56 protein-coding genes (2 of these 56 running past the window's edge) are annotated in these 56306 nt (G+C 65.6%); 31 read left to right on the forward strand and 25 right to left on the reverse strand.

Annotated features, from left to right (window positions below; translation table 11 throughout):
* Positions 1-1572: the 3' portion of an MFS transporter gene (locus FBY28_RS02235; protein WP_141863954.1), read on the forward strand. It extends 15 nt beyond the left edge of the window; only the last 1572 of its 1587 coding nucleotides appear in the window; the start codon falls outside the window, past its left edge; it ends in the stop codon at positions 1570-1572.
* A 25-nt stretch (positions 1573-1597) separates the two neighbouring features.
* Here the strand turns inward: FBY28_RS02235 and FBY28_RS02240 are convergent, their stop codons facing one another.
* A complete protein-coding gene (locus FBY28_RS02240; protein WP_216847449.1) occupies positions 1598-1897 on the reverse strand; it encodes a hypothetical protein in 300 nt (99 codons plus the stop codon).
* Positions 1898-2250: 353 nt separating this feature from the next.
* Between FBY28_RS02240 and FBY28_RS02245 the strand changes: the two genes are divergently transcribed.
* From FBY28_RS02245 to FBY28_RS02260, 4 genes are all read left to right on the forward strand, one after another.
* Positions 2251-3108, forward strand: a complete 858-nt coding sequence (locus tag FBY28_RS02245; protein WP_141863958.1) for an oxidoreductase — start codon at positions 2251-2253, stop codon at positions 3106-3108.
* 58 nt (positions 3109-3166) lie between these two features.
* Positions 3167-4033: a magnesium and cobalt transport protein CorA gene (locus FBY28_RS02250; protein WP_216847450.1), complete on the forward strand. Its 867-nt coding sequence runs from the start codon at positions 3167-3169 to the stop codon at positions 4031-4033.
* Positions 4030-5268, forward strand: coding sequence for an NRAMP family divalent metal transporter (locus tag FBY28_RS02255; protein ID WP_141863960.1), 1239 nt, complete (start codon positions 4030-4032; stop codon positions 5266-5268). The genes FBY28_RS02250 and FBY28_RS02255 overlap by 4 nt, the downstream gene beginning before the upstream one ends.
* Before the next feature lie 187 nt (positions 5269-5455).
* A complete protein-coding gene (locus tag FBY28_RS02260) occupies positions 5456-6193 on the forward strand; it encodes a DUF1330 domain-containing protein (RefSeq protein ID WP_160145453.1) in 738 nt (245 codons plus the stop codon).
* 15 nt (positions 6194-6208) lie between these two features.
* Here the strand turns inward: FBY28_RS02260 and FBY28_RS02265 are convergent, their stop codons facing one another.
* Positions 6209-6820 carry a TetR/AcrR family transcriptional regulator gene (locus FBY28_RS02265; protein ID WP_141863964.1) on the reverse strand — a complete coding sequence of 204 codons (612 nt, stop codon included), beginning with the start codon at positions 6818-6820 and terminating at the stop codon, positions 6209-6211.
* A gap of 80 nt (positions 6821-6900) precedes the next feature.
* Here FBY28_RS02265 and FBY28_RS02270 point away from each other — a divergent pair, with 80 nt between their 5' ends.
* The 7 genes from FBY28_RS02270 (at position 6901) to FBY28_RS02300 (ending at position 14827) form a co-directional block, all read left to right on the forward strand.
* Positions 6901-9168 (forward strand): arylsulfatase, encoded by a 2268-nt coding sequence (locus FBY28_RS02270; protein ID WP_141863966.1) that lies wholly within the window; start codon positions 6901-6903, stop codon positions 9166-9168.
* A gap of 34 nt (positions 9169-9202) precedes the next feature.
* Positions 9203-10117: a haloalkane dehalogenase gene (locus FBY28_RS02275; protein WP_141863968.1), complete on the forward strand. Its 915-nt coding sequence runs from the start codon at positions 9203-9205 to the stop codon at positions 10115-10117.
* Between the two features lie 174 nt (positions 10118-10291).
* The gene (locus tag FBY28_RS02280; RefSeq protein WP_141863970.1) at positions 10292-10702 is read left to right on the forward strand and encodes an SCP2 sterol-binding domain-containing protein; all 411 of its coding nucleotides are present in this window, start codon (positions 10292-10294) and stop codon (positions 10700-10702) included.
* A complete protein-coding gene (locus tag FBY28_RS02285) occupies positions 10695-11753 on the forward strand; it encodes an alcohol dehydrogenase catalytic domain-containing protein (RefSeq protein ID WP_141863972.1) in 1059 nt (352 codons plus the stop codon). Before FBY28_RS02280 ends, FBY28_RS02285 begins: the two co-directional genes overlap by 8 nt.
* A 1-nt stretch (position 11754) precedes the next feature.
* A complete protein-coding gene (locus tag FBY28_RS02290) occupies positions 11755-13275 on the forward strand; it encodes an aldehyde dehydrogenase family protein (protein ID WP_141863974.1) in 1521 nt (506 codons plus the stop codon).
* Complete coding sequence (locus FBY28_RS02295; protein ID WP_141863976.1) at positions 13272-14627, forward strand: cytochrome P450; 1356 nt, start codon at positions 13272-13274, stop codon at positions 14625-14627. Before FBY28_RS02290 ends, FBY28_RS02295 begins: the two co-directional genes overlap by 4 nt.
* Positions 14624-14827 (forward strand): ferredoxin, encoded by a 204-nt coding sequence (locus FBY28_RS02300; protein WP_141863978.1) that lies wholly within the window; start codon positions 14624-14626, stop codon positions 14825-14827. Before FBY28_RS02295 ends, FBY28_RS02300 begins: the two co-directional genes overlap by 4 nt.
* On the opposite strand, the gene FBY28_RS02305 is transcribed toward FBY28_RS02300, so the two are convergent.
* A complete protein-coding gene (locus tag FBY28_RS02305; protein ID WP_160145454.1) occupies positions 14828-15907 on the reverse strand; it encodes a LuxR C-terminal-related transcriptional regulator in 1080 nt (359 codons plus the stop codon).
* A 113-nt stretch (positions 15908-16020) separates the two neighbouring features.
* On the opposite strand from FBY28_RS02305, the gene FBY28_RS02310 reads away from it, so the two are divergent.
* Complete coding sequence (locus FBY28_RS02310) at positions 16021-16632, forward strand: PadR family transcriptional regulator (RefSeq protein WP_141863982.1); 612 nt, start codon at positions 16021-16023, stop codon at positions 16630-16632.
* 7 nt (positions 16633-16639) lie between these two features.
* Entirely contained in the window at positions 16640-17626 is a 987-nt protein-coding gene (locus FBY28_RS02315) for an NAD(P)H-dependent flavin oxidoreductase (RefSeq protein WP_141863984.1), read from the forward strand.
* Between the two features lie 56 nt (positions 17627-17682).
* Here the strand turns inward: FBY28_RS02315 and FBY28_RS02320 are convergent, their stop codons facing one another.
* From FBY28_RS02320 to FBY28_RS02345, 6 genes are all read right to left on the reverse strand, one after another.
* The gene (locus FBY28_RS02320) at positions 17683-19095 is read right to left on the reverse strand and encodes a wax ester/triacylglycerol synthase family O-acyltransferase (RefSeq protein ID WP_141863986.1); all 1413 of its coding nucleotides are present in this window, start codon (positions 19093-19095) and stop codon (positions 17683-17685) included.
* A 541-nt stretch (positions 19096-19636) separates the two neighbouring features.
* Positions 19637-20092, reverse strand: a complete 456-nt coding sequence (locus tag FBY28_RS02325) for a GNAT family N-acetyltransferase (protein WP_216847451.1) — start codon at positions 20090-20092, stop codon at positions 19637-19639.
* Positions 20093-20110: 18 nt separating this feature from the next.
* On the reverse strand, positions 20111-20386 hold the full coding sequence (locus tag FBY28_RS02330; RefSeq protein ID WP_141863988.1) for a DUF3297 family protein: 276 nt from the start codon (positions 20384-20386) through the stop codon (positions 20111-20113).
* Positions 20387-20506: 120 nt separating this feature from the next.
* Complete coding sequence (locus FBY28_RS02335) at positions 20507-20890, reverse strand: hypothetical protein (RefSeq protein ID WP_141863990.1); 384 nt, start codon at positions 20888-20890, stop codon at positions 20507-20509.
* 101 nt (positions 20891-20991) lie between these two features.
* Positions 20992-21312 (reverse strand): hypothetical protein, encoded by a 321-nt coding sequence (locus FBY28_RS25940; protein ID WP_216847452.1) that lies wholly within the window; start codon positions 21310-21312, stop codon positions 20992-20994.
* Positions 21313-21444: 132 nt separating this feature from the next.
* Positions 21445-21990: a TetR/AcrR family transcriptional regulator gene (locus FBY28_RS02345; protein WP_141863992.1), complete on the reverse strand. Its 546-nt coding sequence runs from the start codon at positions 21988-21990 to the stop codon at positions 21445-21447.
* Between the two features lie 129 nt (positions 21991-22119).
* Between FBY28_RS02345 and FBY28_RS02350 the strand changes: the two genes are divergently transcribed.
* Positions 22120-23178, forward strand: a complete 1059-nt coding sequence (locus tag FBY28_RS02350; RefSeq protein WP_141863994.1) for a phosphotransferase family protein — start codon at positions 22120-22122, stop codon at positions 23176-23178.
* 6 nt (positions 23179-23184) lie between these two features.
* Here the strand turns inward: FBY28_RS02350 and FBY28_RS02355 are convergent, their stop codons facing one another.
* Positions 23185-23847 (reverse strand): TetR/AcrR family transcriptional regulator, encoded by a 663-nt coding sequence (locus FBY28_RS02355; protein ID WP_141863997.1) that lies wholly within the window; start codon positions 23845-23847, stop codon positions 23185-23187.
* Positions 23848-24156: 309 nt separating this feature from the next.
* Here FBY28_RS02355 and FBY28_RS02360 point away from each other — a divergent pair, with 309 nt between their 5' ends.
* From FBY28_RS02360 to FBY28_RS02380, 5 genes are all read left to right on the forward strand, one after another.
* Entirely contained in the window at positions 24157-24663 is a 507-nt protein-coding gene (locus tag FBY28_RS02360; protein ID WP_141863999.1) for a CAP domain-containing protein, read from the forward strand.
* 127 nt (positions 24664-24790) lie between these two features.
* Positions 24791-25687, forward strand: coding sequence for a PaaI family thioesterase (locus tag FBY28_RS02365; protein ID WP_141864001.1), 897 nt, complete (start codon positions 24791-24793; stop codon positions 25685-25687).
* On the forward strand, positions 25684-26175 hold the full coding sequence (locus FBY28_RS02370) for an SRPBCC family protein (RefSeq protein ID WP_141864003.1): 492 nt from the start codon (positions 25684-25686) through the stop codon (positions 26173-26175). Before FBY28_RS02365 ends, FBY28_RS02370 begins: the two co-directional genes overlap by 4 nt.
* Positions 26172-27692, forward strand: coding sequence for a GMC family oxidoreductase (locus FBY28_RS02375; RefSeq protein WP_141864005.1), 1521 nt, complete (start codon positions 26172-26174; stop codon positions 27690-27692). The genes FBY28_RS02370 and FBY28_RS02375 overlap by 4 nt, the downstream gene beginning before the upstream one ends.
* A gap of 87 nt (positions 27693-27779) precedes the next feature.
* Entirely contained in the window at positions 27780-28217 is a 438-nt protein-coding gene (locus FBY28_RS02380; protein ID WP_141864007.1) for a pyridoxamine 5'-phosphate oxidase family protein, read from the forward strand.
* An 18-nt stretch (positions 28218-28235) separates the two neighbouring features.
* On the opposite strand, the gene FBY28_RS02385 is transcribed toward FBY28_RS02380, so the two are convergent.
* Genes FBY28_RS02385 through FBY28_RS02395 form a run of 3 tightly spaced genes read right to left on the reverse strand, consistent with a single transcriptional unit; the run spans position 28236 to position 30461 of the window.
* Positions 28236-29522 carry a protoporphyrinogen/coproporphyrinogen oxidase gene (locus tag FBY28_RS02385; protein ID WP_141864009.1) on the reverse strand — a complete coding sequence of 429 codons (1287 nt, stop codon included), beginning with the start codon at positions 29520-29522 and terminating at the stop codon, positions 28236-28238.
* A 49-nt stretch (positions 29523-29571) separates the two neighbouring features.
* Entirely contained in the window at positions 29572-29841 is a 270-nt protein-coding gene (locus FBY28_RS02390) for a cytochrome C oxidase subunit IV family protein (RefSeq protein WP_141864011.1), read from the reverse strand.
* The gene (locus tag FBY28_RS02395; protein WP_141864012.1) at positions 29841-30461 is read right to left on the reverse strand and encodes a cytochrome c oxidase subunit 3; all 621 of its coding nucleotides are present in this window, start codon (positions 30459-30461) and stop codon (positions 29841-29843) included. Before FBY28_RS02395 ends, FBY28_RS02390 begins: the two co-directional genes overlap by 1 nt.
* A gap of 59 nt (positions 30462-30520) precedes the next feature.
* Here FBY28_RS02395 and FBY28_RS02400 point away from each other — a divergent pair, with 59 nt between their 5' ends.
* The 6 genes from FBY28_RS02400 to FBY28_RS02425 all read left to right on the forward strand — a co-directional run bounded on the left by FBY28_RS02400 (position 30521) and on the right by FBY28_RS02425 (position 37675).
* Positions 30521-31684 (forward strand): acyl-CoA dehydrogenase family protein, encoded by a 1164-nt coding sequence (locus FBY28_RS02400; RefSeq protein ID WP_141864014.1) that lies wholly within the window; start codon positions 30521-30523, stop codon positions 31682-31684.
* A 224-nt stretch (positions 31685-31908) separates the two neighbouring features.
* Positions 31909-33114, forward strand: a complete 1206-nt coding sequence (locus FBY28_RS02405; protein ID WP_353618505.1) for a phosphotransferase — start codon at positions 31909-31911, stop codon at positions 33112-33114.
* Between the two features lie 55 nt (positions 33115-33169).
* Positions 33170-33841 carry a TetR/AcrR family transcriptional regulator gene (locus FBY28_RS02410; protein ID WP_141864018.1) on the forward strand — a complete coding sequence of 224 codons (672 nt, stop codon included), beginning with the start codon at positions 33170-33172 and terminating at the stop codon, positions 33839-33841.
* A gap of 67 nt (positions 33842-33908) precedes the next feature.
* Positions 33909-35060 carry an acetyl-CoA C-acetyltransferase gene (locus FBY28_RS02415; RefSeq protein WP_141864020.1) on the forward strand — a complete coding sequence of 384 codons (1152 nt, stop codon included), beginning with the start codon at positions 33909-33911 and terminating at the stop codon, positions 35058-35060.
* A 5-nt stretch (positions 35061-35065) separates the two neighbouring features.
* The gene (locus tag FBY28_RS02420; RefSeq protein WP_141864022.1) at positions 35066-36217 is read left to right on the forward strand and encodes an acyl-CoA dehydrogenase family protein; all 1152 of its coding nucleotides are present in this window, start codon (positions 35066-35068) and stop codon (positions 36215-36217) included.
* 144 nt (positions 36218-36361) lie between these two features.
* Positions 36362-37675: a cytochrome P450 gene (locus tag FBY28_RS02425; protein WP_141864024.1), complete on the forward strand. Its 1314-nt coding sequence runs from the start codon at positions 36362-36364 to the stop codon at positions 37673-37675.
* A gap of 92 nt (positions 37676-37767) precedes the next feature.
* Here FBY28_RS02425 and FBY28_RS02430 read toward each other — a convergent pair whose 3' ends face one another.
* The 9 genes from FBY28_RS02430 to FBY28_RS02470 all read right to left on the reverse strand — a co-directional run bounded on the left by FBY28_RS02430 (position 37768) and on the right by FBY28_RS02470 (position 47205).
* A complete protein-coding gene (locus tag FBY28_RS02430; protein ID WP_141864026.1) occupies positions 37768-38961 on the reverse strand; it encodes an acetyl-CoA hydrolase/transferase C-terminal domain-containing protein in 1194 nt (397 codons plus the stop codon).
* Positions 38962-38974: 13 nt separating this feature from the next.
* Complete coding sequence (locus tag FBY28_RS02435) at positions 38975-40567, reverse strand: FAD-dependent oxidoreductase (RefSeq protein WP_141864028.1); 1593 nt, start codon at positions 40565-40567, stop codon at positions 38975-38977.
* Between the two features lie 46 nt (positions 40568-40613).
* Positions 40614-40799 (reverse strand): ferredoxin, encoded by a 186-nt coding sequence (locus FBY28_RS02440; RefSeq protein ID WP_141864030.1) that lies wholly within the window; start codon positions 40797-40799, stop codon positions 40614-40616.
* Positions 40799-42208 (reverse strand): aldehyde dehydrogenase family protein, encoded by a 1410-nt coding sequence (locus FBY28_RS02445; protein WP_216847454.1) that lies wholly within the window; start codon positions 42206-42208, stop codon positions 40799-40801. The genes FBY28_RS02440 and FBY28_RS02445 overlap by 1 nt, the downstream gene beginning before the upstream one ends.
* Before the next feature lie 18 nt (positions 42209-42226).
* On the reverse strand, positions 42227-43018 hold the full coding sequence (locus tag FBY28_RS02450; protein ID WP_141864032.1) for a coniferyl-alcohol dehydrogenase: 792 nt from the start codon (positions 43016-43018) through the stop codon (positions 42227-42229).
* Between the two features lie 12 nt (positions 43019-43030).
* Entirely contained in the window at positions 43031-44287 is a 1257-nt protein-coding gene (locus FBY28_RS02455) for a cytochrome P450 (RefSeq protein ID WP_141864035.1), read from the reverse strand.
* On the reverse strand, positions 44284-45822 hold the full coding sequence (locus FBY28_RS02460) for an acyl-CoA synthetase (RefSeq protein WP_141864037.1): 1539 nt from the start codon (positions 45820-45822) through the stop codon (positions 44284-44286). The genes FBY28_RS02455 and FBY28_RS02460 overlap by 4 nt, the downstream gene beginning before the upstream one ends.
* A 3-nt stretch (positions 45823-45825) precedes the next feature.
* Positions 45826-46230 (reverse strand): SCP2 sterol-binding domain-containing protein, encoded by a 405-nt coding sequence (locus tag FBY28_RS02465; RefSeq protein WP_019509865.1) that lies wholly within the window; start codon positions 46228-46230, stop codon positions 45826-45828.
* A 237-nt stretch (positions 46231-46467) separates the two neighbouring features.
* Positions 46468-47205 carry a hypothetical protein gene (locus FBY28_RS02470; RefSeq protein ID WP_216847455.1) on the reverse strand — a complete coding sequence of 246 codons (738 nt, stop codon included), beginning with the start codon at positions 47203-47205 and terminating at the stop codon, positions 46468-46470.
* A gap of 362 nt (positions 47206-47567) precedes the next feature.
* Between FBY28_RS02470 and FBY28_RS02475 the strand changes: the two genes are divergently transcribed.
* The 5 genes from FBY28_RS02475 to FBY28_RS02495 all read left to right on the forward strand — a co-directional run bounded on the left by FBY28_RS02475 (position 47568) and on the right by FBY28_RS02495 (position 53070).
* Positions 47568-48941: a flavin-containing monooxygenase gene (locus FBY28_RS02475; RefSeq protein ID WP_141864039.1), complete on the forward strand. Its 1374-nt coding sequence runs from the start codon at positions 47568-47570 to the stop codon at positions 48939-48941.
* Entirely contained in the window at positions 48931-49581 is a 651-nt protein-coding gene (locus FBY28_RS02480) for a TetR/AcrR family transcriptional regulator (protein ID WP_216847456.1), read from the forward strand. The genes FBY28_RS02475 and FBY28_RS02480 overlap by 11 nt, the downstream gene beginning before the upstream one ends.
* A complete protein-coding gene (locus FBY28_RS02485; RefSeq protein ID WP_141864041.1) occupies positions 49578-50507 on the forward strand; it encodes an alpha/beta fold hydrolase in 930 nt (309 codons plus the stop codon). The genes FBY28_RS02480 and FBY28_RS02485 overlap by 4 nt, the downstream gene beginning before the upstream one ends.
* Positions 50508-50544: 37 nt before the next feature.
* A complete protein-coding gene (locus tag FBY28_RS02490; protein ID WP_141864043.1) occupies positions 50545-51630 on the forward strand; it encodes a phosphotransferase in 1086 nt (361 codons plus the stop codon).
* Positions 51631-51738: 108 nt separating this feature from the next.
* Positions 51739-53070 (forward strand): FAD-dependent oxidoreductase, encoded by a 1332-nt coding sequence (locus FBY28_RS02495; RefSeq protein WP_141864045.1) that lies wholly within the window; start codon positions 51739-51741, stop codon positions 53068-53070.
* An 18-nt stretch (positions 53071-53088) separates the two neighbouring features.
* Here FBY28_RS02495 and FBY28_RS02500 read toward each other — a convergent pair whose 3' ends face one another.
* The 3 genes in view from FBY28_RS02500 to FBY28_RS02510 are tightly spaced (at most 46 nt apart) and all read right to left on the reverse strand, a layout consistent with a single transcriptional unit that may run on beyond the window.
* Positions 53089-53970, reverse strand: a complete 882-nt coding sequence (locus tag FBY28_RS02500) for an HpcH/HpaI aldolase/citrate lyase family protein (RefSeq protein WP_216847457.1) — start codon at positions 53968-53970, stop codon at positions 53089-53091.
* Positions 53901-55223, reverse strand: a complete 1323-nt coding sequence (locus FBY28_RS02505; protein ID WP_141864047.1) for a phytoene desaturase family protein — start codon at positions 55221-55223, stop codon at positions 53901-53903. The genes FBY28_RS02500 and FBY28_RS02505 overlap by 70 nt, the downstream gene beginning before the upstream one ends.
* 46 nt (positions 55224-55269) lie before the next feature.
* Positions 55270-56306, reverse strand: partial view of an acyl-CoA dehydrogenase family protein gene (locus FBY28_RS02510; RefSeq protein ID WP_141864049.1) — the 3' portion only. Its footprint extends 124 nt past the window's final position; the window shows 1037 of its 1161 coding nt (coding positions 125-1161); its start codon lies beyond the right edge, outside the window; it ends in the stop codon at positions 55270-55272.

Genomic DNA, 56306 nt, shown 5'->3' on the forward strand with positions numbered 1-56306 from the left:
ACGACCTGGGCGCCGTTACGGTCGCCGGTCTTCCGCGCGTTGTGGATCGCGCAGTTCGTCTCCAATCTCGGCACCTGGATGCAGATGGTGGGCGCCCAGTGGATGCTCGTCGGTGATCCGCGAGCGGCGGTGCTGGTGCCCCTGGTGCAGACCGCCACCACGCTGCCGGTCATGCTGCTGGCGCTGCCCTCCGGAGTGCTGGCCGACCTGATCGACCGACGTCGGCTGCTCATCGCGACCCAGGGCGCGATGGCGTCCGCGGTCGCGTTGCTCGCGGTGCTGACCGGCACCGGACTGACCACCCCCACGGTCCTGCTGCTGTTGTTGTTCCTGATCGGGTGCGGTCAGGCACTGACCATGCCGGCCTGGCAGGCCATCCAACCCGATCTCGTTCCTGCAGAACAGATCCCCGCGGCCGCGGCACTGGGCAGCATGAGCATGAACGGCGCCCGCGCCATCGGACCTGCGATCGCCGGGGCGCTGGTGTCGCTGTCGGGGCCCACGGTCGTGTTCGCGCTGAACGCGGTGTCCTTCGTCGGTACGGTGATCGTGTTGGTGCTGTGGCGCAGGCCCACCGTCGACCAGAATTTCCCGTCGGAGCGGGCGCTGGCGGCGCTGAACGCCGGCGGACGATACATCCGAAGCTCCCCCATCGTGCGTCGGATACTGCTGCGCACTGCCCTGTTCATCGCTCCGGCCAGCGCGCTGTGGGGCCTGCTGCCGGTGATCGCCGACCGGAAACTGGGATTGACGTCATCGGGGTACGGGCTGCTGCTCGGTGCACTCGGGTTGGGTGCGGTGCTGGGCGCAGTGGGCCTGTCCCGGCTACGGTCCCGGTTCGGCGAGAACACCTTGCTGGCGTTGGCCGCCATCGGGTTCGCCGCGGCGACAGCGGTTCTGGCGATGGTGGACCTGTTCGCTGTGGTGCTCATCGCGCTGGTGTTCGGCGGGACCGCGTGGCTGCTGTGTCTGTCCACACTCAACGCCTCGATGCAATTGAGCCTGCCCGGGTGGGTCCGCGCCCGGGGATTGTCGGTATATCAGCTGATCTTCATGGGTGGGCAGGCGCTCGGCTCGATCCTGTGGGGTGTGCTGGCGGGCACGACCACGCCGGTGACCAGCCTGCTGGTCAGCACGGGCCTGTTGGTCGGCTGTGCCATCTCGACGCTGTGGTGGCCCTTGCACGCCAAGACCGGCAACATCGATCTGAGCCCCTCCTCGCACTGGCCGGAGCCATCGCTGGTGATCGAGCCCGAACCGCTGGACGGCCCGGTGCTCGTCATGACCGACTATCTCGTTCCGGTGGAGGATGAAGAGCAGTTCCTGGCGGCGATGGCGGTGCTTGGCAGATCCCGGCAGCGCACCGGAGCGGCCAGGTGGCGGCTGTACCGCAGTGTCGAGCGCGAGCAGACCTTCGTCGAAACCTTCATCGTGCGGTCCTGGGGCGAGCACCTGCATCAGCACCACACCCGTCAGACCGGGCAGGACCTGGTGATCGAACAGAACGTCGAACGGTACGCACAGGGAAAGCCGGTGTCGCATCACCTGATTGCCGTCCCGCCGCAGCGCTGAGGCCGCGATACTCGGCCACACGCACTCAGTCGGATGTGGCGAGCTCCTGCAGACGCTGATCGACCCGCGTCAGCGCCTCGCCGAAGACGTCGACCTTCTCACTGCGCTTCTCGTTGGCCGGTGCGGCGGCGCCGCGGCCGCCTTCGGTCTCGACACGAGCCGCGCCCTGCCTGCGCAGCAGACTGAAGTTCTTCTCCCGCGCAGTCCGCAACCGCCCCTGTAGATCTTTGAGTGACTTCTCGTCCAGCCGGTTGAGCGCTTCGGGATGACTTTCGTCGATCAGGGATTCTTCGTGCGGGGTCAGGTTCACATGGTGGTTGCTCACCCCTAGATTCATAGCCTGCGCGCGCCGGCGCGGTAGCCGAATCGAGCGATACCGGATGGGCGCGCAGGACGCATCCAGGCGACGAGCGCCCTTGTTTCACGTCACGTGATCAACCGAGTGAAGTTGTCATCGCGGGGTGACGTCATACCCGTCGGTCGGCTACGAGACCCTGCACTGGGTGCTGCGACTCGACGACGAGCGCCCGAGATCCGCCCGCCAGCCCTCGTGGTCTACCAACACGATGGTGGCTCTGTTTCCCGTGGTGCCCCCAACGCCGATCGACGCCGTCACCCTCGGCGACGCTCTTTGCGTGCGCTATCCACCCTCCCGCCGGTGGCGAGGTAGCCTGACCCATGACGACAACATTCCCGCTGGGCCCGTTCACCGTGAAGCGCATCGGATTCGGCGCCATGCAGTTGCCCGGCCCCGGTGTGATGGGCCCGCCGCGCGACCATGAACAGGCCATCGCCGTGCTGAAGCGGGCCGTCGAGCTTGGCGTGGACCATATCGACACCGCCCAGTTCTATGGACCCGACTTCGCCAACGAGCTCATCCGCGAGGCACTGCATCCCTACCCCGAAACCCTTGCGCTGGTCAGTAAGGTCGGCGCCCGCCGCAACGAGCAGGGTGAATGGCTGTCCGCGCAGCAACCCGATGAACTGCGCGCCGATATCGAGACCAACCTGGAAACCCTGGGCATCGATCGCCTCGCTGCGGTGAATCTGCGCATCCATTCCGGTGATCCCAACAGTGTGGGCCCGGTGGACCGGGAGCTGTTCGACCGCCAGCTGACCGCCATGATCGCCGCCCGCGACGAGGGTTTGATCGCCGGGATCGGGCTGTCCAGCGTCTCGGTCGACCACCTTCGAATTGCGCTGGACCGCACCGAGATCGTCACCGTGCAGAACGCCTACAACCTGGTCGACCGCTCCTCTCAGCCGGTGCTCGATCTGTGCACCGAACACGGCGTCTCCTTCGTGCCGTTCTTCCCGCTGGGCTCCGGTTTCACCACCGACAACCCGGTGCTGGGCAATGTCGCGGTGCAGAATGCGGCCGCCGAGCTCGGCCGCACCCCGGCCCAGATCGCGCTGGCCTGGACGCTGTCGGTGGCACCCAACGTGCTCTTGATCCCTGGCACCTCGTCGGTGGCCCATCTGGAAGAGAACGTCGCCATCGCCGATATCGAGTTGCCCGCCGACTTCACGCCCTGACCGATACCGTGGCCTCGACAGTGCCTTCGGTGTGCGGAGAGGTCAGGAGGAAACCACCGTGCCGGCCCCATTGCAGTCGATCGACGGCATCAGACCCGAACCCGTGTTGCTCAGTGAGCTGATCGGTCGACGCGTTCACGACCCCGCCGGCCGTTGCATCGGTCGCCTCGACGATCTATGTGTCCCGTTCACCGGGCTCAGCGAGCCGGCGCCGGTGACCGGCCTACTCGTCGCCCGCCGACACGACGCCCCGTTGACCGCGCCGTGGTCCGCGGTCCTTGGCTGCACGGCAAGTGGTCTTGTCCTGGATACCGGCGTCGGTACCACCGACTTGCCCAGGGACGACGCAGAGATCTGGCTGCACCGCGATGTGCTCGACACCCAGGTCCTCGATATCGTCGGCCGCCGAATAGCCAGAGTCTCCGATGTCCTCCTGGTGAGCCGTGACGCAAAGCGCTTGGAGGCAACGGGCGTCGACGTCGGATTCGCCGGGGTTGTGCGCAGACTGGGATTGGGAAGAATCACCGCACGCGCACGACACGACACCGTGGCGTGGTCCGATCTACACCCGACCTCCGACCGCGGCCACTCGGTCGCCCTGTCGACACCTCGGGCTGCTGTACACCATCTCGATGCTGTCGCATTGGCCGAACTGATGGACCGGTTGGAGGTGTCCGCGGCCGCCGAGGTCGTCGCGTCTTACCCTCCGGCAGTTGCCGCTTCGGCCGTGCGCGTAGACCCTGAAACCGGGGAACGAGTGCTGCGGGCGCTGCCGAACCCTGATGTCGAACGGATCGTCACCGCCATGCCGTCCGCCCATGCGGTGCAGTGGCGCACGCGCCTACAGCGCACACCGCGGCTGCTCGGGCGCCACTTCCTGCGATCACGGGTGTGGCCGCGGGGACGGGCACGGCGGGACCGATGACCACCGATCCACGCGGCAAACTCACCGCCGCGGCGCTCATCGCAGTGATCGGGCCGGGCTTGCTTGCCGGCCTGTCCGACGACGACCCCGCAGGAATCACCACCTACTCGGTGCTCGGCGCCGAGTTCGGCTATCAGCTGCTCTGGGTGCTGTTGCTGTCCACCATCGCACTCATCCTTTTCCACGGGTTGGCGGCACGGATGGGTGTGGTCACGGGTCAAGGACTCATCGGTTTGGTGCGCCAGCGCTACGGTGTGCGCATCGGCGGTGCCACGTTGGCAACCCTTGTGGTCGCCAACGTCGGAACCACATGTGCCGAATTTGCAGGTATCGCTGCAGGTTCGGAGCTATTCGGGATCAGTCGTCAGTTCAGCGTCCCGGCCGCGGCCATCATCGTCTCGCTGCTGGTTCTGCGCGGCAGCTTCCACCGTGTCGAGCATGTGTTGCTCCTGTTGTCGACCGTGTTTCTCGCGTACATCGCTTCGGGCATCCTCGCCCAACCGGACTGGGGTGCTGCCGCACGCGGACTCGTGGTGCCGTCGATGCCTGCCACGGGCGCCGCGCTGGCGATCGTGACCGCCACCGTCGGCACCACCCTGGCGCCCTGGGGCCTGTCGTTCATCCAGTCCTACGCCGTCGACAAGAAGCTGCGGACCGACGATCTTCGGTTGGAGCGCGTGGACGTCGTCACCGGAGCCGTACTGACCGGGGTCATCGGATTCTTCGTCGTGGTGGCATGTGCGGCGACTCTGCACGAGAACGGACTGCGGATCACCGATGCCGCCGACGCATCTCGGGCGTTGGAGCCGCTGGCCGGCGGCGCCGCGGCCACCCTGTTCGCCATCGGACTGATAGGCGCCGCGCTACTGGCGGCCTCGGTGCTGCCGTTGTCCACCGCCTACTCGGTATGTGAGTACGCGGGCACGGAGGGGGCGGTGGATGACTCGTTCAAGGAGGCGCGGACGTTCTATGTGACATTCGGGGCCGTCACCGTCGCCGGTGCGGCCGCCGTGTTGTTACCCGGGGTGCCCCTGGTCACCATCTTGGTCGCCACCCAGATCCTCAATGCCGTGCTGCTGGTGCCGATCCTGATCGCGATGATAGGCATCGCACGGGACCGGAATCTGATGGGCACGTACGCCGTCGGCCGGGCGGGCACCGCCGTATATGGACTCACCACCGCGGTGATCGCCGCCTGTGTCATCGCGCTCGCCGTCACCACTGCCGCCGGTTGAACGTCCACGCCCGCCATATATTGACAGTGCGACTCTCAGAATTTAGCGTGGAGTCAGCTCGACACCCCCGCGCTGCAATCGTTCTGGAGACCACGTGATCCAACATCGCCCCCGATACGGCCTGATTGATCCCGACTACGCCGCTCGACTGAGTGGCGCTACCCCCGAGTCCGAAAAGCCGTGCTGGATGGTCAATCTGATGAAGTACCGTGCCGTCGCAGACTACGGCGACGGTCTCGCCGGCACCATCACCGGACGCGAAGCCGACGATCTGTACGCACCGCTGGACACACTGGCCGAGATCGGCGCCGAGCTGTGCCTGCTGGCCGATGTCGAAACCCAACTCCTCGGTGATGCACCGACGTGGGATCGGATCGCCGTCGTGCGCTACCCGACCGGGCGATCATTCATCGACATGCAGTCACGACCGGCTTTCCAGGCCGCGCATGTCCATAAAGAGGCGGGGATGGATCAGACCATCGTCCTCGGTTGCGATCCGCTGCCCTACCCGCCGGTTCCGCGCGGATTGGATCAGCCCGACTGGAACGAAGTCCCCGAACCTCCTACCGCACAGGACGGACCGGTGATGATCGTGCACGTGCTGCGTTTCGCCGATCCGGAATCCGCGCGCGCCACCCCAGATGCCATGCAGGCCTATCAGAGCGCCGCCGCCGGTGTTGCGCTGCCCCACGGCGCCCGCGTGGCAGGCTGGTTCGGGGTCGACGGCACCATCGTCGGCGACGGCCGCCTCTGGCATCAGGTCCGATTCAATCTCTTTCCGAGCCGAAGATCATTCATGGCGGTCGCGACCGACCCGGCACGGCTGCAGGCGCAGAAGACTCACCGCGACGCCGCCATCGCCGACACCTACACGATGATCACCAGACCCGTCATCAACACACTGGCCGAATCGCTGCACGCGTGAAGCGCCACCCGCCGCTCAGCCGGTCAACAATCGGGTGAGCGCCCCGATCCATCCGCGTCGAATCTGAGCAGGTGTCCGGCGGTGATCCTCGGTCAACTCAGACCACGCCTCGAACGATGTCAGGGTGGCGATGGTCCCGACCAAATCCCCCCTCGCCGCCGCGCCGAGTTCGTCCAGTTCGGCAGCAAAGTGGGTGCCGATATCGGCCGCCATCGCCGCGCGGTGCCGGTGCAGGATCCCCTGCAGGGCGGCCACCTTCGAGGCGCGGTTGCGCACCATTCGGGCCATCGGCGCGGTCACCGCGTACTGCTCGTGGCGGCTGTCGACGAAGCGCCTGATCCGCACATCCAGGGTGCCTACACCGAGATCCGAGATCTGCAGCAGATGGGCGAATCGCTGGTAGTAACGGCGGGTGGTCTCATCACGCAGCTCGTCGAGGGTGTCGAAGTATCGGAACACCGACGCGGTGGAAACACCCGCCCGGTCGGCAACCTGCTCCACGGTCGGCGGTGAAAACCCCTCCAACACAAGGTCGATGGTCGCCTCGACCACCGCCGCACGGCCCCGTTCGCGCCGCGCGCGGCGGCCGTCGACCGGTTCGGCCGGCTCCGGCGGTGTGTGGTTCATCGATCGTCAGGTTAGCACTGCGCCAAAGTATTGACAGTAGAACTATCAACACATAGCGTCGCAGCAGAGAGGGGGTTGCCATGTCGCAGCCAGTCCAACACTTCGGTGGCACCATCGGTACCACCATCGCTGAATCGGTACCGGAGTTCAGCGAACCACCACACCCGGGCCAAGATGCTCCCAACGTGGTGGTGATCGTGCTCGACGACACGGGCTTCGCCCAGCTGGGCTGCTACGGCTCCGATATCGATACCGCGCACATCGACCAACTCGCCGGCGACGGGCTGCAGTTCACCAACTTTCACGTGACACCGCTGTGTTCGCCGACCCGTGCCGCACTGCTCACCGGCCGATCCCAGCACGCCGTGGGCATGCGCGCGGTCTCCAATTTCCGGACCGGATTTCCGCACCAGCTCGGACACATCACCGACCGCGCCGCCACCATCGCCGAAGTGCTGCACACGGCCGGCTACGCGACCTTCGCTGCCGGAAAATGGCACCTGGCTCCCATGGAACAGTGCTCGGCGGCAGGACCATTCGACCAATGGCCGCTGGCACGCGGATTCGATCGATTCTACGGTTTCCTCGACGGTGAGACCGACCAGTTCAGTCCCGAACTGGTCTGCGACAACCATATGGTCGATCCCCCGGCACGGCCCGAGGACGGCTACCACCTCAGCGAAGATCTGGTCGACCGGCTACTCGCGATGATCACCGACAGCACCAGCGTGCGGCCCGACCGACCGTTCTTCGCCTACCTACCCTTCGGTGCCGCGCACGCCCCGCACCAGGCGCCGGCCGCTTATCTGCGCAAGTACCGCGGCGCATTCGACGAGGGGTGGGATATCGCCCGCGAGAGGGTGTACCGACGCCAGCTGGAAACCGGGCTCATACCCGCGGGAACCGCACTGGCTCCGCGAAATCCAGGCGTGGCGGCCTGGGAGACCCTACCCGCGGATCAGCAACGTCTGGCATGCCGTCTGCAGGAGGCGTTCGCCGCGTTCCTCGACCACACCGACGATCAGATCGGCCGCTTTGTCGACGGTCTACGCCGAATCGGCGCCTGGGACAACACCGTGCTCATCCTCATGTCGGACAACGGAGCATCCCAGGAGGGTGGGCCGATCGGGGTGCTGCACGAGATGAAGTTCTTCAACGGCATCCTGGAGGATCCCGCCGACGCGGTGGCGCGACTCGACGATATCGGCGGCCCGCACAGCCATACCAACTATCCGTGGGGCTGGGCTCAGTGCGGGAACACCCCGTTCAAGTGGTACAAGCAGAACACCCACGAGGGCGGAGTGCACGTCCCCATGCTGGTGCACTGGCCGGCCGGCATCGACCAAGACCACCGCGGGTCCCGACGTGACCAGTTCGTCAACGTCAGCGATATCGCCCCCACACTCTACGAACTCGCCGGCGTGACGCCACCGCCGATCTACCGAGGGGTACCACAGCTCCCGGTCACCGGCCACTCGTTCGCCGCTCTGCTCAACAACCCCGCCGCACCCTCGACCAACACCGTCCAATACTTCGAGATGGCCGGGAGCCGTGCGCTCGTCGCCGGCGATTGGAAGGCGGTGTGCAAGCACATCCCCGGCGCCGACTATGACACCGAGCCCTGGGAGCTCTACGACCTGTCCCGCGACATGTCCGAATGTGAGGACCTGGCCGCTGCCGAGCCCGAACGGTTGGCGGAGCTGATCGCCCTATGGTGGCGCGAGGCCGACCGGCACGGCGTGCTGCCACTCGACGACCGCGGTATCGAACTTTTCGCCCCACGGTTCAGGCATCACTCGCCGCATCCGGTCGAGGGCCGCTACACCTACCGTCCCCCGTGCTCACCCATTCCGCCGCAGGCCTTCGCACCGATCGGCGGCACCAGTTTCGACCTCACCGCACGCGTCACCCGCGCCGACGGCCAGGACGGCGTGCTGTGGGCCACGGGCACGGAGAATTCGGGTATCGCGCTGTTCGTCCAGAACGATCACCTGGTGTTGGACTACAACGCATTCGGCGAACACACTGTGGTCATCTCGACCCGGGCACTACCCGCCGGCGATGCGGTGTTGACCGCCAGGTTCCGGCGCGGCGATCATCGTGGCGGCACCGTGGACCTCGAGATCGATTCCGTACCGGTCGGACACGCCGACCTGCCGCTGTACATGCTGATGATCTCCTCCGTCGGATCGAGCATCGGTTATGACCACGGATCGGCGGTATCCGATCGCTACTGCTCACCCTTCGCATTCCGCGGGATCCTGCACGAAATCACCGTCGACCTGGTCTCAGCCCCGCCCACGGGATCCGATGCCGTCGCCTCCAGGGCGGCGATGGCGCGCCAGTAGTTCCCCCACTCCGCCCACCGAGGAGATACACACCATGGATATCGTCCGCACACCCGATGAGCGCTTCACCCACCTACCTGGCTATGGTTTTGCACCGCATTATGCCGAAATCCCCAGTGGCACCGGACAAACATTGCGCCTGCATTATCTCGACGAAGGCCCACTCGATGCCGACCCTGTTCTGCTGATGCACGGTGAACCGTCATGGAGCTATCTGTACCGGCACATGATCGGCCCGCTGGTGGCCGCCGGACATCGTGTCATTGCACCGGATCTGGTCGGGTTCGGGCGCAGCGACAAGCCCGCCGCGACCGGCGACTACACCTACGCGCGCCATATCGAATGGATGTCTGCCCTCGTGTTCGACATGCTCGATTTGCAGAACATCACGTTCTTCGGCCAGGACTGGGGTGGACTGATCGGCCTGCGCCTGGTGACCGCGCGACCGCAACGGTTCGATCGGGTGATCGTGGCCAACACCGGGCTGCCCACCGGAGAGTTCCCGCTGGGCGAGGCGTTCACCGCCTGGCAGAAGTTCTCTCAAGAGGTCCCGAACCTCCCCGTCGGTGCCATCATCAACGGCGGCTGCACCACCGATCTGCCCGCCGAGGTCATCGCCGCCTATGACGCACCGTTTCCCGACGACTCGTTCAAGGCCGGGGCCCGCGTCTTCCCCACCCTGGTGCCGACCAGCACCGACGATCCCGAATCGGCCGCCAACATCCATGCCTGGTCGGTCCTGTCGACCTTCGACAAGCCGCTGCTCACCTGCTTCAGCGATCAGGATCCCATCACCCGCGGCGGCGAGCAGCTGTTCCTGGACAACGTGCCGGGAGCACACGGGCAACCGCACACCACCATCACCGGCGGCGGGCACTTTCTGCAAGAGGACCGCGGCGCCGAACTCGCCGAGTTGATCAACGGGTTCATCACTGCCACAACCCCGTAGAGCCCATCCCATCCCGACGGTGCCTGTTGATGTCTCGATACCGAGCACCCTTCCAGCGGCGCGCGATACCCCTAAAGGGGTAGAAAGAGCTCACCAACGACAGCTGCCTTGAGTTCGAACACGGTGTTTACATGGGTGACACCCGTCACACCGTGAGAACTGGAGCTTCCTGACATGGGCTTTTTCATCGACCCCGCCGAATTGGACACCTATATCGGGGGCGTCTTCCGCGACGCGCTCGACCATCCCGAATCGGGCCCGAAGCTCAAAGGTGCCAACATCATCATGCGGGTCATCTACACCGATCCCGATTGTGAGATGACGATGGTCTTCCGCCCGGACAGCAAGGTCGTCTTCGGCCCCTGTGAGGAGAAGGCCGATGTCACCCTGTTGATGCGCGGCGACACCGGCGACCAGTTCTGGCGGGGTGAGTACAACCTCGCGATCGGGTTGGCCAAGGGGCAGGTCAAGGCCAAGGGACCGGTCAACAAGATCCTCAAGCTGGTCCCGTTGACCAAGCCCCTTTTCCCGATGTACCGCGAGAAGGTCGCCGTCAAGGACGCCCAGGCCGGCACGCATGCCTGACACCATGCGGGCGGTGATCCTGCGTGAGCCCTACCGAGTAGAGGTCGCAGAGCTTCCGATACCCGAGATCACCAGTCCCACAGATATTTTGGTCCGGGTCGAACGAACCGCCATCTGCGGTACCGATCTACACCCCTACGAGGGCCGGCTGGAACTTGAGCCCGATATCGTGCTGGGCCACGAGTTCCTCGGCACCGTCGTCGCGGCGGGTTCGGCGGTCGTCCGCTTCGCCGAGGGCGACCGGGTGGTGAGCTCGTGTGTGGTCAGCTGCGGAGCCTGCCACCAGTGCCGCCGCCATCAGCCCGGCAACTGTGCGGGTTCGCGAATCTTCGGCCTCGGGTTGGCGCTGGGCGACCTGGCCGGCGGACAGGCCGAGTACGTGGTGGTGCCCAACGCCGACAGCACCGCGCGGGCCATCCCGAACACCGGCTCCGCGTGCGATGACGACTTCCTCTTCGCCGGCGACATCATGACCACCGGATACGAGGCGGTCGCGCGGGCCATCACCCCTGGCGACACCGTCGCCGTGGTGGGCGCGGGCCCGGTGGGTCTGTGCGCGGCCATGGCCGCCGACATCCTGGGCGCTGCACAGGTGATCGTCATCGACAAGGTCGCCGCCCGGCTCAAGGAGGCCGCCAACCTCGGTGCCGTGGCGGTGGACGCGTCCGAAGACGACCCGGCCGACGCGGTGCTCGATCTGACCGACTGGCGCGGCGCCGACGTCGTGATCGACGCCGTCGGCCACGAATCGGCGTTGTTGTCCTCGATCGCGCTGGTACGTGCGGGCGGCACGTTGTCCATCCCGGGTGTGTACAACGAGGATGCGATCACATTGCCATTCGGCGAGCTGTACCTCAAGGGTGTGACGCTACAGATGGGCGTCTCGCACATCACCGAGTACATGGACGAGGTCATCGCCCTGAACTGCGCGGGCAAGCTGCGGCCCAGTTCGATCATCTCCCATCGGATGGGGTTGTCCTCCGCAGTCGAGGCCTACCGGATGTTCGAGGCGCGCGAGGCCACGAAGATCGTCCTGGATCCGAGGATCTGATATGACAAGCATTGCTCTCCAACATCATTCGATGCTCATCGGTGGACGCGATGTCGACACCGAACGCCACCGCGAGATCGTCGACCCGAGCAACGGGGACACCGTCGCCACGGTCGCACACGGCAATGCCGGCCACGTCGACGACGCCGTGGCCGTGGCGCGCGCGACATTCGAATCAGGGGTATGGCGGCACCGCACTCCCCAGGAGCGCGCCGCCGTCATGCGCCGGATCGTCGCGGCGGCCAATGATGCCGCCGAGGAGCTCGTCGAGCTGGAGCTGAGCGCCAACGGCGCAACGGTGCGGCAGGCCACCGGATTCCACATCGGTTACGCCCTGGCTCATTTCAGCTATTTCGCCGATCTGGCCGAAAACTACGCCTGGCAGCGTCCCGCGCCGATCACCTCGTTCCCGGCCCTTGGCCAGGCCGTCGTGCACCGCGAGCCCATCGGCGTCGTGGGTGCCATCGCGCCGTGGAATTTCCCTCTGCTGCTCACGCTGTGGAAGGTCGGGCCTGCGTTGGCCGCCGGCAACAGCGTCGTGGTCAAACCCGACGAGCACACGCCGCTGTCGATCCTGGCGTTCGCGCGCATCGCGGAGGCCAACGGACTGCCGCCAGGGGTGCTCAATGTCGTCACCGGTGACGGACCGGACGCCGGCGCACGGTTGGCCGGCCATCGCGATGTCGGCAAGATCGCGTTCACCGGCTCCACCGCGGTGGGCCGCGAGATCATGCGACTGGCCGCGGACACCGTCAAGCAGGTCACCCTCGAACTCGGGGGCAAAGGCCCCTCGATCGTGCTGGACGACGCCGATCTGGATCTCGCGGTCGACGGTGTGCTCTACGGATGCTTCGTCTACTCCGGCCAGATCTGCGAATCCGGCACCCGCGCCTTGGTTCCGGCATCGCTGCATGACGAGTTCATCACCCGGCTGGTGGCCAGAGCCGCCACCATCACCATGGGTCCGACCCGAGACTGGGATACCGATATGGGCCCGGTGATCGATGCCAGACAACAGAACCGCATCCTGGAACACATCCGGGCAGCGGTCGCCGAGGGAGCCGTCGTCGCACTGGGAGGCGAGGCACTGGACCAACCGGGATTCTGGGTGACGCCGACCATCCTCACCGGAGTACGCAACGATATGCGGATCGCCCGAGAAGAAGTCTTCGGCCCGGTCCTGGTTGTCATCCCCTACGCCGATGAGGACGAGGCCGCGGTCATCGCCAACGACTCGGAATATGGCCTGGCGGCGAGTATCTGGAGTTCGGACAACACCAGGGCGCTGGAGCTCGCCGAGCGTATCGCCTGCGGCAGCGTATGGATCAACGACGCGCACCAGATCAACTGTCAGGTGCCCTTCGGCGGATACAAACAGAGCGGATTGGGCCGCGAACTCGGTCCCGATGCGTTGGACGCCTACACCGAGACCAAGACCGTACACCTGGATCTGTCCGGGGGCCGGCTGCCGAAACCCTATGACATCCTGCTCAGCCACGCCGACGACGGAGAAAACTCATGAGCACTGTGGACAACGAATTGTTCAGCGCCGATCTGTCATTCGATGACGACGACGATACGGTCGACGTTCCGCCCACCAATGATGTCGCGGCCACCCGGGCCTATGACCCGATCAATGTCTCCACCGACGCGTTCTGGGATATGGACCTGCCCGACCGCGAACCCATCTTCGCGGAGCTGCGTGCGCGCCGCCCGGTGAGCTGGCAACCACCCATCGAGACCGCGGTCTCCCCCGACCCCGATGATCCCGGCTATTGGGCGGTGGTCCGACACGCCGATATCGTCGAGATCAGCCAGAACAGTGACGTATTCGTGTCCAGGTATGGCGTCATGTTCGACATGCTGCCGCCGGTGTTCCTGGAGATGGCGATGTCCTTTCTCGCCATGGACAATCCGCAGCACCACAAGATCCGGCGATTGGTCAGCTCGGTGTTCACGCCCCGCCAGATCCGGCGCATCGAGGGCGATATCGCCGCGCGCGCGCAACGCATCGTCGCCGCCGCGGTGGACAAGGGTCGGGCGGGCGAAGCGGTCGACTTCGTGGCCGATATCGCCCGGCACCTGCCCACCGAGATGTTCGGGGACATGTTCGGTTTCCCCGAGGAGTTGCGCGCCGATGTGGTGCACGCTGCCGATGAGACGCAGGCGTGGGCCGACCCGGTTCTGCTGGCCGGTCGAGATCCCGCCGAGGTGCAGATCGAGGCCGCCCTGCGTATCCACGATATGACCCAGGAGTTGATCGACGAGCGTCGAGCTTCCCCGCAGGAGGATCTGTTGTCGGCCCTGGTGATCGCCGAGGTCGACGGCGAGAAGCTCTCCGATTTCGAGATCGGCGCCACCATGGTGCTGTTCTCGGTGGCCGCCAATGACACGACCCGGCACACGTCGAGCTTGGCGGCCAAGGCGCTCAACGATTTTCCGCAGCAACGCGCCTTTCTGTGGGAGGACTTCGACGGCCGGATCAACCCGGCCATCGAAGAGTTCCTGCGGTGGGGTTCGGTGGTGCAGAACTTCCGCCGGACCTGCGTGAGTCCGTACGTACTCGGCGGTCAGCAGATCCTGCCGGGCGACAAGGTGGTCATGATGTACGCGTCGGGTAACCGCGACGAGTCCGTGTTCGCCGATCCGACCGTCTTCGATCTCAGTCGTGGTGTCAATCCGCATATGGCGTTCGGCGGAGGCGGGATCCACTACTGTCTGGGCAGCCAGCTCGCCAAGGTCATGCTTCGCTCGCTGTTCCGCGAGCTATACACCCAGGCACCCGACTTCAGCACCGGCGTAACGGAACTGGTGCGAACCAACTTCATCAGGGGCGTGCTGAGCATGCCGTTCGACCCGGGGGCCCCGGCATGAGCGGCTGGCGGGTGCTCATCGACATCGACAGGTGCTCGGGTATCGGCATGTGCGAGGCGCTGGCACCCGATGTCTTCGAGGTGGGCGACGACGGCCGGGTGCACGCCCCACGCGACGATGTCGCAGACGGTATGCGTGATCAGGTCGAGGAGGCGGCGCGCAGTTGTCCGACGCAGTCGCTTCGGGTGGAGATTGCCTGATCACCCAGCGTGGGACTGGTAGAGCATGGCGACGGCCTCCACCCGGTTCTCGGCGCCGAGCTTGCGCAGGATGTGTTTGACGTGTTGTTTGACCGTGCCTTCGGAGATGAACAGCTTGGCGGCGATCGCGGCATTGGTGCGGCCACTGGCCATCTGTTCGAGGATTTCGCCTTCGCGCGACGTGAGCAGTCCCCGAACCGATCGAAGGCCCTGGCGCACCGATGCCGGCGGTTCCTCGTCACGACCGACCGGAGCCAGCGCATAGTCACCGACACCGATGGCGGCCTCGGCACAGTCGCGGGCTGCCGATTGCAGTGCCGCGCTCACCGAGTGCAGCCGCTCGGCGGCCCGCGCACGGCTGAACGCCAGCGCCAGCCCGTGTGCGTATGCGGTGAGCACCTCGCAGTCGACGTCATCGGTGTCGCGGCGCTGGCGGTAGCGGTCGGCATGGATCAGTGCCACGACACGGTCGCCGGCCACGACGGGAGCGGCAACATAGGAATTGCAGCGAGAGGCAACGGCAATCGGCCGGTGGACTCGGGCGTCGTGCTGCACATCGGTGACCAGGCGAGCCTCTCGACGGCGCACGATCTCGGTCTCGAAGAGGCCGCGCACCAGAGGTTGGGACTGCTCTTGTCCGACCCGGTTGATCTCGGCTGCCCAATCCGGCTCGTCGGGGATGTGGACCGAGTGCGAGACCCAGACCCCGTCGATGATGCGGGAGAAGATGGCCCTGTCGAATCCGAGCCCGGTGACCAGTTGTGGAGCCAGCTCCATCAGCTCGGTCACGGTGCACGGCGCGGCGTCCAGCCGGGCAAGCGCATCACCGAGCCCACGAGTCCGATCCCTGGCCTGCGTCACCGCGACGTCGGCACCCGCCAGCGTCCGCAACGCCGCGAGCACCGCGATCGCCTCGTTGTCACCGTCGAGCGCTTCGGCCAAAGTGGACCAGCCATCGGCGAGCACCCGCTGCGCCACCTGGGGCGACACACCGGCGGGATCGGCGGCATCGACCATGGCGGCGTTGCTCACCGACCGAAGTTCGTCGAGCACCGCGCGCAACCGGCCATCACGTTCCACGTGTGACCCATCCCGACTCGCGCCACCGTTGTGAGGCACCACACAAGGGTAGACGACCATTTCTCGGGCGTCGCCACTGGCCGCCCTCACCATATCAATGATACGGTTGAACGGTGTCCGAGGGTTTCCGCATCACCCACCTGTCCTATGTGGTTCTGGGAGTGACTGCCGTGCGAGGCCCCACCACCTCGTATCAGCTCAAGCAGTATGTTGCCGAGTCCATCGCCTATCTATGGCCGCTGCAGCACGCGACGCTGTACCGCGAGCCACGCCGACTGGAGGCTGCCGGGCTGCTGCGATCCGAGACCGAAGACGGTGGGCGCAAGCGTCAGTTCTTCACGATCACCGACAAAGGCCTTGACCGCCTTCGCGATTGGCTTCGCGACCCCACGACATCGCTACCGGCCGAACTCCACGACGAAGCGCTTCTCAAGCTGCATTTCGGTGAGCTCGTCGACCCGTCGAGCATGCGCGAGCTCGCCGAGAACCAGATCGTCGAACGTAAAGCACGCCTGGCCTATTACGCGGATCTTGAGCGGCGATACCAGGACCGACCCGATCTCGGCTATCCGCTGGCGACGTTGAAGGCCGGCCAGATGATCGAGAAGGCCTCCATCGCGTTCTGGCGCGAGATCGCGGAAACCGCCGAGGAATTGGCGCCGTCGCGTCCCGGCTCGGCGCCACCGCCCCCGCTGTCCCCCATCGTCCACACCGACCGAAAGTGATTGCCACATGACCCTTCCCGATATTCTCCGCAACAATCTCGCCCTGCCCGTCGTCGCGTCGCCACTGTTCATCTGCTCGGGCCCGGAGCTGGTGATCGCCCAGTGCAGCGCCGGCGTGGTGGGCTCCTTCCCCGCCCTCAACGCGCGTCCGGCACCCGCGCTGCGCGAGTGGCTGGAACAGATCTCCACCACCTTGGAGCGCCGCCGGCATGACCATCCCGAACTGGTGACCGCCCCGTACGCCGTGAACCAGATCGTGCACAAATCCAACGAGCGCCTTGAAGAGGACGTGCAGGCGTGCGTCGATTTCAAGGTGCCGATCGTGATCACCTCATTGGGAGCCCGGGCCGACGTCAACGACGCCATCCACTCCTACGGCGGCATCGTTCTGCACGATGTCATCAACGACACCTTCGCCCGCAAGGCGATCGACAAGGGTGCCGACGGATTGATCGCCGTGGCCGCCGGAGCAGGTGGGCACGCAGGCACCATCTCGCCGTTCGCACTCGTACAGGAGATTCGGGCCTGGTTCGACGGACCGCTGCTGCTCTCCGGCGCCATCGGTCACGGCCGCTCCATCCTCGCAGCACAGGCCGCCGGCGCCGATCTGGCCTATATCGGCTCGGCGTTCCTGGCGACCACCGAGGCGCGCAACGAGCCCGCCTACAAGGAAATGATCACCACCAGCGGCGCCAGTGACATCGTGTATTCGAATCTGTTCACGGGTGTGCACGGCAACTACCTGCGCGGTTCGATCGAGGCGGCCGGGTTGGACCCACAGAATCTCCCCCAGTCGGACCCGTCGGCGATGGACTTCGGCTCGGGCGGCAACACCGATGCCAAGGCCTGGAAGGACATCTGGGGCGCAGGCCAGGGTATCGGCCCGATTCGTGAGGTCACCTCGACGGCGCAGTTGGTGGAACGCCTTGGCCGCGAGTACAGCGAGGCGCGCAGCAGGCTGCTGACCGAGAGCCTCGCCCCCGCAGGCGTGTGAGGACCGGTCGGGTGTTCGGGTGGTGATCAGTTCACCGCCCGAACACCCGATTGAACTCAGTCCTCGGTGGTGAGCCGCAGCAGCGCAGCGAATTCCGTGCGCAGATCCTCGACGAGGTCCGCCGCATCGGGCACAGCCTCGGCATCGCCGACGACGCCGATGTCCATACCGTCGCGGTAACTCACCACGGTGATGTTCAAGGCGATCCCGTCGAAGATCAGACTCAGCGGGTAATGCGCGAGCAGCGGCGCGCCCAGCAGGGTGAGCCCGTCGCTCGGCCCCGGCACGTTGGACATGATCAAGTTCACCGGCGGGCGCACCAGCGGCGAGCAGATGACGTCCATAAGGCCGCGCGCCGCCATCTGGAACATAGGCGTGGGGATGATGTCGTTGACATCGGCCATCAGACTCGGCGGTGTCTGTGCGGTGCGGTCTTTGGCGCGTTTCATGACATCGCTGACAAACGTGACGCGGTCACGCCGATTGCCCAGATGAGTCGGCAGCGGGGCGATGATCGAGGTGATGGCATTGCCGTACCGCCGGTGCTCGGGGTCGCGTACAGACACCGGAATGTAGGCCAGCAGCGGCACCTCGGGAAGTTCGTCGTTGGCCAGCAATCGGTTTCGTAACGCGCCGGCACAGGCGGCCAGCACCACGTCGTTGACGGTGACGCCGAGGTGCCGTTTGACGGTCTTGACGTCCTCCAGCGACACACTGGCGAAGCCGTTGGACCGGGCGCCCGACAACCGGCTGTTGAAGCGGGTACGCGGGGCGTGCACCGCGTACGGGGAACCGTCCCGGCGAATCAGCCGCGCGAGTTCCTGTACACCGGGCAACGACCTCAGCACCGGGCTCTGGTCTAGGTGGGCAAGGCTTCCAGCGATGTTGCGCACCTTCTGCACCGTACCTACCGGCGTCTCGAACACTGCCCGTGCAGCCAGACCGAGCCGGCTCACCGCACCGGACGATTCGCCCTGCGCCGCGGGTGGTGCTCCCAACGAGGTTGCGTCGTCGACCAACACTCCGAAAACCTCTTTGGCGCTGATTCCGTCCACCACACCGTGATGCAGCGTGAAAGCCACCGCGGTGCGCCCGGGTAACCCGTGGAACACGGTGACCCGCCAAAGCGGCTTGCCGCGGTCCAGCGGCACCTTGAGGTCGTCGCTGACGGCGGCTCGCAGGCCTTGCTCGTCGGTGATATCCAATTCGACCTCGCGTACGTGGTCGGCTGGATCCACGCTTACCGTCTCGAAAACCGGGTGGTCCAACCCGAATGGCACGGTGACCAATCGCCAGCGCAGTGGCGGATGGTGCTCGATTCGTTCCCGAATACGCTGCGCGACAGTGCCAGCGGTGATCGGCCACGCATCGTCCGGCGTGTCGTAGATCGACAGCCCGCAATAGTGCGATTCCGCGCCCGCACGCTCGGCAGCGAAAAACTGCGCATCCAAACTTGAGAGTCGTCGCATTTCAATCCCACCCTTCGGATGGCCCTGTCAACATCCGCCGCGTCATCGTTGGTCGCCCCTTCTCACCCCGACATCATTTGAATCAACGTTAGAAGCTGATCGTGAGATTCGCACGACGTGTGACCTATTCAACGGAATGAGCGAAATACTTTTCGCAACAGTAAATATCGAACCGTTCACCAGTTACCGACCAGTAGGGTATTGGACCAGAGAGATTACCCGCCAGTGAATTCGGTTCATTGACAGCAGTTTTCACAGATGAACCAGCAAATATCACGACGATCGATCATGCCGGTACGAAATCTGTTCGACTCCAGTCGAATTCAATGGCTGACCACCAGGCGATACACGTACGGGCATTGCTGCCGGCCACGAAATCCGCAGGGCGTTTTCAGAAACAATGCTAAACCCGGTGCCACTGGGCACCCTCGAGCGACGATTCCGTGTCCAGGCCAGCACACCGGGAGTACACCCGATGTGCGGGAGTACCACGCGGGGGCACCGCACCACGGGCAGCAGCTGAACGGCTCAGGACGCCGGTTCACAAGTCGCGGGAGAACCGATACATCTCGTCATCGAGACCATCGAGATGCCAACCGACTGCGGTAAAGAACTCCGACGCCGCACGGTTGTCCGGGTCGACGAAGGCGACCCAGCGCCGCGCGGGCGGATGTTCTTCCCAGGTCAGCACCGAGGACAAGATGTCGCGCCCAAGACCTACGCGCCGACGCCACGGGCAGACGGCCAGGTCGGTGATGGCGTGTGCAACACCCTCGGGGTCCCACGCGCACCCCACCAGGCCGATCGGAGCTCCGTCGATATCGGTGATCACCAGCTGAACGCCCTCGCTTTCCGCCAGGACATGCTCGAGCCATTCCTCGTCGAGCGGACCCAGGCGGCGACAGAGCTCGTCATCGTCGAACCACGGCGCAATCCACCTCCAGTCGGCGCGCACCATCCGCCGGATTCGCACGACATCAGCAGGAGGCGGACGCACGGCCGGAGAAGACGCCGACTACTCCGCGGATCGGTAGAACGGCTCGACCGTGCCGTTGACCTTGACGACCATCGGGTTGCCGCGGCGGTCCTTGGCGGTGGGCACCTCCAGGCGAACCCAGCCCTCAGCCACGTTGTACTCGTGCACGTTGGTCTTCTCGACACCGTTGAAGCGGATCCCCACGCCGCGGATCAGTGCGTCCTCGCTGTAGTGAGCACTCCGCGGATCGATGGAGAGGTGGTTCGGAGGAACGTCCTCGTTCTGGTGCTCGGTGTCGTTCTGGTGCTCAGACATGATGGCTATCGTCCAATGCTGCGATGTTTCTCGGCTGTGGTCTCCAAAGAACCTACGCGACCGGGGCCGACCAGGTCAGCCCAGGTCGCCCCTCGGCGCACCCACCTCGGGCGAATCGAACTACAACGCCGGGGGCACCAGCACGAGGGCGAACCCGTCAGCGGCCCGACCGGTCTGGCGAGCCACCAACCTGGCCGCCGGGCCGGAGGTCGCAGCATCGGCCGCACCGGGCTCTGTCAGCCGAAGCCGAGCGGCGATATCACGCAGGTCCACCTCGGCGTCGCTGCCGTGGAACCCGTCGAGCCAGGACCACAGGGACGGAGCTATCGCCCTGGGCAGTGCCGTCGAACTGCTCACGAAACCGGTCAGCAGATCGCGGATGACCACTTGGGTCTCCCCGGCGCCGAGTTGTGCGCACAGCCACGAGTGCGCCGTCTGATCCAGAAATCCGCGCGCGGCATGCAACAGCGCCCACGCGAAGGTCACCTCTGCCGATCGGTCCATCGCCATCACTTCTCGCCCCCTCCCCTGCCCATGACCCGATGTGCCGCTGGTTCGTCGCCGTGTCCGGGCACCGTCACGCCGTACGCCGGCGGAGACGCCCGTCAGATGCATCCGCTGATACATGGATCGACAGGCTGGGCCGACTCGGGTGCGAGGATGCCTGCGCCCGGCTGCTGTTGGGTGTAGTCGACATCCCCGTCCAGTTCCGGGGCGATCGGAACAAATCGGCAGAGCAGGGACACCGCCGACGCGCAGGGCTCGTCCGCCGGTTCGGCGTGTACCGGCGACGCCAGGACGACGGCGGCCATGGACGCAGCAATGGACGCGGCGACGGCTGCGCCGACAATTGTCGACAGCCTCCGTCGGTTCGCCGCGGCCGAGATACCCGGACGCGGGCCGCTCATCCGGATGTTGCCCGTCATATCACGCCCCTCTCCTGCCGCCGATGGCACGACGCTCGGCACATCGAGCGCTTTCCCATCGCGTCGATTCTATTCGAATAAACATTAGAATATGTGCAAATAGGGATTCCGACACCGGAATCCACTCGGTTCTCACCCACCCCCAAGGCCGGCGCGGCCTTCTATCAGGGTCAACAGGTCGCGGAAGATCGCCTCGAGACCGGCCAGGTCGGGAGCCAAGGCGGCCTGCTCGTAACCCACGAGGAGATAGAGGGCCGCGTCGGCGAACCGGTTGGCCCGGATCCGGTCGACACCCAGCTCGAGGGCCGCATCGAACACCACCTGGTGCCGCAGTCGGTCAACCTCGGACTGAATGGCGGCAACATCGGGATCCACCCGACTCCAGGCTCGTATCGCACATTCCGCAGGGTGGTTCAGTCGCAACGCCACCTCGACGAGCCCCTCGATACGCCGCCGTGGATCGGGTTCGGCGCAGATCACCTTGAGTTGGGCCAACGTGCCGTTGACTTTCCAGTATCCGATGAGTTGACGACGGTAATCCGCCCAGTTGTCGAAGTAGTGATAGAACGATCCGGAGGTCACCCCCAGCCGGCGGCACACCTCTGCCAGCTTCAGCCCCAAATGCCCCCGGTCACCGAGGACTTCGAGGCCGACCGCCACGTAATCCTCAGGGGTCACGTTCGGCCGTACCGCTGCGGATCGTCAGGTCGGGGCACGCAAAAATTCTAATTCATGATAAATAACCAAGGGAAGCATCTCGCTGCACGCAGTGCGTGCCAGACCCACCGGCCCGATGGAGATCCGCACATGACTGTCCGACCCGCCACCTCCGCCCGCGAGGACCGCGCCGACTCGGGTATGTGGACCCAACCCGACGCCGTGGCGACCTGGCTCCGGACCCACGGCATCGACGTCAGCACTCCGCTGACCATCACCCGAGTGGGTATCGGCCAGTCGAACATCACCACACTCGTCGTCGACGCGGCGGGCCGGGAATGGGTGATGCGCGAGCCACCGGCAGGCACCGTGGCCGGTCAGACCCACAATCTGGACCGGGAAGTCGGCATCCTGCGCGCACTGGCACGCACCGAGGTACCCGTTCCGGCGGTAATCGGTACCGGCAGGACCTCCGGCGGAGCACCGTTCGTGGTCATGGAGCGCGCCGCCGGTTCAGCACTGGAGACAGAAGCCGATGCGCGTTCACTCACAGCCGACCAGCGGCATGCCCTGGGCCGCTCGGTGGCCACGACCCTCGCGTCGCTGCATCGATTGGACCCGGCGATCTTGAACATCGAGGTATCGGGCGACCCGTATCTGCTCCGGCAGATCCGCCGGGTGACGGCGGCATGGGAACGCGTTCGCGCCGCGAGCCGCCACGACGACGCGTGGTCTGCCACGCGTGACAAGCTGGCCGAACACTTACCCGGGGACGCACCGGCGGTCATCATGCATGGCGACTACCGGCTGTCCAATCTGTTGGTCGCCGACGGTCGGATCACCGCCGTGCTGGACTGGGAGCTGTGCACCATCGGCGACCCGCTCGCCGATCTGGCCTGGCTTCTCGACGATTGGCGACCTGCCGAGGAACCGGCCATCGTGATGCCGAGCCCCACCCGGGCCGGCGGTTTCCCGAATCGTGCCGAGATGATCGACATCTACCGGGACACCACCGGCCGGGACGTCGACAATCTCGACTACTACCGCGCCTTCACCCAGTGGCGGGCGGCAAGCCTCTTGGAGGGCGTGCGATTCCGCCGCCTGTCCGGGGCGATGGGAACGCACGCCGCCATCGACCCGGGTGCACTCGAAGATTCGATCGGGGTGCTGCTGGCGTCGGCGCGCGAGCACCTGCGCGGCATCTGCTGATCAAGCTCAACGATGCGCAGCGTCGGCAATACCGTGCCGGATGATGGATTGAGCGTTCTCGACGACAGCCTCCACCGAGGAGCGACGCGGATTCCACCACTCCACTGCCCAATTCAACGCCCCGAGCACCAGCATCTGTGCGATGTACAGATCGAGATCGGGACGCAGGACGCCATCTCGGGCCACGTCGTTGATCAGTCTGCGCCAGATGTCGCCGTAGCGCTCCTCCTCGAGAATCTGCCTCTTACGGATCCCCTGGGGCACCTGACCGGCATTGCGGATCGCGGCCGTCGTGTAGTCCGATATCTCCAGTTCATGTCGCAGATGAGCCTCCGCGGCAAGCAGCAATCGGTCCAGGGCCGGCGTTCCGTCGGGAATCTCGTCGAGCACCGCCGCCACATGCTCACGCATATCCGCGATCCCCGCCCACATCACCTCTTCGATCAGTTCGTCGCGGGACGGGAAGTAGTAATAGATTGCGGGCGCCTGCAGATCCGCGGCGGCGGCGACATCGGTCAATCGAAGACCCGCATAGCCATGCTCAGACAGGACCCGAGCGGCGGCGTCGAGGATGCGCTTGCGCGTCAGAGCCGACTTGGATTCGTGCTCGGACTCGCCCGAATCCACCTGATTCGCCGACGTCGAGGGCCGATTGCTGTGCCTGGGCATTCCGACATGATACGGCCGGGCTCGCCCGGGTCGGTCGACATCCGACCGGGTCGGCGGTACCGCGACAGCCCGTCATCGTCCCGCCGCGCAACCGGCTCCCGCCGTCACAAAAAATGAACACAAAATAAAAAAACACTTGACCGAACCGCCTGCATTGCGCACAGTGATGGGTGGCCCCGCCGCGCGGACCGCGACGGACGCTCAAGAACGCGATACTCGAACCTCGGTGAGATCACGCCTGAACGGGCGATGCTCGGTTCGGGCCGCGAGCATCACCGGCCGAGCACCCCCTGGATCGGAGCGACGACCATGCACACATCGGCATCGGGTGGCGCGACCGCAGCGTTCCGGCGCAGCATCGCGCTGACCGCTCTCCTGCCGATCGCGGTTCTCGGCGCGGCTCCGGCGCATGCGGACAACCGCAGGCTCAACGAGAGCGTCATCGCCAATGTCTACACGGTGCAACGTCAGGCGGGCTGCCCGACCGAGATCACCGGCAATCCCGCGTTGCAGCTTGCCGCTCAATGGCATGCGCGCGATGCGGTGGCCCACCGTGACGTGTTCGGCGAACTCGGATCTGACGGTTCCACTTCGCAATCCCGCGCGGCCAGGGCCGGCTACCGCGGGACCGCGCAGCAGACCGTTGCCATCAATCCGGCACTGGCCATCAGCGGAATCGAATTGATCAACCAGTGGTATCACAACCCCGTCTCGCTGGGAATCATGCGCAACTGCGCCAACACCGAGATGGGCGTGTGGTCGGAGAACAGCCTCGACCGCACCGTCGTCGTCGCGGTGTACGGTCAACCGAACTGAGCGGCCACCCGCATTGATCGAGCGTATGTTGTCAGCCGGAATACGTTCGGCGACATGGTAACCCACCTACGCCCCGGAAGCTCATCAGACTTGACGCCTCCACACTCCCGAGGAACTGGATGAACACATGACCGCTGCCGATGACACCCGCGCCGGGTGCATGGTCGGGGACCCGACATCGGTCGAAGCCCGCTTCGGCTTGCACGACTGTCAGCTCACCGCCGACGGAAATCGTTGCGCGTTCCGGATCCCACCATGGGCCCGCGATCGGTCGGAGCGACCAAGAGTGGGCGCACTGTTGGTGCTGGCCGACCATATCCTCGGCGAACTCCCCTACCTGAACAGGCCGCCGAAAACCTGGACCCTCACCGGGGAACTGACCCTCGATATCATCAGCGCGGTTCCGCTGGACGGGGAACTCTTCGCCGAAGCGCGAACCGTGGCCGGACGTTCGGAGACGTTCGTCGAATGTCAGATCACCGACCGCACGGGCGAGATCGTGGCAGCCGGCACGACGCGCAGCGTCACCGTTGCCGCTGTCGGAGCAGATCCGTTGGCCGACAAGGCTGCACGAGAAAAAGCTGCACGATACGATGTGCCGATCGAGTACGGTGACATCGATCGCGTTCTCGGCCTGAGTTACCGGCCGTCGGGCGACCTGCTACACGTGACGATGGCCGATCCAGATGGCTGGGTCAACGGATTCGGGATCATGCATGGCGGTGTTTCCGCATGTGTCACCGAACTGGCCGCCGCCGAGTACGTCAATGCGCGCAATCCGGATCTACACACCGCGCACGTGCACACCACCTATCTGCGCCCGGTTGTCGTCGGATCTCCTTATGTTGCAACGGCTCGCGCCTACCACGTCGGTAGGTCCTCGGCCGTCGTCGAAGTTCTCGGCTTCGGTGGCTCCGGAGAGCTGTGCACCGTGTCGACGGTGACCGCACGCCGGCTGGGCTCCGTCGATCGGGCATCGACTTCGACATCGACATCCACATCGACCGACGAGGAGGCCAGATGAGCACGGCACTGCGCAAGGGTGACCGCGTCGCGGGCAGGACGGTGGTGCGCGCCTCCGCGCGGCACGTCTACGACATCGTGTCCGACATCCGCCGAATTCCGGAATGGAGCCCCGAGTGCATCCGCGCCGAATGGACCGGTCCTCAACAGTTCCGCGGCACCAATCGTCGCCGATTCGGACGCTGGTCCACCACCGTGCGCATCATCGCCGATGATCCGGGACGGGAATTCGGCTTCGCCGTCCAGATGGGCGGCGCGGATTTCACCACCTGGATCTACCGCATGGTGCCGACACCGCACGGTTGCGAGCTCAGCGAAGAGATGACCATGTGTGTCGACCTTCCCATGGTCGCGTTGCTGTTCGAACGTATCGCGCTGCGGGTCAAGGACCGCCGAACCGACCTGCAGGGCAATATCGACCAGTCGCTTCGTACCATCCGGCGCATCGCCGAGACCTCCGCCCAGCCGAACGATGTGGTCCTCCCGTGACCGCCGGTGCCTCGAACTCCGAGGTGTTCGACCATATCGTCGTAGGGGCCGGCTCGGCCGGGTGCGTGATCGCCGCGCGGCTGGCTGCGGCCGGGGCTCGGGTCGCCCTGCTGGAGGCCGGCGGCACCGACCGCCGCCCCGATGTGCGGCTGCCGCTGGGCATCGCCTCCCTGTTCGCGACAGCGAATTGGCGGTATCCCATGTTGCCCGATCCGAGCAAGCATGATCAACCCAGTGCGTTCGCGTCCGGCCGGATCATCGGCGGCAGTGGGTCGATCAACGCGATGGTCTACGTGCGAGGACGCGCCGCCGACTACCGACGCTGGGCGCAGGCCGGTGCCACCGGATGGGACCACGAGGATGTGCTGCCGGCCTTTCGTGCCCTGGAGAACTGGTGCGATGGTGCCGACGAATTCCGCGGCTCCGGCGGCCCGATCGACGTGGGCTGGTGCGGACACACCCACCCGCTCGACGCGGCCTTCCTCGACGCTGCCGCCGAAGCCGGCTTCGCCCGCAATCCCGACCACAACGGCGCGTCACAGCTCGGTGCCGGCCCGGCCCAGGTGAATCAACGGCGCGGCCTGCGCTGCTCGGCGGCGACCGGACTTCTCCGCGCGCTACCCGCCGACCGGCGACCGCGCGTCATCACCCGTGCACCGGTCGAACGGGTCGTGCTCGAGCGCGGACGGGCCATCGGGGTCATGACCCGCGGGCGATTCCTGCGCGCCGAGCACGATGTCATCCTCAGTGCGGGCGCGATCGGTACACCGGCCGTGCTGTTGAGATCGGGAATCGGCCCCGGTGGCACCGCCGCAGATCTGCCCGGTGTCGGCCAGAATCTTCAGGACCACCTCGTGGTGGCACAGCACTGGTCCAGTCACGTGCCCACGATCAACTCGCTGACCGTGCCGCAGGCGGCGCGGGCACTGGGCTCGCTGGTCGCGCGTGGTTCCGGCCCGCTGACCACCACACCGTTCGAGGCCCAGCTTTTCACCGACGATTTCCAGATCGCCATATCGCCCATCCACTATCAGCTCGATCCGCTCCGGGGACGGGCCCGGATCGGACGCGCCGACGCATTCACGGTGTACACCGTGCTGCTGCACCCGCGGTCCCGCGGCCACGTCGAGTTACGCGACGGCAAACCTGTGGTGCGTCACCACCGGTTGGCCGACGCCCAGGATCGCGCCGATCTGCTCTCGGGCACCGCACTGGCCCGCGAGCTGGTGGAATCCACATCGGCGATGCGGCCCATGGCCGGGCGGTATCTGGACGACACCGGAGGCTTCGACGCAGACTGGTTGGGCGACAAGGAATCCAGCATTTACCACGCTGTCGGCACCTGCCGTATGGGATCCGATGACAATGCCGTCGTCGGACCGGATCTGCGCGTGCACGCTGTGGACGGGCTCCGCGTCGCAGATGCCTCGATCATGCCGAACATCACCTCCGGCAACACCAACGCGCCCTCGATGATGATCGGCTATCGCGCCGCCGACGTCATTCTGCACGGCTGACCCTTCAACGCAGGAGCCACGATGTCTTCACCCGAAACGTCTTCACCCGGAAGCCCGCCACCCCAGCGGCGTCGGCGATCGCTGGCCATGACCCGATCGGAGCTCGATGCTTTCCTCGGTGCGCAACGGACGTGCCGAGTCGGCACCGTATCGGCGAGTGGGCAACCGCACGTGACCCCGTTGTGGTTTGCCTGGGACGGCACAGCACTGTGGTTGTACTCCATCGTCGACAGTCAGCGTTGGGTCGACATTGTTCGTGATCCCCGAGTGAGCGTCGTGATCGACGACGGGGAACGCTACGCGGAACTACGCGGAGTGGAGATCCTCGGGACCGCACAGACGGTGGGCGACATCCCGCGGAACACCACCCCCGACCCGCAGCTGATCGAACCGGAACGGCTGTTCGCGGAGAAGTACTTCGGCTCCGCCGACTTCGTCAGCGACGGACGCCACGCGTGGCTGCGGGTCATCCCGAACCGGCTGCGCAGCTGGGACTTCCGCAAGATCGCACAGCAGTCTCCCTAACGCGGTCGACCCCGGCCCTCAACCGTCCAACAGTTGTCGGGCCGCCCGCTCCCCGCTCACCACGGCGGTCTCGACGCCCAGGTGGGCCAGATAGTCGCCGGCCACCCGGATTCGCGGGGGCATCGACGCCCGCAGGTCGCGCATGCGCGCATAGTGGCCGGGCGGGCAGGTCGCCAGCGCACGATCGAAGCGGAACACCTCCGCCTCCGGCTGCGGATATCGCGAACCCAGGATCTCCCCCACATGTCGTTGCGCCACCGCAATGAGCTCGTCGTCGTCGAGGCGCCTAGTGGCCTCGCTGGAGAAGTACGAATCGGTCATCCGCGCCCCGGCGGGTACCAGATCCGACGTGCGGGCAGTCTTCACAATCGTCCCGAGAACGTCGCGCGGCCCGGCGCCGATCGGCAGCAACATCTCGAATGCGCTGCTGGGCCAGGGATCCCGCTCCCAGCGGAGGTTGACGTGAGCCATCGAGGCATACGGAGCCTCCGTCAAGACCCGGCGGGCATCTGCCGTCGCAGCATCGCCGAGCAGCCGTGCCGCGGTGGCAGAATCGGTCGCTACCACGACACCCGTGGCCGACAGCGACGTTCCGTCCGCGATTCCCACGAGCACCGACCCGTCGGACCGAGCGGTCAGCGAGGTCACCTCGGTGCCGAGGCGCACCTGTGCGTCCCTGGCCAGTTCTGCGCACAGACTTCCCATTCCCGCGCGTGGCAGAAAGAACTTCGCGCGGTGGGCGCGCTTCATCAAACCCTGGAGGTACGGGATCGACAGATCGCGGCAGTCGGTTCCGAACGACGGCTCGATCAGTGGCCGCACGAAGCACTCGAAGAGGTTGTCACCCAACCGGCGACGCGCCCAGCTCTCCATGTCTTCACCGGTGTCGAACTCCGCCAGACTGTCGGTCTCGAACGGATCGGGCGCCGGGGACACGATCGCCTGGATGGCACGCGCCGCCAGACGCACCTTGTCTGCCAAGGACAACAGCGAGGATGCGAGCACCGAGGGGATGTAGTCGTAGCGGATGGCGTTCAGCTGTCGGCCGTCCCACAGACCTGCCAGCGGCGACCAGCCGGTCAGCAGATCACTGCGGCCGGCTTCGGTGAGCATCGCGATCGTCCTGTCATAGGAATTCAACAGGTAGATGGCACCGACCTCGACCCGGAATCCTCCGCGGGTGACGGTGCGGGTCCGACCGCCGAGTGCATCACCGGCCTCCAGCAGGGTTACCGGTCTCCCGGCACGTGCCAGGGTCGCCGCGGCGGCGCAGCCCGCCATCCCGCCTCCGATGATCACGTACATGACGATGTCTCCTCTGTCCGTAGATGGGGGTGGCAGTCCGGGTGCCGCGTCATGCCAACAAGTAGAGGCCGATGAGCAGCAATCCGACCACGATGTTCCACACGCCGAACACCGCGCGCAGCGCGAACGGCGCGTCGCGTAGCTCCATGAAGTACTGGCCGACGAAATGGACCTTGGCAAAGGCGATCACGATGATGCTGATCGCAGCGCTGCGGACGCCCAGTTCGTGTCCGACGCCGAGGATCCAGGATGCGACGGTGGCCGCGACGAGGACGAACCAGACAACCGTGATGCGGTCGCGCAGAAGATTTGTCAGCATTATTTCACCAAGTAGAGGAGTGGGAAGATGACGATCCACAGCAGATCGACCATGTGCCAGAAGCACGCGGCGCCCTCCAGGTAGCGCTGCTCGCGCTCACCGCGCGCCGACCGACGGGTCAGGGTGACCATGAACCACAACAACGCGAGTCCGATCACCACATGCAGCAGGTGCAGCCCCGTCATCACGTAGAAATACATGAAGAACTCGTTGGTGGCGGGCACCAGGCCCACCGAGATCTTCTCGCCGTACTCGATCGCCTTGTTGACGATGAAGACCACACCGCACGCCATGGCCCCGTAGAGAAGCCGGCGGGCCAGCTCAAGGGCACCACCGCGAACTGCCCGTAGGGCGGTCACCACCAACAGCGAACTGGTCAGCAGTACCAGGGTGTTGACGACACCGAAGGTCTGGTTGAGCAGGAGCTGCGATTGGTCGAACTCCGCGGTATCGGCGCCGCGGTAGTACAGATAGACGCCGAAAAGCATTGCGAACACCGTCATGTCCCCGAAGATGAAGACCCACATGCCCTCTTCACCGGGGAGATGTCGCTGCCGTGGCACATCCTTGCCTGCTCGAGTGTGCTTGGCGGTCGTCGGCATGCTGGCGCCCTTCGTCATTGATCGGACCGTGCGACGAAGAATTTAACATGAAATAAAAAGTGGAGTACGGTATCGGTATGGTGAGTCAGCTCAGCGAGGAAGAAAACCTGCTCGTCGACACCGTGCGTCAGTTCGTCGATCGCGATGTCCGACCGACGGTGCGCGACGTCGAACACGCCAACGAGTACCCCGAGGCGTGGATCGGTCAGATGAAGCGTATCGGGATCTACGGGTTGGCCGTTCCCGAGGAGTACGGCGGCACACCGGTGTCCACCGCCTGCTACGTCCTGGTCACCCAGGAGTTGGCGCGCGGCTGGATGAGCCTCGCCGGAGCGATGGGCGGGCATACCGTTGTGGCCAAGCTGGTGTCCCAGTTCGGCACCGAAGAACAGCGCCAGAAGTATCTTCCGGCGATGGCCAGCGGGGAGATGCGTGCCACGATGGCACTGACCGAGCCAGGCGGCGGATCCGACCTGCAAGCGATGACCACCACGGCATTGCCCGCCCCCGACAATGACGGCGAACTCGTCATCAACGGCGCGAAGACCTGGATCTCCAACGCCCGCCGGTCCGGGCTGATCGCACTGCTGTGCAAGACCGACCCGAAGGCCACACCCAAACACACCGGCATCTCGGTCGTCCTCGTCGAACACGGCGAGGGCCTGACAGTGTCGCGCGACCTACCCAAACTCGGGTACAAGGGGGTGGAGAGCTGCGAGTTGTCCTTCGACAATTGCCGAGTCCCGGCCGATGCCGTTCTGGGCGGCGTGCCCGGCAAGGGCTTCACCCAGATGATGCGCGGCCTGGAGACCGGACGAATCCAGGTCGCGTCCCGCGCCCTCGGTGTCGCGACCGCAGCACTGGAGGACTCGCTGGCCTATGCCCAGGAACGGGAGAGCTTCGGCCAGCCCATCTGGAAACACCAGGCCATCGGTCACTACCTCGCCGACATGGCCACGAAGCTGACCGCCGCCCGTCAGCTGACGCTGCACGCTGCACAGTGCTACGACAGCGGACGACGTGCCGACATGGAGGCCGGTATGGCGAAGCTGTTCGCCTCGGAGACGGCCATGGAGATCGCGCTCAATGCCGTGCGCATCCACGGCGGGTACGGATACTCCACCGAATACGACGTGGAGCGATACTTCCGCGACGCTCCGCTGATGATCGTCGGCGAGGGAACCAACGAGATCCAGCGCAACGTCATCGCCGCCCAACTCGTCTCACGCGGCACCATCTGATGGGGAGTCACGATATGACAGGTACCACGGACGCGAGCCTCTCCCCTGTTTGGCGATCGCTCGCCGACCCGTGGCCTCGGCTGTTCGAATGGGTCGAAACGGTCACGGCGGGCCGAATCATCGAGTGCCGAAGGCAATCCCGATGGCGGCCGGCGTGGTATGTCACCGTAGAGGTCAATGGTAGGCAACGACACCTCTACCTCCGCTGCCAGCGCGAGGAATCGATGCCCTGGACCCGCACGCTGTCCCTGCGCCGCGAGTACGACATCATGCGTGTGCTGCACGAGCACGGCGTCGCCGTCGCGGAACCGATTGCGTTCTGCGAAGACCCCGAGGCGATCATGATGGCCGCGGTCGATGGCCGCGACCGGTTCGACGCCCACGATCGCGCGCCGACCCGCGATGCCGTCATCGCCGACTACATGCGCCGACTCGCATACGCACATCGGCTGGATACCGGCGCATTCGAAGCCATCGGCCTCTCCAGGCCCACTGGGCCGCGCGAGATCGGCTACATGGGCTTCGGGCTCTCCGAGAAGTGGTATCGGGAGATCAAACCGGGCCCGGATCCGGTGATCGAGTTCATCATCGCGTGGCTGCATCGACACGTGCCAGACCACCGCACCGAAGTGTCATGGATCCATTTCGATGCCGGTCAGTTCCTGCATCTGGACAACCGGGTCACCGCGCTGATGGACGTCGAGTTCTCCTGCCTCGGTGACCCGATGGCGGACCTCGGTGCCATGCGCATGCGCGATACGGCACAGCCGATCGGAAACCTGACGCACGCCTTCGCGGTGTACGCCGCCGAAACCGGAGCACCGATAGACCGCGGCGTGGTGAACTTCCACGCCGTGCGTTTCGCGCTGCTGACGGCAATGCTCTCGGCCGGGACACGCGCGGATCCGCCACCACAGTTCGACCTCGCCCAGTGGCAAGCCTGGTCGTTGATGTCACTCATGCTGTGTTTGCAGATCATTGCCGAAGAGGGTGGTCATGACATCGAAGCACCGGCGCCTCTGAGCTATCCGGCGATCCGTCACGACGCCGCGCATCACGCGGTGCGCCGCATCGTCGACGACATCCTCGACACTCCGGACATCGACGACCATCTGGCATTCCGCTTGCGCATCGTGCGTGATCTGCTGCCCGGAATCCATCGGAGCGCCAAGAGCTCCGAGCATGTGGAACAGTTCGATCGCGACGAAGCGACCACTGCATTGGGGGCGATACCCCCGACCTGGCGAGCAGTCGATCAGACACTGGAGGACGCCGCACGCTCGGCACCCGCGACGGACCGCGAACGCCAGATCCTCGCCCTGCTGACCCGCCGCGTCTACCGGCAGATCGATCTGATCGCACCGGGTATGCGCGACGTCCAAGACGTCCGGGTACAGCCCATCGACCGGTCGGTGTTGCCGACAACATAGCGACGATGTGCGGGCGCAGCCGCATTTCTGCCCTGCCAACTCCTATCATCGAGCCATGGCGAGAAAGCCGGCGATTGCCGAATCACGTGAAGCATCGGATGACACGTCGGGTGACACCAAGGCGCAACGCACCCGGGCACGCATCCTCGACGCCGCCGCGCGCGTCCTGAGCGTCAAGGGCTACGCGGGCACCCGCCTCACCGATGTCGCCACCCAGGCCGATCTGCAGGCGCCGGCGATCTACTACTACTTCAAGTCCCGCGACGATCTCATCGAAGAGGTCATGTTCTGCGGGATCAGCGATATGCGACGACATCTGAGCGGTGTGCTCGACGCGCTTCCCGACGGCATGAACTCGATGGATCGGATCATGAGCGCGGTCGAGGCCCATCTGCAGCACGAGCTTGAGCTCTCCGACTATGCCCGCGCCACCATCCGCAACTCAGGCCAGATCCCCGATCATCTGAAGGCCCGGCAGAAGAAGGAAGAGGCTGCCTACACCCGGATCTGGCGGGGACTGGTCAATGCCGCCGCCGACGACGGCGAGATCCGCGAAGATCTCGATCCCATGCTGGCCCAGGCCCTGGTTCTCGGCGCGCTGAATTGGGCGGCGGAATGGTGGGACCCGCGCCGCAACTCCGTTGAGACCATGGTTCACAACGCCCAGGTGTTCGTCCGTCACGGCCTGAGTCCGGCGCCACCGGCGAAGACCCGCCGCAAGCGGTGACGCTCGCGCCGCTCGTTATGAAACACCGGATTGCCGACATTTTTGATTCTATGTTAAATTAATTGTCATGACTGAGGCTTATATCGTTGACGCCACCCGCACCGCCGTCGGACGGCGCAAGGGCGGTTTCGCAGACGCACACCCGGCCGATATGGCCGCCCACGTGATCAAGACCGTCACCGGTCGCCACGACATCGACCCGGTGGCCATCGACGATGTGATCCTCGGCTGTCTGGACAACATCGGCAGCCAGGCCGGTGACATCGCCCGCACCGCGGCGCTGGCCGCCGGACTGCCGGAGTCCGTGCCGGGCGTGACCATCGACCGCCAGTGTGGATCTGCCCAACAGGCAGTGCATTTCGCCGCCCAGGCCGTGATGAGTGGAACATCGGACCTCATCGTCGCCGGCGGTGTCCAGAAGATGACCCAGTACCCCATCCTGTGCGCGTTCAACGCCGGCGAGCCCTTCGGATCGAGCGATCCGTGGACCGGGTGCGAAGGCTGGCAGGACCGCTACGGCGATCAGGAGATCTCCCAGTTCCGTGGTGCCGAGATGATGGCGGCCCAATGGAAGCTCAGCCGCGAGGACAACGAGCGGTTCGCCCTGGAAAGCCATCGCCGCGCTCTCGCCGCGATCGCCGACGGCCACTTCGCCAGGGAGATCACCGAGTTCAAGGGCGTCAGCGTCGACGAGGGCCCGCGTGCGGACACCACCGCCGAGAAGATGGCCTCGCTGCCCACCCTGGTGGAAGGCGGAGTGCTGACGGCCGCAGTCGCCAGCCAGATCTCCGATGGCGCTGCCGCACTGCTGGTCGCCTCCAAGTCTGCTGTCGACCGATTCGGACTGACCCCCCGCGCTCGCATCCACCACATGTCGGTACGCGGCGCCGATCCGGTGATGATGCTCTCGGCACCCATCACCGCGACCCAGCACGCGCTCAAACGCGCCGGTATGTCGATCGACGATATCGACGTCGTCGAGATCAACGAGGCCTTCGCTCCGGTCGTGCTGGCCTGGCTGGCCGAGATCGGTGCCGATCCCGCCAAGGTCAACCCCAACGGCGGTGCAATCGCGCTCGGACATCCCATCGGCTGCACCGGCGCCCGGCTTATGACCTCCATGCTGCACGAGCTCGAGCGCACCGGCGGACGATTCGGCCTGCAGACCATGTGCGAAGGCGGCGGCCAGGCCAACGTGACCATCATCGAACGCCTCTGATCATCATGAAGCGCTCACTCTACGAAGCCGACCACGAGGCCTACCGGGACACTGTGCGGGAGTTCCTTGCCCGCGAAGTGGTTCCGCATCAGCATGACTGGGACCAGCAGCGCTGGATCGACCGCTCCGTCTTCGCGCGTGCCGCCAAATCGGGCATCTACGCCCTGCAGGTTCCCGAAACCTACGGCGGATCCGGCGAGGTCGATTACCGGTACCGGATGATCGTGTGCGAGGAGATCGCCCGGATCAACGCGCTCTCGTTCGGGCTGACCGTCAGCCTGCAGGACGACCTCGTGCTGCACTACCTGCTCGACCTGACCAATGACGAACAGAAGCAACGCTGGTTGCCGGGAATCGCCGCCGGCGAGCTGATCGGCGCCCTGGCGATGACCGAGCCCAGCACGGGCAGCGACCTGCGCGGTATGCGCACCGCTGCCCGCCGCGATGGTGACAACTGGATCCTCAACGGCCAGAAGACCTTCATCTCCAGTGGCATCATGTCCGATGTGCTGGTCGTGGCCGCCAAGACCGACCCCGACGGTGGCTCACGCGCCTTCAGCCTGTTCGTCGTCGAACGCGACACTCCCGGATTCGAACGCGGCCGCAAACTCGACAAGCTCGGTCTGCCCGCCCAGGACACCGCCGAACTCTATTTCGAGGATGCCGTGGTGCCTGCTGCCAATCTGTTGGGCGACGAGGGCAAGGGTCTGCAGTACCTGATGAGCCATCTGCCCCGCGAACGGCTCGGCGTCACCGCCAAGGCGATGGCCACCACTCGGGCCATCTTCGACGCCACGGTGGAGTACTGCCAGAACCGGCAGGCATTCGGCGCGCCGCTGACCGACAAACAGCATGTGCGCTTCGAACTCGCCGAAATGGAGACCGAGATCGATATCGCGGAGGCCTACACCGACCGCAGCGTACTCGCCTACAACGCCGGTGAGTTGAGCGCGGTCGACGCGGCGAAGGGCAAGTGGTATCTGAGCGAGCTGCAGAAGCGGGTCATCGACCGGTGCCTGCAACTGCACGGCGGCTACGGCTACATGATGGAGTATCCCGTCGCCAGGGCCTATCTGGACACCCGCATCCAGACCATCTACGGCGGCACCACCGAGATCATGAAGGAGATCATCGGGCGCGATATCGCCGCCCGTTGAGCGTCTGTTTATGCCCGGGACCGGAACAACCGGCCCCGGGCATATTCGTCGGCAGGACAACCCATCGGGCGAAAAACCTTGATCCGTTCCGATTTTCGAATCTATACTAAAAATTCAATGGCTTGCACACCCGAGGAGCGCCCGATGACCAGCAGCCCGGTGGATTCGGCACCAGCGCAAAACTATCGAGATACAGACAACCCCGCGGATCGCGAGTACGACCCCGTCGACATCTCCCCCAAATCGTTCTGGGCGCAATCGGCGCGTGAGCGCGATATCGCCTTCGCCGAACTGCGCCGCCGTGCACCGGTGAGCTGGCAGCGGCCTGTCGAGAGCGACCTCGCACCTTCGGGAGTCGCCGGATTCTGGGCCGTCACCTCCCATGAGCTCATCCGCGAGGTCAGCACACATCCCGAGATCTTCTGTTCCGGCGGCGGTATCCAACTCGAAGATGTACCGGACGAGTTCCTCGAAGCCGCATCGTCGTTCCTGGCGATGGACGGTCAACGCCATCTCACCTATCGCAGGCTGATGAGCGGCTCGTTCACGCCTCGCCAGGTCAAGCGCATCGAAGACCAGATTCGCGACCGGGCGGCGACGATCGTCGACGAATTCCTGACCAAAGGTTCCGGTGACTGGGTCGAGAATGTCGCCAAGCAGATGCCGATGAACACGATCTACGAGATGGCCGGCCTCCCCGTGGAGAAACGGGATGAAGCGGCACACTTCGCCGATGAGCTCGCCGGCTGGAACGACCCCGACATCGCTGCAGGACGATCGTCTGCCGAGGTCCTCAACGATGCCCTGGTCGGCAACCTCAGCATCGGACTGGAGTTCGCCGAGACGACGAGGTCCTGCCCTCGCGACGACATCTGGTCGAACCTGGTCACCTCTACCGTCGATGGTCACGAGCTCGACGACGACGAACTCGCCTCGATGTTCGTGCTGATGTCCTTCGCGGGCAACGACACGACCCGCACGACGCTGTCACTGGGTGTGAAGGCGTTCGTCGACAACCCGGACCAGACGGCGTATCTGCTCGAGGATTTCGACGGCAGGATCGACGCCGCCATCGACGAAGTGTTGCGCTGGGTGACGCCGGTGATGACCTTCCGGCGCACCGCGACCCAGGACACGGTGCTCGGCGGACGCCAGATCCGCAAGGGTGACTGGGTGGTGATGATCTACTCCTCGGGCAACCGCGACGAGACCGAGTTCCCCGACCCCTGGACCTTCGACATCAGCCGCAAGCCCAATCAGCACGTCGCCTTCGGTGGCGGCGGCCCGCACTACTGCCTCGGCGCCTTCCTTGCCAAGATGCAGCTCAAGCACATGCTGGATCAGATCCTGCATCGCCTGCCCGAGCTGCGGTTCGGTGAACCCGACATGCTGGTCAGCAACTTCGCCGCCGCGGTGAAGACCATGCATGCCGAGGCGCGCTGTCCGGTCGGGCGCTGAGCTCGTCCAACTCCCCGAACGAACCGGCACCCCCGCTCCGACACCGTTGTCGGAGCGGGGGTGCCGTGGTCTGTGTGGGCGGCACCGGCCGGTCAGCGCGACCTGTCGAAGAGTTTCTCGATCAGGGCACGTCGCTGCCCCCAGTCCGCGGTACGCAGATCCACGTGCCCGGCCTCGGTGACGATCACCTCGATGTCATGGGCCGGTGTCGATGCGGGCCTGCTCAGCGTGTCCACCAGGGTGCAGCGCCCGCCGAATCCGGAACCGACCGCGATGATCGACAGCCCATGCGGATGCAGCCGCGCGGCTGCGCAGTAGTCGGGGTGTCCCCCGATGCCACCGACGATCTTGTCGCCGACACCCTCGACGTTGACCTGACCGAACGGGTCGATCTCGATGGCGGTGTTGACCGCGAAAAAGGGTCGGCCGCGGGACAATCTGGTGATGTCGTGGCTGTGCCCGATACCGCGCAGGATGGGCCGTCCATCGGCCCAGTCATAGAGGGCTCGGTCGCCGAAAAGATACGTCGCCGACGGTTCGCCGATGAGCAGCCCACGGCGCTCCAGATCGATCACCGCATCGGTCAACAGCCCGGTGTCGACCGCCATGGGTGTGCGACCGCGTTGCAGCAGTGCAGTACCCAGCTGTCCGGGACCGTACTGCACCCGGGCTCCCTCGGGGATCAGCGCCAGCACCCGGTCGGCCAGTTCCTCGTGCAGCGGCTCGGGCGCCCGCGGGGCCACACATGCCGGCGTGTCACCCGTCCGGCCCAACACCGACACCGCATCCAGTGGCAGCCCGGATTCCGCGCTGGCAGCCGGTGCAGAATCGTCGAGCACCGCCCAAACCGGCACGCCGGCATCGACCAACGCCTGCTGCCATGACACCTCGGTGCAGAAATGCACGGAACCACGACGAAGGGTCATTCGGGTGATCAGGACGTCGGGACGTAGCGGTCCGGTCAACAGTCCCGGAATCGCGGCAAGACTGGTCGGTATGGCACGGGTAGCGGAGTGTGGCAGTAGACCGCGGACGCCCCAGCCCGGCATCAGCGTCACGATCCGTGCGAAAGCTCCCGCCGAAACATCCTGCGGAGCAACAGGGCTCCACCCGAGGACGAGGGTCACGCCGGCGGTGTTCGCCGCATAGTCGCTCAGTACCGCACCGATCGTTTCGGTGTTCTCGGCGAGACAGCCAAGTGCGCCCACCCCGTCACCGAGCGCGATGACGGGGCCGCGGCCGGTCGGCAGGAGCGCGAGCAGGCCGGCAAGGTCAGACGTGTGCACCGATGGTGGCCGGCTAACCGGCCACGCCGGCCGCGGTGAGCAGCGCGGCGCGGTCGACGACCTTGACCCGTGGCCGATCAGCGACCGACCCCTGCGCCCGTTCGGCATCGTCGATCAGGCGCCAACCCGACCAGTCGACGACCGGGACCCCCTGCTCGCCGAGGCGGGCGCGAATCGCCTCCGGCTGCGCCGTCGGCGTCGGCAGCCGTCCAGCGGCGGCATCGGCCAACAGGCTTTCCACCGTCTCACGGGCGCACAGTCGATTGGTCCCGATGACACCACGCGGGCCGCGCTTGACCCAGCCGGTGACATACAGCCCCGGCACGGGCACACCGTCGGAGGTCACCCGTCCCGCGTGGTTGGACACCACCCCGGTATCCGGGTCGGATGGCAGGCCGGGCACCGGTGCCGGTCGATACCCGATGGCACGCAACACCATCGACGTCTCGATCGTGCTGGTCTCATCGCCGTCCGCGATGACCAACCCCTCGACCCGCCCGGTTCCGCTCACCTGCAACGGTCGGGCACCGAACCGGAGCACGATGCGGCGACGACCGGCGACGGTCGGACGCGCGGCGTACTCGCCGACGATATCGAACTTCAGCGCCCCCTCGTGATCGTCCGGCCGCTCACCGAGGGCGCCCTCCACGACGATGTCGACATCGGGCAGGGAACCGAGCGCCATCAGCTCGCCGACCGAGAACGCACCCGCCCCGGCACCACGGCGAGCCAGGATCACGACCTCGCGAACCGCGCTGCGGCGCAACTCGTTCAGCGCATGCTCGGCAATATCGGTCGCGCGCAGGGTCGCCTCGTCCAGGACGAGGATCCGTGCGACGTCCAGCGCGACATTGCCGTTGCCGATGATCACCGCCCGCTCCGAGTCCAGCGGGAACGTCGCCTCGGCGTGATCGGGATGGCCGTTGTACCAGTTGACGAAATCGGCGGCGGCAACGCTGCCGGGTAACCGCTCGCCGGGAATGCCGAGCTCGCGACTGCGGGTGGCACCGGTGGCATAGATCACCGCGTCATAGGACGCCGTCAGCTGCTCGTGGGTGACGTCGGCGCCCACACCGACGTTGAAATAGCACTGCACGCTTGGCCCGGACAGCGCGGTCTCGAACACCGAGGTGATGTCCTTGGTGTGCTGGTGGTCGGGGGCCACACCGAAGCGGACCAGCCCATAGGGGGTGGGCAGACGGTCGAAGACGTCGACACGCACGCCGGGGCTGCGGGTCAGGTCGGCCACGGCGTAACACGCCGCGGGACCGGCACCGACGACCGCCACCCGCAACGCATCGCGGCCGACCGGTGTCGGTGACCACCGTGCGGGCGTGGCCCGGATGTCCAGCGGCGTGCCGGCGAAGTAGTCGGCGTTGATGGTCTTGAATCGCAGTTGGGACTCCGGCAGGTCATCTTCGTGATAGATCGCGCCGACCGGGCAGACCGCCACACACGCACCGCAATCCACGCAACTGGCGGGATCGATGTAGAGCATCGGCGCCGCGGTCCCGGCGGTGTCCGGCGCCGGGCGGATGCAGTCGGCCGGACAGACCGGAACACAGCTGGCATCGGTGCAGCAGTTCTGGGTGATGACGAAGGTCATCGATTCTCCTCGGGTGCTCGATCGCTGAAGATGGTGCCGCGCCGGGCTAGTCGTCGAATGACAGCGCGCTGGTGGGGCAATTGGAGATGGCCTCTGCGGTCAGCTCCCGGTTCCCATCCGGATCCCCGATCACATGTGCCTGCCCGTCGTCGCCGATTTCGAAGACGTCCGGCGCGGTCATCTCACACATGCCGATGCCCGAACACCTGGAGCTGTCGACCCGTACTCCCATCAGAACAACCTCCTCATGATCTTGATCGCGCGATCGGTATAGGGCGGGTAGGTGAGCGCCAGGTCGGGTTTGGCGCTCTTGGCCAGCACCGCCCTGCGATGACTGAGCGCCTCGAATCCCCAACGCCCGTGGTACTGGCCGATTCCGCTGGCCCCCACGCCGCCGAACGGCAGTTGCGGTACCAGGCAGTGCATGGCCACATGGTTGATCACCGCGCCACCCGAGGGAATCGCGTCGATCAGGTCCTCGCCGAGCCGGTTCGAGCCGGTGAATACGTACAAGGCCAGCGGCTTTGGTCGCGCATTGATGAATTCGATTGCTGCCGCCGTGTTCTCGATCCCCAAGACGGGCAGAATCGGACCGAAGATCTCGTCGGCCATCACCGCATCGTCCGGCGCGGGATCACGGATGACGGTGGGTTCGATACGCAGTTCGGCCTCGACGCACCCACCGCCGGTGACGATCGTGCCCGAGGTGGATTCGACCAGCCCACGCAACCGGTCGAACTGACGACGATTGACGATGCGCTGACCCGTCGAGGCCTCCTGCGCCCGGAACACCGCCATGTTCTCGACGATCTTGGCGGTCAGGGTATCCACCACCGAACGCTCGGCGAGGACATAGTCCGGAGCGATACAGGTCTGCCCTGAGTTCAACAGTTTCACCCACGCGATGCGCCGGGCGGTGACGTCGAGATCCGCATCAGAGGTGACGATCACCGGGCTCTTGCCGCCCAACTCCAGTGTCACCGGGGTCAGCGTCGGGGCGGCCGCGGCCATGATCTTGCGGCCGATCTCGGTGCCGCCGGTGAACAGCACGTGGTCATAGCCCTGCGCGATCAGTCGCTGCGTGGTTGCACCATCGCCCTCGACGACCCGCACCGCCTGGCTATCGAGATACTTCGGCACCAGGTCGGCGAGCAGGGCCGAGGTGGCCGGCGCCAGTTCGGAGGGCTTGAGAAGTGCGCAGTTGCCCGCGGCAACCGCGGCGACGAGCGGACCCATGCTCAGATAGAACGGATAGTTCCACGGCCCGATCACCAGCACGCTGCCCAGCGGGTCGTACTGCACCCAGCCACGTCCGGGTCGTTGCGCCAACGGCAACGGCTGGCGCTGCCGGCGCATCCACTTCTTGAGGTGCTTGCGCGCATACACCGCCTCGCCCTTGGTCGAGGCGATATCACCGAGCCAGGCTTCCACCGGCGGCCGACCGAGATCCTCGGCGAGCGCCGCGGCGATCGCCGGCTCCTGCTCGTCACACAGCGCCTCGATCGCGGCCAACTGGTCCAGCCGCCACCGCAGCCCACGGGTCCGTCCGGTGCGGAAGACCCGGTGCAACTCGACGCGTTCACCGCCGGCGTTCTCGGATACCGGTTCCCGGATCGTGGCCGAGGGTGTCGTCGGAGACATCGATGTCATGGCGCAGACTCAGATCTCGGGCTTCGGGACGACACCGGTGGCCACCGCGCCGCTGATACCGCCGTCGGCCGCCAGCGCCTGGCCGTTGACCCACCGTGCCGCGTCAGAGGCCAGGAAGCACACCACAGCGGCGACGTCGGCAGGCTGAGCGTGGCGACCCAACAGGTCCTTGACCCCGTCGAGGGTGTCCTTGCCCATCGACTCTTCAAAGTCGACGAGGATCGGTGTTTCGACCGGGCCCGGCAACACCGCATTGATGCGCAATCCCATCTGCGCCAGCGCCAAACCCATCGACTGGGCGTAGACCGTGGTGACTTCCTTGGAGAAGTTGTAGGCGTTGCCCTGCTGCGGGTGAGCCTTGAACCACGCGGCTCCCTCTTCGAATGTCTCGGTGGCCAACAGATCCCGGATGGCATCGAGGCGTTCGGGCCAGCCGAAGCCCGCCGTCGAGGACACCACGGTGACCGAACCACCGGGCACCAGTCGCTCGAAGAACGCCTCGGTCAGGTGGCGTACGGCGAGACTGTTGACCGCAAGCACGGTATCGGCCGGGGCGGTGCCGGGAATACCTGCCACATTCATCAGTCCGTCGTAAGGTCCCTCCAGCAATTCGAGGGCCGCGTCGATACTGCGCGGGTTGGCCAGGTCGACCTCGATGTGGCGGGTGACGGCCGCGGTCGGCCGGTTGCGGTCCAGGCTGGTCACCGAGGCGCCGGCCGCGAGCAGTTGCTCGGCGACCTCGTGGCCGATCCCCGACGCGGCGCCGGTCACGACGAAATGTTTACCGCTGAATTCGGACATGTGTTCCTCTGATCAATCCAGGCTGTAGGGAAGGGATTTGACGGCGTGTACAAAGTTGCCGGTGAGATACTCCGGTTGACCGACCCGCAGGTTCGGTGCACGGAAGATCAACTCCCGGAACAGCGATTCCAGCTGCATCTTGGCCAGGAACGCGCCCATGCAGAAATGTGGGCCACCGCCACCGAATCCCACGTGTGCGTTGGGCTCACGGGTGATGTCGAAGCGGTGCGGATCCACGAACGCACGGGGATCGCGGTTCCCCGACGAGTAGATCAGCAGCACCCAGTCGCCCTGCTTGACCTCATGCCCGCAGAGTTCGGTGTCCTGGGTCGCGGTCCGCCGAAAGGTCATCACCGGGGTCGCCCAGCGGACGAACTCTTCGATCCCACGGGCGATATGGGTGTCGAAATCGTTCTGCAACAAGGCACGCTGCTCGGGAAACTCCTGCAGCGCCATGGTGGCCAGGGTGACCGTGTTGCGGGTGGTGTCGTTCCCGGCGACCGAGAGCAGGACGAAGAAGGCTCCGAGTTCCTCGTCGGTGAGCCTGCGACCATCGATCTCGGCCTGCACCAGTAGCGACATCAGATCCGAGGTCGGCTCGATACGCCTGCGCTCGGCAAGTTCCAGCCCCATGGACAACAGCCCCACCAGCGACTCGTTGAGCACCTCACCGGGCTCTCGACCAGCGGCGACATCGGGGTCTGCCCACGACACCATGCCATCGGCATGGTGGGCGGCCTCGTCGCGGAACTCCTCGGGCAAACCGACCATCTCGTAGATGGTCCACATCGGTAGGCGTTTGGAGACCTGCTCCACGAAGTCACCGCTGTCGGTGGCCAACAGATCGGTGACGATCGTGGCGGCTTGCAGGCGTACCTGATCCCGAATCTTGGCCACTTGCCGCGGCGTGAACACCGAACTGATCAAGCGACGCAACGTGGAGTGCGCAGCACCGTCCATGGCCAGAAAGGACTGAGCCGCGTCCAGAAGGTCTTCGGGAACGGCTTCGATCATCACGCCCTGACCGGAACAGAACAGTGCCGGATTCTTGCTGACATAGGCGATGTCCTCGTTGCGGGTCACCGCCCACAGCCCGTCGATCTCGGCCTCCATCAGGCCGCCCTCGATCGGGCGGTGCCAGCTCAGCGGCCGTTCGTCGCGCAGGATCTGGAACGACTTCTCCCGTTCCTGCGCCGTGGTCGCCCAGAAATCCAGCGACGAGATGCTCACCGGGTCGAACGCACGCGTGGTCGGCGTGGGCGCACTCATTGCCGGACCTCCAGGTACTGGTCGAGAAGTTTGCGCTTGGCCAGCTTGCCGGTGGCCAGTCGGGGCAGCTCCTCGACGAAGTCGACGGTCTTGGGTGCCTTGTAATGCGCGATCCGATCGCGGACATAGCCGATCAGCTCGGCCGCGAGGTCGTCACCCGCTTGGTCCGGATCACGCAGCTGGACAACGGCCTTGACCTGTTCACCCATCTCGGCATCCGGGACGCCGATCACGGCGACATCACCCACCTTGGGATGCAGCGCCAAGACGTTCTCGATCTCCTGGGGATAGATGTTCACCCCGCCCGAGATGATCATGAAGGCCTTGCGGTCGGTCAGGAACAGAAAGCCGTCCTCGTCGACGTAGCCCATATCGCCCACGGTGGACCAGTTGTCGTGCTGCGGATGTCGCGCCGCAGCCGTCTTCTCCGGGTCGTTGTGGTACTCGAAGGGCGCCAGCTCGCGTTCGAAATACACGGTGCCGATCTGTCCGGGTGCCAGCTCCGTGCCTTCGTCGTCACAGATGTGCAGGGTGCCCAGCGCTGCGCGACCCACCGTGCCGCGCTTGTCGGCCCATTGCTGGGACGTCACCACCGTCACCCCATGCCCCTCGGTGGCCCCGTAGTACTCCACGAGTTTCGGCCCCCACCAGTCGATCATGGCCTGTTTGACGTCCGGCGGGCATGGCGCGGCGGCGTGGACCGCCACCCGCAGCGACGACACATCGAAACGGTCGCGCTCCTCGGATGCCAGTTGGAGCATCCGGATGAGCATCGTCGGCACCATCTGGGTGGCGGTGATGCGGTACTGCTCGATGGCCGCCAGCGCCTTGACGGCGTCGAACCTCTCCATGAGCACCACCGTGCCGCCGAGCGCATGGATCCCGCCACACCATTTCAACGGTGCGGCATGGTAAATGGGCGCGGGAGACAGATAGCGGTCGTCGGCGGTCAAGCCGAAGCCGTGGGCGAGCATACCCACGAGCGGCTCTCCCGGCTGGTCGACCTGCAGATCCAGCAGCACCGGCTTCACACCTTTCGGGCGGCCGGTCGTACCGGAGGAGTACAGCATCTCCGCCCCGCGAGGCTGATCGGTCAGCCCGTTCCGGCCGGGCACGATCAGTTCGAGGTAGTTGCGGTGTCCGTCGATATCGCCGCCGAAGCCGAATCGGTGATCGACCCCGGGGGTGGCCGAGACGATCTCGCGAGCCAGCTCACCGACACCGGCCGAGGCGAACAACACCCGCGCACCGCAGTCGTTGACTATGTAGGCGGCCTCGTCGGCGGCCAGATGCCAGTTGACCGCGGTGATGTACAGACCTGATCGTATTGCCGCCCAGTAGATCTCAAATGCCTCCAGGACGTTGTCGGACAGCAGCGCGACCACATCTCCGCGCCGCAGTCCGAGGTCGCGAAGGGCTGCGGCGATCGCTGCGGAGCGCTGATCCAGCTCGTGATAGGTGAGCGTCTGGCCGGTCTCGGCCATGATCACCGCGGGCTTGTCGGGATCGGTCTTGGCGTGAACTCCGGGGAACATCGGTCAGGCCAGCAGGTCTTCGCGGCCGTCGGCCTTGAGCCGTTCGACATACGGGCCGTAGAGCTTCTTACCCAACGGCGCCAGTTTGAGGAGGCTGGCGACATTGCCCTCGACCTTGATCTTCTTCTTCGCCATGGCCAGCGGCAGGTTCACCTTCCCCTGCCAGTAGGCATTGCCGGTTTCGGCTGTCATCGACATGGTCGCCATGGGCTCGGCTCCCCCGTCGACACCCGAACGCACCGCCTTGTTGGCCATGTCGATCACGACGACCGCGTCGGGATCGGTGAAGTCGAAAGCCACGACGAGCCCGGTGTCGACCAGTTTCGGACCGATCTCCGGGTCGGCGAAGGCCTCGTCGAAGATCCCGCCGATGTACTTGACAACTTCGTCAGAGCTGGCGAACCCCATCGTTCTCCTTAATTTATGTTTGATTCAAAACGTTGTCCGGACCGGACCTGAAGGTGAGGCCATCGTCACACTTGGATCACCATAAGTCAACCTATGGTTTCGCCAAACGGCAGCCGCAGTGCGGCATTTACCCTGTACAGACCGGTAAACGTGCCGGACCGTCGATAGCGGGCGCTCGAGTGTCGACCGCAGATAGACCAGTTCGAGTTTTCGATGAAAACTTCAATTTCGCACCGATCATGCCTGACACCGGCTCGAGATCGCCTCCCCCGGGGCGGACTCGACCGACGTCTCCCCGGCGGCGTCCTCGCGCAGCGCCGCGGCGCGCAAGACGACGCCCATCACGATCAAGAAGATGCTGTACGACGTCAATGCAAGCCAGAAGATGAAGATGCCGCGCCAGGAGAACGGCCCGCCGTGGAAGAAGAATGCCAGGGGGTCCGGCAGGAATGATGCGGCGATCCAGAAGTTCGTGTATCCGACCCAACGCGGCAGGGTGCGGTTCCGGTCCCGAAGAATCGCGGTGCCGATGGCGATGTTCTGGATGATGAACGGAGCAATCGGGGTGATGAACAACAACCAGCAGATGTCGTTGAGCGTCACGGTGATCTCCGGATTGCGATCGGGACGGAAGGCGATGACCGCCATCAACAGCATCGGCAGCAAGAGCAGAACCCCGGTGGCCGCCCCGGTCACCAATTGGATCAGCGCCAGGATCGGATGGCGCCCCTCCATGCGCAACATCCGATAGCCGATCAGCGCGATCAGCGGAAAAACCAGACATACGCCCAGCTGGGCGATGACCAGACCGAACAGCACCCGGGTGTCATTGGCATAGAAGCTCACCACCTCTTCGGTGGTGCTCGACGATCCCAACGGAATCGGCAGTACGCCGGCGATCAGCCAGCCGATGAAGGCGACGATCACCGTGGCCGGACCGCACCATGCACAGATCACTTGAATTCGACGCGACAAAGCACACCACCTTGCAGAAGTTTTAATGTGGATTAAAAGATAGTCCCCGCGGTCAACCTCGACAAGGTTATGCCCGAAGTGCCGGTCGAGCGGATCGGATCTTCGCTGCGCGAGGCGCCAAACCTACTCAAAGAACACCTATTCGGCGCCATCGTCGACCGGGGCCCGGCGGCTACCACCCGCCCGATCGGCCGGGTGCGCAGCGGATGTCCACGGCACGGTGTCGAACACATCGGAGCCGCACCCTCCCGCGATTTTCGACTTTTCACTAGATTCCGCGCACCAAATGTTGACTCTTGTCAGTTTTTGAGGCTAGCGTCGGTGACCGAGCGTGAGCCATGCCACATCGGATCAGGAGTGCAATGCAGAACACACCCCGTACGGCCATCATCGGCGCCGGCATCAGCGGTCTGACCACCGCGAAGAACCTCGCCGACGCCGGTGTCAGCTACGACTGCTTCGAGTCCTCTGACCGAGTGGGGGGAAACTGGGCGTTTCGCAACCCCAACGGGCACTCCAGCGCCTACCGCTCCCTGCACATCGACACCTCTCGGGATCTACTGTGCTTCAAGGACTTCCCGATGGATCCGAGCCTGCCGGACTATCCGCACCACTCCCAGATCAAGGACTATCTCGACGACTACACCGATGCGTTCGGTCTACGCGAGCACATCCAGTTCAACACCTCGGTCACCCGTGCCCACCGCTTTCCCGGCGGCGGGTGGCGCATCGACACCAGTGACGGCAGAAGCGGCATCTACGACGCGCTCGTGGTCGCCAACGGTCACCACTGGGATCCGCGCTTCCCGGATTTTCCCGGAGAGTTCAGTGGCGAGATCATCCATTCCCACGCCTACATCGATCCCACCGAGCCGCTCGACCTGAAGGGCAAGCGCATCGTGGTCGTCGGGATAGGCAACTCGGCGGCCGATCTGGTCTCCGAGCTCTCCCAGAAGTCATGGCAGAACACGGTGTACCTGTCGACACGATCGGGCGCCTGGGTGGTCCCGAAGTACATCTTCGGCATGACCGCCGACAAGATCGCACGCACGCTGCCGGTGATTCCACTGTCCTGGCAGCGTCGCGCCATGCGTCCGGTGGCGCGCTGGTTGTTCGGCAACCCGGAGAACTACGGCCTGCCCACGCCGAATCATCATTTTCTGGAGGCCCACCCGACGCAGTCCGCCGAGTTACTCATGCGGCTGGGCGCCGGTGACGCGACCGCCAAGGTCAACATCGAACGACTCGACGGTGACACGGTGCACTTCGTCGACGGGACGTCGGTGCGGGCCGACGTGCTGATCTACGCCACCGGGTACAACATCACCTTCCCGTTCTTCGACCCCGACTTCCTCAGCGCACCGAACAACCATCTGCCCCTGTACAAGCGCATGCTCAAGCCCGGCCTCGATGACCTGATCTTCGTCGGCTTCGCCCAGGCACTGCCCACACTGTTCCCCTTCGTCGAATGCCAGGCCCGGCTCGCGTCGGCCTATCTGGCCGGGACGTATCGGCCGCCGTCCATCGCCGAGATGCACAAGACCATCGCCGCCGACGAACGCAAGTACATCGGGCACTTCTCCGACAAGCCCCGGCACACCCAGCAGGTGGACTACTTCGACTACGAACGCAACATGCGCACCCGGGAGCTGCCCGCCGGGGCGCGGCGGGCAGCCAAATACGGACCGGTGATACTCACCGGTCGGGCACCCGCGGCCACTCCCCGTGCCAGCTGACGCGGCCAAGGCCACCCGCCGGCGCAATCCCGGCAGGCCGCAACCGCGTGGCGAGCATCGGCGCCATCGACTGTTGGCGGTGCTGGCCGAGCACCTCGAACACCAATCGTTGGCCGACATCTCGGTAGCCGCGGTGGCCGAGGAGGCCGGCTTGGCGCGTTCGGCGTTCTACTTTTATTTCAGCAGTAAAAACGAAGCGGTGACCCATCTGCTCGGCGAGATCTTCGATACCCAGATAGACGAGGCCAGCAGGGTCATCAGCCGGCCTGGCGATCCGCGGGTCAATCTGTCGGATTCACTGCAGCTGGCTGTGCAATCCTGGGTCACCCAGCGCCGGCGATTCCTCGCGATGCTCGACGCCCGCGATGCCGATCCGGAGACGCGCGAGATCTGGGAAGCATGGCTGCGGCGCTACGAGGACTTCGTCGCCGGCTATATCGACGAGCACCGCTCCACGGCACCGATCCCGTCACGCGAACTGGCCCACTCACTGATATCGCTGAATGCGCTGACGCTGGAACGCCATCTGCGCGGCACCGGGCTGGCGAGCGCCGAGTCGGTCCATGCGGCCCTGGAGCACATCTGGGTCAACGCGATATACGGCGAACCGACCTCCACGATCGATCGGAGTTCCCGATGAACACCGCGCGGCAGATCCGCATCGACACACCCGACGGCGGACACTTGGCGGCCGAGCACCACCGCGCCGACGGCGATGACCTGATCGGCGCCCACGGGCGTCCGTGCATCGTGATGGCGCATGGCGTCGGCGCCACCCGAGACTGCGGCCTCGACGGCTTCGCGGCGGCTCTGGCGACCGCGGGCGCCGACGTGATCGCCTTCGACTATCGCCACTTCGCCGGATCCTCGGGCGAGCCAAGGCAACTCGTGCACCTGCAACGACAGATTCAGGACTACCACCATGCCGTTCGCTACGCCAGGTCCCTGTCCGGGGTGGACCCGGACCGGATCGTGGTGTGGGGTGTCTCGCTGTCCGGCGGACACGTGTTGCGGGTCGCGGCCGAGGACCACCGGATCGCCGGCGTCATCAGCCTGACACCCGCGGTGGACGGTGCCGCGGCGGTGCGGACGATGCTCGGGGCGCACGGACCCGGCCACGTCATGCGGCTGTTGCGGATCGGGCTCGCCGACCAACTGGCCGCGCTGCGCCACCGACCAGCAGTACTCGCACCGATCGTCGGACACCCCGGGGAGCCCGCCGCACTGTGCGCCCCCGGCGCGGTGGACGGTATGCAGGCGATCGCCGGGCCCACCTGGCGCAATGCCATCGCGGCGCGGGTGCTCCTGCGGATCGGGATGTATCGGCCGGGTGCCGGCGCCGCCCGCATCGCGTGTCCGGTACTGATGCAGATCGCCGATGGTGACCGTAGCGCGCCCCCGGGAGCCGCGACGTCGGCCGCCACGCGGGCCCGCGCCACCGTGCATCACTACCCGTGCGACCACTTCGACGTCTACCCCGGTGCGGCACACCATGACCGCGTCACCGAACACCAGAAGGCCTTCCTGCGCCGGGTACTGGCGCCGCGAGCCGTCATGGTTCCGTGACCCGACCCACTCACCCACCGTCACAGAAGGAGACGATATGACCGTCATTCCCCACACCGTCGACCATTTCAGCCCAACGGTGGTATCGGCGCTGCTCGCCGATGTGCCCGGATGGGACACCGTCGAGGTCGCCACGCTGGACGCCACACCGGTCGGAACCGGCCAGATGGCCAGCAGTTATCGGTTGACACTCGACTACGCAGTGCGCCCGGCAGGCGCCCCGGACACCGTGATCGCCAAGGTGTCCAGCACGGACCCCGCCAGCCGCCAGATGGCGATCGGTACCGGCGCCTACCAGCGCGAGGTGCTGTTCTATCAGCACCTGCTGGACGTCACCACCGTGCGCGCACCACGATGCTTCGCCGCCCACATCGCCGACGACCTCGGTGCCTTCGTGCTGCTTCTCGAAGACATGGGCCCGGCACGGTCCGTCGAACAGATCGGCGGTTGCACCGCCGACGAGGCGGATCTCGCGCTGGCTCAGGCAGCCGCACTGCACGCAGGCTCGTGGGGGCACCCCCGGCTGGCCGAGCACCCCTGGCTCGGCGCTGCAGCGGTGTGGAATGCGTTGGCCGGCGGGCTCCCTCAGATCATCGACCCGTGGCTCGAGCGTTTCGGTTCCCACCTGGGTTCCGAACACGTCGAGGCGGCCCGGCAGCTGGGCCGGGATGTACCGGCGTGGTTGACGACGCTGGCAGAGCTGCGCTGCCTCTGGCACGGGGATTTCCGCCTGGACAATCTCTTGTTCGACGCACAGGGCGGGCGCACCTCGATCGCCGTCGTCGACTGGCAGAGCGTGGCTGCCGCACCCGGCGTGATCGATGTGTCGTATCTCCTGGGCACCTCGATGGCGGAGGCCTCGCGGGCCGAGCACGAACGCGCCCTGGTCACCGAGTATCACCGCCGGTTGGTGGCCCTCGGCGTCACCGGTTACGACTTCGCACGGTGCTGGCTGGAGTATCGTGCACACGCCCTATACGGCCTCGTGCTGTGCATTCCGGTCTCGCTGGGGGTGCAGCACTCCGAACGCGGGGACCGGATGTTCGCCGCGATGGCCGCCAGGGCCGCACAACAGATCGTCGACAACGACAGTTTCACGGCGTTGCGCACCCTCGTCGACTGAGGCACGCCGATCGTCATTTCCACACATTTTCGAATTACTGTTAAATTCTAGGTGCTCGTGGCGATCTGACCGTCGAGCCCGAATCCCCCAGCTGATCGAGGTAGCTCCATGCCGACTCCCCAGCCTTCGACCGACACCGACGTCATCGTCATCGGCGCGGGACCGGCAGGCGCCGCCGCCGCACGCGTGCTCACCGCCGCAGGCGTACACACCGTGCTGCTGGACCGCGAGCATGCCGTCGGCGGCAGGACGCGCACCGACCGCAAACACGGATTCGCCATCGACTCCGGGGCCATCTTCGTGATGGGTACCTACCGACGCACCCGCAGCGCCATCGCCGGGGCCGGACGGACACACCACATGCGACGCTGGGTGGCGCGCACCGAATTGCGCGACGCACGCGGACGCTACCCGGTGCGTTTCGATGCGCCGCACACATTCCTGCGCGCATTCCTGCGCGTACCCCAGCTTCGGTGGACGGATCGTGTTCGCCTCGTCGCGGGCATCGCCTCGCTCGTGCTGCGCCGCGGGCCCGAGCCGTTCGATCTGCAATCGCTGGCCGATGACGACAACGGCGAGACCATGGAGGCATGGTCTCGCCGGATGTTCGGCGACCGCGTCCACGAGTATGTGGTCCGCCCCCTGATGGAACCGTTGACCGGTGCCGATCTGTCCACGATCTCGCGATCGTTCCTGGTCGCGCTGCTGCGCAACGCACACCGCACCCGGCTGACGGTGCCCGAGGACGGAATGGATCGGGTCACCAGCTGGCAACTCGACGATGTCGACGTCCGGTTGAACATTCACGTCGAGAGCGTGCGCCGTGAGTCTGCCGGCTTGGCGGTGCACACGGCGGACGGAGTTCTCACCACCCGCGCGGTGATCGTCGCCACCGACGCGCACACCGCCGCCGAGCTGTGCACCGATGTGCTCGGCGCCGCCGAGCTCGATGCCCTCAGACGGGTGCAGGCAATTCCGTTGCACCACGTGGCATTCGGCTTTCGCACCGATCCCTGGCCGGATGCCGGCCCCGACCTGGTCGTGCCGGTCGGTCCCGGCCCACACTCCGATATCGGGGTCCTGCTGGGCCAGCGACGCCGACCGGGCTCGGCGCCCGAGGGGGGCCAGGTGGTCAGCGTCTACTTCGACGGCCCGCGCTCAGCAGAGCTCGGCGACCGGGAACTGCTGACCGAGGCACGACGCATCGTGACCGAGGTGCACGGTCCCGCTGAACCCGATATCACCGAGATCTACCGCCGCGCCTACGGTTTGTCGACCGCAGCTCCTGGTCACTACCGGCGGATGCTGGCCCTGCTGGCCCGGCTACCGCACGATGTCCAGATCGCCGGGGACTACCTGACGCAGTCCGGGATCGAGGGAGCATATATCGCCGGTGAACGCGCCGCCCGCGAGATCCTGGGTTCGCTCGGGGCCGGCTGAGCCGTACCCCACACGACGTCAGCGAGCGCGGGCCAGCAGACCGCGGGCGCGGTCCACGACCGGCTTGTCCACCATCTTTCCGTCCACCGCACACGCGCCACCAGCCGCGGCGGCAGTGACCACCCTTTCGGCCCAGCGCAGCTCGGAATCTGTCGGCGTGAAGCGCTGATTGACAGCGTGGACCTGCGCCGGATGAATACACATCTTTCCGGTGAATCCCAGGATGGCCGCGTGTTCCAGATCGGCGGCCAGCCTGTCCCCTTCGGTCAGATCGGTGGTCACCCCGTCCAACGGCGCCGAGCATCCGGCAACAGCCGAGGCGAGCACCACCGCGCTGCGCGCATACTGCAACGCCGTGTGGCTGTCGGGATCGACCCCGAGTTCGGCCCCGAGGTCGACACTGCCGAAGGCGGCACGAACCACCGAATCGGCACGGCACAGGGCCGCCGCATCGGCCACTCCCCGCGCAGTCTCGATCAACGGGATCAGAGCGGTACCTGCGGGCAATACGGCGGACACCCGGTCGAGCTGTTCGACGCTGTGCGCCTTGGGAACCATGACCGCGCAGCGCCGCTGCGCGAGCACAGCAAGATCGTCTGCGCACCAAGGCGTCTCGGTGCCGTTGACCCGGACCGCCACCTCGGCGCCACTGTCCAGGAATGCCGACACGGCCGCCCGCGCCGACGCTTTGGCCTCGACGGCGACGGCGTCCTCGAGATCGAGTATCACCAGGTCGGCGCCGCTGTCGACTGCCTTGGCGAATCGGGCGGGGCGGTCTCCGGGAACGAACAGCGCACTGCGCGCGTGACCGATCCGCGCGGCAAGATCGGTCAGCTCAGCACCGCCGGTCGGTATGCGGCCACGATCTTGTCCACGACGATCTTTGCCGTCTCGGCACATGCCGTGGTCCCGCCGTTGGCATACTCCTTGACGCCGTCGCCGACATTCCACAGTCCGGCCAACGGGGTCTCATGTGTCAGGTCGTAACCGGCAACGGCGCGCTGCGGTGGCCAGTCGTCGCGGGTGACGGCGATGTTGAGGATGCGGGCCCGGTTGTCGAAATCCTCGATGTTGTCCCGCAAGTCCTGCAGCAGGAGCTCGGTTTCGGCGGCCTCGTCGAAGTCACCGGTCGGATTCTTGGGCACCGCGGTCCCGGCGTAGAGATTCCACCCCGGCGGAGCCATCTCGGGGCAGACATCGGTGAAGTTGGAGACGTAGGCCAGCCTGCGCGATTTGGCGAAGCTCAGCATGCCGGGGACATCGACCAGACGTTCCTGGCTGGCGAAGTTGACCGTGATCATCGACGTGGGCCGGTCGGCCTTCTTCACCAGATCCTGGTAGTCCGGCGGCACGTTCTCCTCGCCCAACAGGGCAACGGTGCCCGCAGGCCCGATATCGCTGACCACGATCGGCGCATCGATGCGCACCGACTGCCCGTCACGAGTCACCTCGATCCCGGTGACGGTGCCGCCATCGGCGGTGTGGATCTTCGTCACCGGTGTCGACAGCCAGATCTGTCCGCCATTGGCGACCACCGCATCGGCCAGCGCACGCCAGATGCCGATGGTGCCCTCGGGATGGAAGCCGAAGCGCTTGAAGGCACTCTTGCGGGTGAAGTAGGTCAGGAACACCCGGGCAGGCAGATCCTCGGATCCGACAGCGAAGACCGAGGCACACATGTTGCGGAAGATGCCATGCACACCCTCGTTCTTGGTGTACTTGGCCACCCAGTCCGCGGTCGACAGTTCATCTTCGGGCAGACCGGAATCATTGCGCGCGGCACCGATTCCCTTGACCAGTTTGGCACCTTGGCGGGTGAGTTTGCCCAGCAGGAAACCCCAGCCGCCGCCGGTGACATCGACGTCCTTGCCCGCGATGCGATACAGGATCGGCGGCGACGGCTCCCGGATGTCGAACCGGGCCCCCACCTCTCGGCAGGTTTCCTCGGTGATGCCGCCCACCTCGATCACGATGGCCCCGTTGTTCACCTTGAAACCGTCGATATCATCGGTGGAGGCCCGGCCACCCACCTTGTCGAGCCGTTCGACGACCAGGGTGCGGTAGCCGAGTTTGGTCAGGCGCGCGGCGGTGAACAGGCCGCCTGCGCCGGCGCCGATCACCACGGCGTCGTATGTCTCGACCGAAGTCGTCATTGTCCTACTCCTTGAAAATCGTTGTGTTGCTGCGATGATGGCCGGATCAGTACGAACGCGGCAGCCCCAGCGAGGTCTGGGCAACGTAGTTGAGCACCATCTCGCGACTGACCGGTGCGGTGCGCATCAGCCGGGTGACGAACCACAGCTCCGAGAGGCCGTACTCGTGGGACAGCCCGTTACCGCCGTGCGTTTGGATCGCCTGGTCCAGTGCCTTCAGGGCGGCCTCGGATGCCGAGTACTTCGCGATGTTGGACGCCTCGCCGGCCGGCAAGCCGGCATCGAATTGCTGTGCGCTCAGTGCGGTGGCCAGCCGGCTCAGCTCGACGGCGATGTGACTGTCGGCCAACGGGTGTGCCACGCCCTGGTGTGCGCCGATCGGTGTCGACCACACGTTGCGTTCCTTCGCGTAGGCCACCGCCTTGTCGATCGCATACCGACCGACGCCGCCACAGATCGCGCCGACCAGGATCCGCTCGGGATTCAGGCCGTCGAACACCTGCCGCAGACCGTTGCCGGCCTGACCGATCAGTGCATCCTCGCCCACCTCCACCTCGTCGAGGAACACGGTGAACTGCTTGTCCGGGGAGACGATCGAGGTGTCGATCTGCTGGATGCTGAAGCCCTTGGCGTCGGTGGGCACGACGAACAGTGACAGCCTGGACTTCTCCGGTGTCGAGTGATCGGCATCGCGCGCCACCAGCAGGACCGCTTCGCACTGGTCGACCGCAGAGATGTAGTACTTCGCACCGGAGATCACCCAACCGTCGGCCGTCTTGCGGGCCGTGGTCTTGACGTTGTGGCTGTTGGAGCCGGCATCGGGTTCGGTCAAGCCGAAGGCCATCTTCTGACTGCCGTCGGCGATGCCGGGCAACCAGCGCCGCTTCATATCCTCAGAACCGTGGTGGGCCAGGATGGACCCACAGATCGCGGGCGAGATGACCCAGATCAGCATCGGCATACCGTGCGCGGCGAGTTCCTCGACCACCACCACAGCCTCGGCCATACCGCCCCCGCCGCCGCCGTACTCCTCGGGCAGGTGCACGCCGAGCAGACCGGCCGCACCGAGATCTTTCCACAGTT

The organism is Arthrobacter sp. SLBN-53, assembly GCF_006715585.1.
GTDB lineage: Bacteria > Actinomycetota > Actinomycetes > Mycobacteriales > Mycobacteriaceae > Mycobacterium > Mycobacterium neoaurum_A.

Excerpts from the sequence above, each read along its gene's own strand:
- FBY28_RS02285 (WP_141863972.1), top strand. The coding sequence starts at position 10,695 with ATGCCTGACACCATGCGGGCGGTGATCCTGCGTGAGCCCTACCGAGTA.
- FBY28_RS02330 (WP_141863988.1), bottom strand. The coding sequence starts at position 20,386 with ATGTCTGAGCACCAGAACGACACCGAGCACCAGAACGAGGACGTTCCT.
- FBY28_RS02385 (WP_141864009.1), bottom strand. The coding sequence starts at position 29,522 with ATGTACGTGATCATCGGAGGCGGGATGGCGGGCTGCGCCGCCGCGGCG.
- FBY28_RS02270 (WP_141863966.1), top strand. The coding sequence starts at position 6,901 with ATGTCGCAGCCAGTCCAACACTTCGGTGGCACCATCGGTACCACCATC.
- FBY28_RS02290 (WP_141863974.1), top strand. The coding sequence starts at position 11,755 with ATGACAAGCATTGCTCTCCAACATCATTCGATGCTCATCGGTGGACGC.
- FBY28_RS02380 (WP_141864007.1), top strand. The coding sequence starts at position 27,780 with ATGACCCGATCGGAGCTCGATGCTTTCCTCGGTGCGCAACGGACGTGC.
- FBY28_RS02335 (WP_141863990.1), bottom strand. The coding sequence starts at position 20,890 with ATGGACCGATCGGCAGAGGTGACCTTCGCGTGGGCGCTGTTGCATGCC.
- FBY28_RS02465 (WP_019509865.1), bottom strand. The coding sequence starts at position 46,230 with ATGGGGTTCGCCAGCTCTGACGAAGTTGTCAAGTACATCGGCGGGATC.
- FBY28_RS02350 (WP_141863994.1), top strand. The coding sequence starts at position 22,120 with ATGACTGTCCGACCCGCCACCTCCGCCCGCGAGGACCGCGCCGACTCG.
- FBY28_RS02390 (WP_141864011.1), bottom strand. The coding sequence starts at position 29,841 with ATGCTGACAAATCTTCTGCGCGACCGCATCACGGTTGTCTGGTTCGTC.
- FBY28_RS02260 (WP_160145453.1), top strand. The coding sequence starts at position 5,456 with ATGGTCAATCTGATGAAGTACCGTGCCGTCGCAGACTACGGCGACGGT.
- FBY28_RS02315 (WP_141863984.1), top strand. The coding sequence starts at position 16,640 with ATGACCCTTCCCGATATTCTCCGCAACAATCTCGCCCTGCCCGTCGTC.
- FBY28_RS02300 (WP_141863978.1), top strand. The coding sequence starts at position 14,624 with ATGAGCGGCTGGCGGGTGCTCATCGACATCGACAGGTGCTCGGGTATC.
- FBY28_RS02455 (WP_141864035.1), bottom strand. The coding sequence starts at position 44,287 with ATGAGTGCGCCCACGCCGACCACGCGTGCGTTCGACCCGGTGAGCATC.
- FBY28_RS02450 (WP_141864032.1), bottom strand. The coding sequence starts at position 43,018 with ATGTCCGAATTCAGCGGTAAACATTTCGTCGTGACCGGCGCCGCGTCG.
- FBY28_RS02395 (WP_141864012.1), bottom strand. The coding sequence starts at position 30,461 with ATGACGAAGGGCGCCAGCATGCCGACGACCGCCAAGCACACTCGAGCA.
- FBY28_RS02275 (WP_141863968.1), top strand. The coding sequence starts at position 9,203 with ATGGATATCGTCCGCACACCCGATGAGCGCTTCACCCACCTACCTGGC.
- FBY28_RS02400 (WP_141864014.1), top strand. The coding sequence starts at position 30,521 with ATGGTGAGTCAGCTCAGCGAGGAAGAAAACCTGCTCGTCGACACCGTG.
- FBY28_RS02320 (WP_141863986.1), bottom strand. The coding sequence starts at position 19,095 with ATGCGACGACTCTCAAGTTTGGATGCGCAGTTTTTCGCTGCCGAGCGT.
- FBY28_RS02415 (WP_141864020.1), top strand. The coding sequence starts at position 33,909 with ATGACTGAGGCTTATATCGTTGACGCCACCCGCACCGCCGTCGGACGG.
- FBY28_RS02295 (WP_141863976.1), top strand. The coding sequence starts at position 13,272 with ATGAGCACTGTGGACAACGAATTGTTCAGCGCCGATCTGTCATTCGAT.
- FBY28_RS02370 (WP_141864003.1), top strand. The coding sequence starts at position 25,684 with ATGAGCACGGCACTGCGCAAGGGTGACCGCGTCGCGGGCAGGACGGTG.
- FBY28_RS02485 (WP_141864041.1), top strand. The coding sequence starts at position 49,578 with ATGAACACCGCGCGGCAGATCCGCATCGACACACCCGACGGCGGACAC.
- FBY28_RS02495 (WP_141864045.1), top strand. The coding sequence starts at position 51,739 with ATGCCGACTCCCCAGCCTTCGACCGACACCGACGTCATCGTCATCGGC.
- FBY28_RS02425 (WP_141864024.1), top strand. The coding sequence starts at position 36,362 with ATGACCAGCAGCCCGGTGGATTCGGCACCAGCGCAAAACTATCGAGAT.
- FBY28_RS02460 (WP_141864037.1), bottom strand. The coding sequence starts at position 45,822 with ATGTTCCCCGGAGTTCACGCCAAGACCGATCCCGACAAGCCCGCGGTG.
- FBY28_RS02365 (WP_141864001.1), top strand. The coding sequence starts at position 24,791 with ATGACCGCTGCCGATGACACCCGCGCCGGGTGCATGGTCGGGGACCCG.
- FBY28_RS02255 (WP_141863960.1), top strand. The coding sequence starts at position 4,030 with ATGACCACCGATCCACGCGGCAAACTCACCGCCGCGGCGCTCATCGCA.
- FBY28_RS02410 (WP_141864018.1), top strand. The coding sequence starts at position 33,170 with ATGGCGAGAAAGCCGGCGATTGCCGAATCACGTGAAGCATCGGATGAC.
- FBY28_RS02420 (WP_141864022.1), top strand. The coding sequence starts at position 35,066 with ATGAAGCGCTCACTCTACGAAGCCGACCACGAGGCCTACCGGGACACT.
- FBY28_RS02500 (WP_216847457.1), bottom strand. The coding sequence starts at position 53,970 with ATGTGCCGAGACGGCAAAGATCGTCGTGGACAAGATCGTGGCCGCATA.
- FBY28_RS02265 (WP_141863964.1), bottom strand. The coding sequence starts at position 6,820 with ATGAACCACACACCGCCGGAGCCGGCCGAACCGGTCGACGGCCGCCGC.
- FBY28_RS25940 (WP_216847452.1), bottom strand. The coding sequence starts at position 21,312 with ATGACGGGCAACATCCGGATGAGCGGCCCGCGTCCGGGTATCTCGGCC.
- FBY28_RS02440 (WP_141864030.1), bottom strand. The coding sequence starts at position 40,799 with ATGGGAGTACGGGTCGACAGCTCCAGGTGTTCGGGCATCGGCATGTGT.
- FBY28_RS02405 (WP_353618505.1), top strand. The coding sequence starts at position 31,909 with ATGCCCTGGACCCGCACGCTGTCCCTGCGCCGCGAGTACGACATCATG.
- FBY28_RS02490 (WP_141864043.1), top strand. The coding sequence starts at position 50,545 with ATGACCGTCATTCCCCACACCGTCGACCATTTCAGCCCAACGGTGGTA.
- FBY28_RS02435 (WP_141864028.1), bottom strand. The coding sequence starts at position 40,567 with ATGACCTTCGTCATCACCCAGAACTGCTGCACCGATGCCAGCTGTGTT.
- FBY28_RS02245 (WP_141863958.1), top strand. The coding sequence starts at position 2,251 with ATGACGACAACATTCCCGCTGGGCCCGTTCACCGTGAAGCGCATCGGA.
- FBY28_RS02475 (WP_141864039.1), top strand. The coding sequence starts at position 47,568 with ATGCAGAACACACCCCGTACGGCCATCATCGGCGCCGGCATCAGCGGT.
- FBY28_RS02360 (WP_141863999.1), top strand. The coding sequence starts at position 24,157 with ATGCACACATCGGCATCGGGTGGCGCGACCGCAGCGTTCCGGCGCAGC.
- FBY28_RS02505 (WP_141864047.1), bottom strand. The coding sequence starts at position 55,223 with ATGACGACTTCGGTCGAGACATACGACGCCGTGGTGATCGGCGCCGGC.
- FBY28_RS02355 (WP_141863997.1), bottom strand. The coding sequence starts at position 23,847 with ATGCCCAGGCACAGCAATCGGCCCTCGACGTCGGCGAATCAGGTGGAT.
- FBY28_RS02280 (WP_141863970.1), top strand. The coding sequence starts at position 10,292 with ATGGGCTTTTTCATCGACCCCGCCGAATTGGACACCTATATCGGGGGC.
- FBY28_RS02445 (WP_216847454.1), bottom strand. The coding sequence starts at position 42,208 with ATGTCTCCGACGACACCCTCGGCCACGATCCGGGAACCGGTATCCGAG.